Here is a 43,670-nt window from a genome sequence, read left to right on the forward strand (position 1 = left end):
GGAGCCGGTATCATCCACAGGCTGCGTGGTCTCGGTGCTGCCATCCAAAGCCACTGTCAGAGTCAGCCCATTAGTTGGCACCGTTCCGTCAGCGGTAAAGCCAAAGGTCTTGGACTCGCCGGGGTTCAGATCCAGAGTCCAATCCGCAGCATCAAAGACCACATCTCCGTCCGCCTCGTTCGTGAATGTCGCGCCCCACGCATCCCGCACCGTGAATCCTGGGGAGTCGATCAGGATCGCGAACGCCGAGACCGTAGCGTCCGTGTCGTTGGTGACAGTGATGTCGCCGTTGAACCCGTTGCCCCAGTCGTTGGTGATGACGAAACTTGCGTCGGGTAGATTAAGCGTGTCGCCGCCTGCGCTAACATCATCACCCGTGCCAACCGTATCTTCCCCAGTTGTGACAGTGTCCTCTCCAGCTGTCACGGTATCGTCGCCGATGGTCACCGTATCCTCGCCAGTCCCGACGGTATCGTCGCCCGTACCAACGGTGTCTTCGCTTGTGTCAGGTGTTTCGCTGACGGGATCAGCTGGGTCTTCTGCCACAGGGTCCTGACCAATCACGTAGGTCACGCCATCAACGATCGCGGAATAGGTGATCGATTCCTCCGGCGGGATCGTTCCACTGCCGTTAAACCCGATCGACACCGACTGGCCGGGGTTCAAGTTATCCCCGTAGCCGCTGCCCATGATGACCAAATCGCCGTTCGTGTCGGTAAACGAGGTCGCGCCCCACGTGCTCGAGACCGTAAAGGTCGGATTTGAAATACGAATTTCGACGTTATCAACGATCTGATCTGTCGTATTGACGATGTCGAGATAAGTGGTGAAACCGCTGCTCCAGACGTTCCCCTGACGCCATGTGATAGAGGGCAAATCCACGCCAGTATCATCTGCATTACCTGATTGTACGCTGTCATCGCTAGAGGTGTCCGTACCGTCGTCTGTGGACTCTACAGTATCGTCGCCGATCGCCACGGTATCCTCGCCTGCGCCGATGGTGTCGTCTCCAACGGTGGCGGTATCGTCGGCAGTATCTCCGGTATTGGTGCCGGCATCTGTCGTCTCATCACCTGTTCCGCCGGTTTCAGTCCCCGCATCAACGGTCTCCTCACTCGCATCCACCGTATCGTTGCCAGACTCCACAGTGTCGTCCGCCGTGGTGTCGGCCTCTTCGCCAATCACATAGGTGGTGCCGTTGATAATCGCGGTGTAGGTAATCGTCTCGTCCGCGGGCACGCTGCCGTTGCCATTGAAGCCGACAGAGATCGATTTGCCCGGCTCGGCATTCAAGCTGTACCCCGACCCGCTTATCACCAACGTGCCATCCGCCTGCACCGATGACGTCGCCCCCCAACTATTCGAGACTGTGAAGCTGGGATCGGTGAAAATGATCTGAAAATCCTCCATCACCTCGCCTGAAATGTTTTCGATATCGATATAGGTGGTGAACCCGCTGCTCCAGACCGTGCCTTGCCGCCATGTAAAGGTCGGCAAAGTCAAATCAGCGGGCGCTGTGTCCGGTTCTGTGTCAGTGCCAGAATCCGTGCCGGTGTCTGATGTGCTGTCGGTGTCCGAGGACGCGGCTCCCTCGTATGGCAAAGCAGGCTCGGCGTTGGTGTCAGGGGTATCCTCCGCCGTTGCCACGTCGAGCAGCGCGTCATCATCCAAAGTCGTGTCGGCAAAGACAAACGACTCCACATTCCGTGTCAGCGTCCGCCCCGCCGCACCCGTCAGGTAGATATCCGAGCCGTCCGCTGTGATCACGTAGTCGGACAGAGCTCCCTCGAGCACCAGCGTATCCGTCGCAGCCCCGCCGTTGATCGTGTCATTCCCAGCCGATCCGTGGATGACGTCGTTTCCGTCCCCACCGTTGATATAGTCATCCCCTGCCCCGCCATGCGCGGTGTCGTTTCCGCCAACCATCCAGAGAACGGCGCCAGCATCACGGGCATAGGCCTCGTCTCCCTTGCTGCTCGCCACGAGCGTGCCAAACGTGATGGGATTGGTGGTTGGATCTGTCGGGGCACCATAGCGTTCACCCTCGTTATAAAAGGTTGTCCACGCCATGTAGTCCTGCTCGGTTTCATTCCGAACCATCTCGTCGACGACCACCGAGTTGTACTGATCGCGTCCACCGTGAAAGTTGATGTCGCGGTTCGTGTAGGTGACGTGAACAGAGTTGTTGCTGGCCGTTGTGTAGCTGGCAAACAGCACAGCATGGCGCGTATCGGTGATGGTTAGGTTTGAGAAATCGCTTTCATAAACATCGCGGATCCAGACCGCATAGCCGTTGCCGCCTGCCCCTTTGTTCAACGTCCCGTCCATGACAAAATCATCGAGCGTCGCATCAATGCTGCCAGCAAAGGTGATCCCGTGGCTGATGCCGTCGTCGATCCCGATATTTGTAAGTGTCGCGCCCGTTGTTCCGCCGACCATGATCATGGTCTGGCCTTGACCGCTACTGTTGTAAAACGCACCTGGATCAGCGTCTCCATACGGGCCGACCATGGTTAACCCTGACAGCGTGTTGCCCTCTATCAGGTTGCGCGTCTGCACCTCGGTGATCGCGGGATCAAAATCAAAAGTAAGCGGTGTCTCAAACCCGACGATATCTCCGTCGACCGAGGTCACCTCCACCATCATGGTCCGCAGAGGATTGCTCTTGAGCCATTGGGTATCGCCAATCTCGTCGAAATATTCAAAGGTGTTCTCAGCAGCGATATAGATGTAATCGCCCACTTGGATATCGTGCCCCGACGCCACTGTGATTGACGTATCTCCGACCGAGGCCGCCTCTGCCAAACCGTCCGTCGCAGCGATGTCTGTTTTGTAGAGCTCAAGCCCCAGCACAATCGCGGGATCCGACCCGATGGCAGAGGTCACCTCGATAACGGTTTCGCCGCGACCTTGGCCAATCAGCGAGACGTTGCTCTGGTTGATCGTCACCGTCCGGTCAAAGGAATATGTGCCCGCTTGCAACACAAAGGTCGTGCCCTCTGCCGCGCTGTCGATCATTCTTTGCAATTGCGCTGCGGTTGTTCCGAGCGGGACGTCGATAAAAGTGTCGGCCATGATCTTCCTCAAATAACTTTTTCGCAGACCACCGCGCACGTCATCAAAGCGCACATACTTTCGCGTATGCGCAGTCAGACCAATCGCAGTGTCACTTGATTCTTTCAGTGAATTACCAAGACATTAGCACGTCATCTCTTGGTTGAGTAAGGACTGAATGCACAGTTATGTCGGTCATTATTTGCAAAAATATTTACCATTCTGCGTGCCGTATCTACGACGTGATCCGTGACGCGAACCGGACAGTTAAAACTGCGGTATCGAACCCGACGCGCAACAACTTGTGGCTACAGCGCTCAGTAGTGGTTGCGCTGAAAAGCTCTCTCAAAGCCCTATCGGCGCGCCATAGACTGCCCGAAAACTTCTCGCTTAAGCCCAAGCGGGCGCGCGCGCTTCACGTCGCAATCACGGATTTGAAAGAAAAAGTTTGCGCCGACTCACAAATCGCAGCTATAGAAACGATAAAAATGAGCATGGCGCTAAACAGCGTTACTACAAGAAGCAGGCAAAGCACCCTATGAACCCTCTACCCTTGGTTCGACCGCATATGCCTGTAAGCAGGTGGAAATATGGTCGAAAATACCATTCGCATCAATGAACGAGTCCGCGTGAACGCGGAAAATATCGCTGCTGCGCTCGAGAATCATATGCTCACAGCCTTTGCGCCAGATGCGCGCAAAGAACTGCGCCTGTTTTCAGCCGGCGAAGCGGCGGAACTCCTCGGGATTTCAACGTCGTTCCTGCGCAAGCTTCACTTCGAGAACAAGATCGAGGATGTCCAGACCAGCGCGGGCGGTCGGCGCTATTACAGCGCCCATGACCTGAGCCAAATTCGCCAACATCTGGACAGCGTCGCCAAGGTCCCCGGCACCTATCTAAAGGGCCGCCGCGAGGGCGATCCGGTGCAGGTTCTATCCTTTCTGAACTTCAAGGGCGGTTCGGGCAAAACTACAAGCACTATACACACAGCACAGCGTTTGGCTCTTAAGGGCTACAAGATCTTGTGTGTGGACATCGATCCGCAGGCCTCGCTTACGACCCTGTTTGGCTACCGCCCCGAGGTTGATTTCTTAGAAACTGGAACGGTCTATGACGCGATCCGGTACGATGACCCCCTGCCCCTGTCTTCGATAATCCAGCCGACCTTCTTCGAAGGCATTGATCTGGCTCCTGCGGGTCTGGTTCTGCAGGAATTCGAGCACGAAACGCCGCGCGCTCTGATGGATAATGTGCAACCACCGTTCTTTTCACGGATGGCTGCCGCGTTGGCCGAGGTTGAGGCGAATTACGACCTGATCCTGTTCGATTGCCCCCCGCAATTGGGCTATCTGACCATGGGCGCGCTCTGTGCTTCGACCGGGTTGTTCATCACAGTCGTGCCGAACATGCTCGACGTAGCGTCTATGTCGCAATTCCTACAGATGAGTGCCGATTTGCTTGATGTCGTCAGCAATGCGGGCGCGGCGATGGATTATGACTTCCTCCGGTTTCTTATCAACCGGATGGAGCCGAATGACGGGCCCCAACAGCAGGTCGTAGCATTCCTGCGGAATCTGTTCGGGAACGAAGTCATGACGAATGCGATGCTGAAATCCACCGCGATTTCGGACGCTGGCCTGACTCACCAGACTATCTACGAAGTCGAACGCAGCCAGTTTAACCGCAACACCTATGACCGTGCTGTGGATTCACTGAATAGCGTGAACGATGAAATTGAGTCCCTCATCCAAGCAGCATGGGGTCGATAATGGCACGTAAAGGTATTCTCAGCACCAATCTCACGCCGAACAAGCCGGACGCCGCCCCGCGGCAACGTCTGATGCCGCAATCGGCCGTTGGTGCGCTTCAAAGCAGTCTGTCAAAGCTACAAGAGAACGCGATCCAAGAAGTCGATCCCAGTCTGATCGATAACGCGGGTCTCGAAGACCGGCTTGGGCTGGATTACACCGAACAAGAGCGCCTGAAGGAAAGCCTGCAGACCTATGGTCAGCAGGTTCCGGTGCTTTTGCGGCCCCACCCCACCGCACGTGGCCGCTTTGAGATCGTCTATGGCCGCCGCCGTCTCGCCGCCTTGCGGGAACTCGGTCTACCGGTCAAAGCCATGGTGCGTCAGCTCGACGATCACGCGCTGGTTATGGCACAAGGCCAAGAGAACAACACGCGGACGGACCTCAGCTTTATCGAGAAAGCGAGCTTTGCCGCGCAACTTCAGGACGCGGGGTACGATCGACCAACCATCGCGGCGGCCTTGGCGATCGATTTACCCATGGTCAGCCGGATGCTCAAGGTCGGCACCGCTTTTGATCTGGAGTTCTTGCGTCAGGTAGGCCGCGCCCCCTCTGTTGGGCGCGAGCGCTGGATGCAGCTGGTGTCTCTCTTCGAGGAACAGGCGGCGCGCAGCCGTGCCGGAATCTTTATGCGACGGCCCGAATTTACCTCGATGGACACTGACGCCCGATTCGAGGCGGTTCTCAAGGCAGCGCAGAACAAACACCGAGAGCAGCCCCCTGCCCCGCCGCAGGCACGCAAGGCCGCGATCAGTTCACCCGACGGTGCCGCAATCGCCACCGTCAAAGCCACGGACAAAGGCGTCAGCCTAACTGTGAAGACCGAAGGTTTCGACCGCTGGATCGAAGATAACGCCAGTGAGTTGATGAACGAATGGTTTGCCCGCTGGCAATCCGAACAAAGCGAATAACAGAGCAACGAGCAGTACAAGGAGGCACGACCCAGGACCCTGAAATAAGAAAAGCCCCCCAAGTAAATTGGAAGGCCCTTCTCGTCTTTAGCATCTTCGAGATAACCCGCCATTCCGAATCAGTCAACTCTGCCAGCTTGGTTAGGGCATAAATTTTTGCGTCCTTCGTGAAATAATATGACAGTTTTGACCCCCCGTTTCGTCGGGCGGCCGGTTTTGGCTGCACCCGAGGGATCGACTGTGGCCCGAGATAAGTGGGCTTTGGTTGATCGGCTGACACTCGCAGCCGAAGATTTCGGCTTGTCCCATCGAAATATTGCGGTCCTGCGCGCCATGCTGACCTTTGTGCCAGAGCGCGACCTGCCCGCGCGGATGGGCGTTTCCATCGTCTTTGCATCGAACCAAACCCTGAGCACCCGTTTGGGCGGCATGCCCGAAAGCACACTGCGTCGGCACTTGGCCGCACTGGTGAAAGCCGGTGTCATCGCGCGGTTCGATAGCCCCAATCGGAAACGCTACGCCAAACGGCTTGGCCACGGGATCGCCTGTGCCTTTGGATTTGATCTGGGTCCGCTGGCCGCACTGGCCCCCGAGATCGAAGCGCACGCCTCTGCCAGAGAGTTGCGCCAGCAAGAGCACGACCTTCTCCGCACGCAAATCCTACGCGCGCGTCAGACCCTCTGCGAGGCGCTCCTCGCCCGTGACATTGATCCTGATGGCATCCACGACCAGAGCCCCCTCCTCGCCCGCGCACGCCTTCTGCTGCGTCGCAAAAACAACAACGAAGAGCTGGAAGACTTGCTCAAGGATTTCGATGCGGTTTCTCTTTCATCAATTCCGGGCACCAGTGACAGCGAAAATGAGCGTCACCAACATAAGGAAAAAAATAAAAACTCTGATGTTGAGGTAGCATCAACAAGCAACGCTTTAGGTTTGAACTTGCTGTCTCAGTTCACCGAATACCAAAAAATGTTCCCGAATGCAGCGCATGACCTACATGACATCTCGAGCCACGCTGCATCTCTCGTCCCAATGATGGGGATCGACCAACCTGTCTATGAAGAAGCGAAGCAAGCATTGGGAACGGACATCGCTCCGATTGCTGTCCTGTGCATTTTGGAGCGGTTCGATCGGATCGAGAACCCAGGTGGGTATCTAAGGCATCTCACCAAACAAGCGCGAGAAGGCGATTTTAACCTTCGAAGACTTTTGAGCTCAATCGGGGGGATTGTCAGCTGACAACTCGCTCAGGTTTTCGAGACGACTTTGCCCTTCTGTCGGTGCCCAAAAGCCTCACCGTTCTGTGTCTTTAATTTTGGATACGCACTGAGAGGTCAAGAGTTCGGAGTGTTAATATTGCTGATGAAAGAGTTACGGCGCCGAGAAGCAAAATAGTAGAGCCTCCAATAGCCAAAGGGTCATGCGCACGCGATTACCCCAGAATGTGAACCTTACAGATTGATCCCAGGCACCGCCGGAAATCGGCAGCGCAGATTTCCAAAGCATCTGGAACGACACGGATTTTTGGCTATTCCAGCGATTGCAAGGATCTGACTGTAGCGTTTCGACATCGATGGGGTGCCTTGATGGTTTGACCACCTCTTATGTGAAAATTGCGCAGTCCCATCATTCCTGAGCAGTAGATTGTCAGCTGACAATCTGAAGGTCGTTCCTCAGAGACGCTTAGACTATTTCGGAATTCAGCTGGTGAGACGAGAACTCTTCGCCAAGATTTTTTTGGTCAAGCATGATCACTCTGAACGCGTTTCCTTGATGCGTTGCGCAGTTTTTAGCATGTCCCTGCAGTTCTCGGCACAAGTACTTCCAACTAAGAAAATGTCTTCACAGAGGCATCATTTCCGAAGCATCAGAACTGCGATATGACAGATCTGGTGCGGAACGTGTCGCTTGTTTTAGATAGCGTCGAAACACTGAAAAGGTCGGCTCGACCACGTCGGATGTTCCCAGAACCATTCCTGAATTCACCTCGATATCTACGGAACGGATTCTTTGGTGGGTGAAGCCAACTCAGGTCCTAGCGCGCGTCTCTGAAATCAGCGCCATTCCACGCAAGTTCCTACGCCTTCGAATGCTCTCTCTCGATCGGCTAGCGCTTCGGTCGGGGGAATTCTGCGTCGGGTCTTGCTTCGAACCTACAGGCATATGACGGCCTGCTGAGAATACTTCTGAGGGAAACGAACACGATATGGATCGTAGTTGTCTGGTCAAATTGTCAGCTGACAATCTTTGGCGGAACGCGTTTTCGAGTAGCGCCTCGGACGAACCAGATATGTCTGTCTGAAAAAAGAGTGTCCGCAAATAGTGGGGAGCATTGGCGTGATTGCACACGACGCCGGAACACAATCTACTATCCATCCTGCAGGTTGAGCTGTGACAATGTTGTGAGGCCAACCGAGAGTCTGAGAGTTACCCGCATCGCGCTAGCGAAAATTTTTCAATTGACGAATAGGCTAATGATGTCGCCGCCGCTTTGTTTGCTGCTTGTGTCCACCTGCGTGTGCCGAAGAGTATGAGCACATCGAGACCTTTGAGGCGAACGTGTCGGCTGCAACGTAAATGGCGCAATAGAGCAAGAAGCAGCATGAAACGAACGCGTCAGCCTTGCGAAGTTATACATCGGCGAATGACTGTAGAGCGTTCTAGCTGTCGGCACACACACAGGTATGGAAGATAGCGCTAGGGTAGGTCGGATGGACGATTTATCGGCGCTCGCTATTGCTTTGTACCCCGGCCGCATCAACGCGCCGCAAGATGAACAGATGTCAGGAACGGGCAGGCAATGTCTCGAAGTCGCTCATCGGTGACAAGATTGGACCGTCGTCTTGAACATCATAGGAGATTTGGAAGATGGAGCGACGCAGTGATCGGTGGTCGCTCAACGTCTTACGATTGAGCGAGAAAGAACATGCGCGGATATGAGATCGTTCTAACCCCGCCAAAGACAGAAGACAGACGGTTTAAAAACGAAGTGTGACTTGGCTGTTCTTTATAATGGTTGGCTCTAGCAGGGGGGCAAATGCCGACATGCTTCGACTTTTGAACTAAGCTGGCCGCTGCCCAAGAAATCTGATCGCTGACCTAAGGAATTGGAGCTAGAGCATGGACCCGCGTCGATATACATCTGAGGCCATTGGTAGGGCAGGGGGCTGAGCGCCCCCGGTGCCGGGTTTTAAGAACAGTAGCTGTAGCGATTGCCAGTTGCACGGATGATCTGCGCAGCTGTCAGAGGTTTTGCGCCGTAGTAGTTCCGCAGGCCCACTTGTTGCCAAAACCAGTTCTGAATTTCTGGCGGGTAGAACAGGACCATTCCTTTGGTCATCCGGTCCGACGCTTTGGTGGTCGGGGGGAAGATCGCGCTGACCGCGTGGAAGTGGAGCGTGACATTCGGGTTGTCGAAGCACAGGTTCTGGTCCAGCGCGAGGTACATAGTGCAGGCGGACTTGCAGTCGCCGGTGATTTTTACCTTCGTGCCTGCGCGAATGTAGTCGACGATCCGAGGGGCATAGTTTTGCACAACACCTCCGACGTCATTACGCACGACTTTGACCTGTGGGGGTTTTGCAGCAAAGGTTGCCGTTGCGAGGCAGGACAGGACTGCTGCCATAATTATCCGTCGCATTGCATTCCATCCAGTATCAATGCCTCGGGACGCAATGATCTGGCCCGTGCCAAAGGCGCAGGAGGTCACAACGCCGAAGCGGTTAGCATGAGTCGAAATCCAACATTTCTGTTGTTGGCACTGATTTTGGTTGTTGCAGGTGAAGTTTAATATCCGGTCAAAGGGCGAATGGCCGGGGTATTCGTCTTTCCGAGACTAGACGAAGGTGCAGGACCCGTTCGGCGGGGCACAAATATTCATCGCTGGGTATTTGTTAGCCACACGAACGAACGTAGATGGGTCATGAGTCTAGTTCCACGGGCAGTTCTAAAACGGTCAATCAGTGGGCCGTTATCTTATGGCTACAGCGCTAAATGACTGCTTTCGTGAAAAAGGGTGTCCTCTCAATTTGGAACGCTCTGAAATGGCTCCGGTAAACAGATGCGGATCGCACCTAAATCCAAAGTGAAGTCCCGCGACATGTTGCGCCTAAGAAATGAAGTCAACGTCGCGATATTGAGTTGAAATCAATTCGTGAGTTTATTTTATTTTTGGTCAATTTGTTTGATTGCAGTTAGCTGTGATTTAATCTCACAAAAATATCGAAGTAATAGTTTTGCAAAATGCAAATGAATCTATTGCGTGTTGGTTTCGCGATATTGTAGGGCTGATATTAATTTCTGAATTATATTTACTCTTTCCTCTCTAATTATTAGGGTGATCCAAAATGAAATTAATTGTTTGTCTATCGCTAATGATGTTTCCGACATTTATATCCGCCCAAGACGCCAGTGGCTCTTCTGTGCCTTTTCTCATCGGAGACGGTACGTCCGGAGGCGGCCAATCGGGAGGTGTTTCCCTTCAGGCCGCGCTTTCCAATGCAGGTCTCTCTGGCGGAGGGTTGAATGTCGGATCTTTGGCCCAAGCGGGGCTTGCGGACTCAGCCGTTGGCGGTGCGATCAACGTAGGCGACACCGATGCGGCTTCGTCGACCTCTAACACGTCGTCTGCGGGGACAAACTAAAGCCGCATCAGTCTGAAGTGAAACTTGGTTGAATTGAATAAGATGAAGAAGTTCCTCGTATATCTCGTTCCTCTGGCGATCCCGACCCTGGTTTGGGGGCAGGATGTTGCCGGTCAGGCGGCTGCGGCGCAACAAGGCGCGGCGACAGCTTCTGCTGCGGGCGGGCAGGCGACTTTGGCGACTGTGAACGGTGTGCTGACCAATGCGGCCAACCTGACCAACGCATTGAACGGGTTGGGGCTGATTGGCGGTGGTCTCGGGGTTGCTGGCGCGGCGACAGCAGGTGTTGCGGCTGTTGGCTTGGGAACGGCGCTGAGTGCGGCAGGCGGCGGGCAGGGCGGAGATTCAACCTCTTCTACCTCGGGTACCTCTTCTTCGAGCGGAACAAATTAATTTACCGGGGCTTTGGAGTTTGGCCTCACGCGTGTCAGTTATTCGATTTATTTTTATGACCTGACGTATTGTATGTAGAACTCTGCCAGCCCTGTGGTCTCCATGAATTGGGAAACCTCAGGGCTGGAAATTATTTTTGGTCTTGTAAGTTCTGATTGGCGGTGCTGCGTATTTCACGACCAGCAACGCGGCTGAGGTCTCGACTTCCCCATCCCACCCATCAAAGTTATGAATCATACGAGGTGCGTTGATTCTTAAATTGAATTGGACGTCCGGAGTCCCCGTCCGTCATACTTTGGCTATGACACATCAACCCTTTCCCAGAGTGAGACTGACACGTTGCGATCTCGCGCGGAATATGAGGCGGTTCTACGCGCTTTCGCTTGAGCCAAATCTGTTTGGAGAGACGACGCTTGTGCGGAACTGGGGGCGTATTGGGACCAGCGGGCAAAGCCGTTTGCACACATTCGATGATCCGGCCGAAGCGGCTTTGGCCTTTGAGGAATGGCGGTCTTTGAAGGCTCGCAAAGGTTATGTTCCTGAAACGGATCCGCGCTCGGGCGGTCCCGCGTCCTGAGTATCCGACTAAAATTGCGCCTAAAAACATGCTTCGGGGTGTGGGGGTCCGATGCGTGCTAGCTTGGCCCCATGACAGGAGGCATTTGGTTGAGACCCTGTGACTCAATGGGGCAGGCGTGATCTATGGCTTAAGATGGTCCGTAAAATGGGAACATTTGCGGTTCATGAGGTGTTCGTCAATCGACCACCCGCGCCGCGTTATGGTGCTTCACTCAACGAGATTTTTCCATGAGCCATTCGCTGACCCACAAACCCACCGGAATCCCATTGGATCGCCAGAGCCTTCTGACACTGGCCAAATTTCTGTTGTTGGTCATGGGGGGCGGTTTCCTGATCGGGCTGACGTTTACACCGGGCGAATGGTATGCGGCGCTGAACAAGCCGCCGTTCAACCCACCAAGCTGGGTCTTTGGGCCAGTTTGGACGGTGATCTATCTCTTTATCGCGATTGTGGGCTGGCGCATTCACCAGCGGGGCGATTTGCGGCACTTGCGTGGGCTGTGGTGGACGCAACTTGCGCTGAACTTCCTGTGGACGCCCGCATTTTTCTATCTGAACATGCCTTGGTTGGCCTTTGCTGTGATTGCTCCGCTGTTGGTGTCGATCGTCGCCCTTTTGGTGCGTCTTGCCCCGACAGATCGCCTGAGCGCCGCGCTTTTTGTGCCCTATGCCGGTTGGGTCGGCTTTGCGAGTGTGCTCAATCTTTCGATCGCGATACTGAATTAAGGGATGGACGATGAAGCAAATCCTGATGGGGGTGGTCATGGCAGCATCAATTGGAGCGTCCGCAGCAGCGAGCGACCTACGCTCTTTGAAGATCGCGCCTGATGCGGATTGGACGTTTTTGGCCGACACAGTGATGGGCGGTGTGTCCGAAGGGCAGGCAGAGGTCATTACCGAGACCGAAACCTATCTACGGCTGACCGGTACGGTGAGCACCGCGAACAATGGCGGCTTCATTCAGGTGCGGCAAAAGTTGTCCGAGCCACTGGCCAAAGAGAAGACAGGCGTCCGGCTCGTGGTGCGCGGCAATGGCGAAACTTACTACGTGCATCTTAGGTCCCGCAGCACGCGGCTGCCGTGGCAGTACTACCAAGCCCCATTCGAGACGAGCGCGGACTGGACCGACGTTCAACTGCCATTTGAGGCGTTCGAAGCCTCTGGCCGGTTGATGCGGGGCAGCCCGAGCGTGGACACGATCAAGTCCGTCGGGATCGTCGCCTTTGGCAAGGATCACGAGGCTTTGGTCGAAGTCCGCGAGGTCGGGTTTTACTGATTGTCCCGACCTAACTCATAAAACGCAAATCATGTGTTTGTAGAAACACGCCTTTTTCGGGTTGTACTTGACTCTATTTGTTGGGTATTGCCGCCTTAGCCGGTGAGCATAGGTGACTCTGTGAGTCATGATTCCTCCCATGCCATGTTTCCACCCACGCCCATCCTGCTGGCGCGCACAGGCAGAAACATCCCCACACCCTGAGCCCCTTTGATCGCGGTCCCCTCCGTACAAAGGACGAATGCCCGCTTCGGGCAAACTGTTGCCTGCGCGCGCGGGCGACCTAGCCGTTTACGGACGACGTATATGAAGAGTGACAAAATCTACCCTCTGGGTCTGACAGTCGCCGTTCGGTCCACGGCATTCCGCTCAGGTCTTTTGCGCCGGTCACGGCGCGCTCCCCTACCACGTTTGATGATACGAGAGGATTGTGCATGAGTACTGCACGCATGCGGCTGGCATCCGGGTCGGCCTTATTGCTCTGTTCCTTTGCGATGGGGCAGGCCGCCCTGGCGCAGGACGGACTGAATGACGAAGTGTTTGATCTGGGGACGGTGGTTCTGACCGCCGAAGAACAGATCAAACAGGCGCTTGGGACTTCCACCGTGACCGAGGGCGATATTGAGCGCTTGCCCGTGGTGAACGACGTTGCCGAGATTATCCGCAAGATGCCGGGTGTAAACCTGAGCGGTACGTCTTCGACAGGGCAGCGCGGCAACCAGCGCCAAGTGGACATTCGCGGCATGGGGCCGGAAAACGTCTTGATCCTGATTGATGGCAAGCCGGTTCTGTCCCGCATGTCGGTCAAGCAGGGCCGTTCGTCCGAGCGCGACAGCCGCGGGGATACCAACTGGGTCCCGCCAGAGATGATCGACAGCATCGAAGTCATCCGTGGCCCTGCAGCTGCGCGGTATGGCTCGGGTGCGGCGGGCGGTGTGATCAACATCGTGACCAAGGCACCGGACGAAGACTTCCTGCAAGTCGGCACCAGCTTTGACAGCCCCCAAAGCGATGACGAGGGTATGACCCAGCGTTACAACCTGCTCTGGGCCAAGCGCCTGAATGACGAGGTCGCGCTGCGTTTCTCGGCCAACTACAACAAGACTGACGCGGACTCCTATGACATCAACGAGTCCGAAATCGAGTGTACCACCGAGGCGGACGGCACCGAATCCTGCACAGCGGCCCAAGCGGGCACCGAAGGCGTGGTAAACCGCGATTACGCCGTGCGTCTGGATTGGGCGCCAAGCGCGGCGAACCAGTTTAACCTTGAGCTTGGCTATTCGCGTCAGGGCAACATCTATGCGGGCGACAGCCAGCTGGGGAATGGGCAGTTCCTGAACGTAGACCCGGAGTCGCTGGTCGATGATGGCACCGAAACCAACTCGATGGAGCGCCGCACCGTCGCGTTGACCCATATCGGCAGCTATGGCTGGGGCGACACGAACAGCTTTGTCCAGTTCGAACGGACCGACAACCGCCGCCTGAGCGAAGGCCCCGCAGGCCGCTATGAGGGCTCGATCAACAGCAGCGACAGCTATGACAAAGCGGTTCTGACCGCTGTTTCCGGCAAGTCCGAGGCTTTTGTTGGGCACAGCATCGGGGGCCGCGCTGCCGAACTGACCATGGGCGTCGAGGTGCGTTACGAAGAGCTGGACCTGAGCGGCTACAACTCTTTCTCCTCGCTCGTGGCCGAAGATGGCAGCATCGACACCTCGGACGGCGATCCGCTGACCTCGCAGATGACCGTGGGTCTGTATGTCGAGGACAACATCATTTGGAACGACAGCCTCACGCTTACACCGTCGCTGCGATTTGACCACGCCGATACCTTTGGCGGGACATGGTCGGGCGGGCTGAACGCCTCTTATGCGTTGAACTCCGCTTGGACGATCAAAGGCGGCGTGGCCAAGGCCTACAAGGCGCCGACTGTTTACCAAATGGCCGAAAACTACGTCTACGTCAGCTCTGGCAACGGCTGCCCCTATCCCTACTACGGGGACGGTCCGTGCTATGTGATGTCGAATGATGATCTGGAGCCGGAAACCTCGATCAACAAGGAGATCGGCATCCAGTACCAAGGCTCTCAGGGCATCAATGCGACACTGACCTATTTCCACAACGACTACCGAAACAAGATCCAGTCGGGCGTGGACCAGATCGCGACCCTGTCGGCCTATAACGCGCGCTATGACCTTTATTCGGACTCGCGCATCTTCCAGTGGGATAACATCCCCGAGTCCGAAGTGTCGGGTCTGGAAGGGAGCTTTGCTTGGGCCTTTGCGCCGGACTTCAACTTGACGGTCAACGGCACCTACATGCTGTCGTCGAAGCAAACGCTAGAGATCGACGGCGGAACCACCTCGGACGGGACCGCATACGGTGCGCGCACGATCGAGGTGCCTTTGTCCTTGGTGCCGAAATACACGGTGAATGCCGCACTGGATTGGTACGTGAACGACCGGTTCACCCTGACCCCGTCGCTGACGCACTACGGCCCGACCGACGCGCCCAAAGAAAGCGGTGTGACTGGCTATGACAACGACGATTCCGACGATGACCGCGATCCCTACACCTTGGTGAACATCGGGATGAACTATCGGTTCGGCAACGGGATTGACCTGAAGGCCGGTGTCACCAACGCCTTTGACACGCAGGTTCTGCGGTCCGGCAGTGGGGCACAGACCTACAACGAACCTGGCCGCGCCTTCTATCTGGGTGTGACCAAGACGTTCTAAACACAATACAGACGCCCGCAGTCGAGAGGTTGCGGGCGTTGACGCGCTTATATGGTGTCGAGAGTGTCGATGAAATCCATGATATCGATGGTATTTTTGACATCGCGCCAAGTGGTGTCGTTCAGGGTCAAGACTTGGCGACCTCCGAAGTCGATCACCAGATCATCGCCGTCTTGGTGTGCAACAGCTTTGACCTCTGCGACAGATGCATAACCTTCGAGGTAAAGAACCAAGCTATCGCCCTCGTCAGCGTCAAAGTCTGTCACGGTGTCTTGGCCAGAGGGGATGTAATAGGAGCCTTTGAAGTTGGTGAAGATAAAGGTGTCGCTGCCAGCATTGCCTGTCAGCGTGTCGTTTCCTTTGTCGCCCTCTATCCAGTCATCTCCGGCGCCGCCCTTGAGCGTGTCGTTCCCGCTTCCCCCAAGGAGGTAATCGTCTCCGGTTCCGCCAAACAGACGGTCCCGTTGAGATCCACCGTAAATCCAGTCGTCCCCGTTTCCGCCCCAGATGCGGTCTTTACCAGCATCACCGGAAAGATCATCAACACCGGACCCACCATGAATCTGGTCGTTGCCCGAGCCAGCCGAGATCATATCGCGACCTTTGCCAGCTGCCAGCCAGTCTGCTTCTGCGCCGCCAAAAAGAGTATCAGATCCGCGTCCGGTGAATGCGTAGAGCACACTGTCATAAGCTGTAACCCAAGTAGACCCTTGGCTGCCGATGAAACGCGTTGCCTCTGTATCATAGGGGTAATCGATGCCCCAACCGTCTGCGGTATTGTAGATCGTCGCGGTTGTGCCACCTGACTGATCGCGAACATTTACGGCAAGTTCACCTAGGACTTTCCCCAGATCACTCTTGTCCAAGAGGGATTGCTCCAGATCCGAGACGTGGGCTTCGTTCGCTTTCACCCATTTGGAGAAAGAGGTCCCGCCTCGGGTTTGTTCGATCAAATCAAGAGCACCATCGATGAACGTGTCCTGCAGATCCGCTACAAACGCTTCGGCCTCTTCCACGGTCTCGAAGTGCTCTGGCAGAAGATCCTTCCCCTTTGCGGCGAGCGCACTGCCAAGGTAGGACAAAGCACCTTGGGTCATGGGGGACGACAAGTCTGCCGGATCATATTCAGTTTGGTACTTGAGGATGTCGATGCCGACGAGACTGGCTTCGTCGAGATATTCGAAAGACCACGCGCTCGGATTTGCCGGATCGGCCATCTGATCAAAACGGTCCGGATCCGCTGACTGAGAGGTCAGATAATTGCTGACTTCGATCAAGCCTGCGTCGGGCAGGAGCCCTGTTTGAGTCACGCTGGTTGCTCGGTTCAGTACTGTTTGCAGCTGGCTGGCAGAAATTGTTTCAATGATGTAAAAGGTATCTGGACGTTCGTCGTAGTGGTATGGGGTCAGTTCCCCGCCATCGACCCAGTCCTGATAGCCGTCGGTCGGCATCGTACTGATCACCCCGACAGAGTTCTTGAAGTAGTCCTCTCCGCGCCAGTCGCCTTGGCCTGTCGGGTCGCCAGTGTCCCAACGGTCGGTCTCGTATGCGTCGTAAATCGTGCCGTACTGTTGAGCGTTGATTTCGATGCCGGTGCCGTCTTCAATCAAATTGGGGCGGCGGCCCCCGATGGTCAGCATCGAGTACATATGTTTGTCGGCCTGAACAAATTCCGGTCCGAGCCCCCAGTCACTCAGCGTTTCTGGGAAAGGTGCCTCGCGGTACTGGACCTTGATCTCGATATACAGTGCCACGGTGTCGAGAGATGTCTCGTACCCGTTCCAGATAACAGTCCCGCTCATAACAACTCCTGTCGGTGTGACTGCCATGCTTTTGAGCAATGTGCTTAAGATATCAACTATAAAGTGTAAGGAGTAATGAATTCCGGAAGTGTGGTGATGCGATTTCGCATCTCTTGGCTTTGTCGCCTGAACCGGCCATGCGGTTGAAACCCATTGCACCAGAGCTAGCGGTCTATAGAACTTTGACAAAGTGACGCTTTGCGCCCGTGATGGCGCGCTGGATGGGAATGCACATGACCCGGATCATCCTGCTGGACGGCGGCCTGAGCCGCGAGATGACCCGCTTTGGCGCGGAGCTGAAGCAGCCAGAGTGGTCGGCGGGCGCGCTTATCGATCATCCTCAGGCGATCAAGCAAGCGCATCAGGCCTTCTTCGAGGCCGGGGCAGAGATCGCGACCACGGCGAATTACGCGGTGGTTCCATTCCACATCGGCCAAGAGCGGTTTGAGGCGCGCGGCGCGGAACTGACCGCGCTGTCGGGAAAACTCGCCCGAGAGGCTGCGGATGAGGCGATGGCCAAAGGGCAGACTGCGCGTGTGGCGGGATGCTTGCCGCCTGCATGTGGCTCCTACTTGCCTGATGACTTCGATAGTGACGCAGCCAAAGAGATCCTGCGCGTTTTGGTAGAGGCTCTGACCCCCTATGCGGATTTTTGGCTGGCCGAGACCATGAGCAGCCTGTCCGAAATGCGCGAGACCGCCGCAGCCGCAGCGGGGACGGGCAAACCGCTCTGGCTGGCATGCAGTCTGCGCGATGACACGGTGGATGCTCCGGCGCAGCTGCGGTCCGGTGAAACGGTTCAGGATGCGGCGCGGCTGGCGGTCGAACTTGGGGCCGAGGCGTTGCTGTTCAACTGCTCTTTGCCAGAGGTGATGCAGTGCGCGGTCGTCACGGCGCGCGACGTGCTGGCTGACATGGGGCGTCCTATGCCCTTGGGCGTCTATGCCAACGGATTTGTGCCCAAGCCCAGAGAGGGCGGGGCCAACGAGACGATTTCAACCATCCGCGAAGATTTGGACCCCGCCGCCTATCTGGAATGGGCGGAGCGCTGGGTGGCGGCTGGGGCGACCCTGATCGGGGGCTGCTGTGGAATCGGTTCGACTCACATTGCTGCGCTAAGAGCCCGATTTCGCGCGTAATTCTGGTCCCAAACGCGCCGTGTGTGGCGCGATCGGTCGGAGTCCCATCCTTTCGATAGTCAAAACAGTTGTATTCTGAAAACCGAATTCGACTTCGGGTCGCAAAACGAAGGACATGCGCAAAACGAGATTGTGTAATTGCAGTTTAGAAGTTACCACACCTAAAGGTTAATGCCTGCAACTTCGATATTGCTCTTTGCGGTGCAGCAAAGAGTTTGTGAGCTGACGTTTTCGATAGTAGGGATAACCCATAAGGATAGGTCCTATCTTGTTTTTTGTTTGTCGAGTGAGCGTTTTCCTGACGTGCTGCAGCGCGGCAGTCACGGGGCCATAGAGCGAAGCAAACAGAGACAATGGAGAGCGGCCATTGAACGACGACACATCCTGATCGGGTGCAGGGCATCGGCCCGACGCGGGGATGACCTGACCTAAAACCTTCTTTTGACCTGAACTGTAGCACGGCGTGACGGCTGTCATCCGATCGATGAATTGTGCGCAGAGTGCAGGTTTTCATTCCTCTCAGGCGCGGAAGTCCTGAAGGCAGCGCAGTTCTTTCACGGGCTGCGAAAGAGCCCTTGAGACCAAAAGAAGTCTAAATGCCTCAGTGGGTGCCCTGAATTACCACGTAAAAACATGTGTCTACGTGTGATCTACGGCTCGTTTGCCGCCTCAAGGCCGACGGAAAGACCGTCAAGGGTCCGCACGTGATCGGCTCGAAAGCAAAAGTATTGCTCGGTTCCCGTTCTGACCGAGCGCCACGTAGGACGACATTGTTTGCCCTTTGGTTTGTACGGCGCGTTGTACTGGTTCCCCACCGCAGGCCACCGCCAAGTCATGAGTTTACTTTTACCAAATTTATTTGGGACTTCGTTGAATGCGGCGCTGCAGCAATCCCTTGCGGCCCCGTTGCATTCGGGATCATGAGCAGAGCCGCACACCTTTTTAAGTGTCGGTGCCACCAAACGATCCGCAAAACAAGTCCCGCATTTTTGAAAGCCGAAGTTTCAACTTTGAACGCGGCCGGTACACGAGGACTGTTTAGATGGCTTCAACACTCGATGTTACAGGTAATCTGTACACATACGACGGCACGCTTGCGCAGTTGCTGTCGCTTACGGTTCTGCCGTCCTTTACTTCGGTGTCCGGCACGGTTTCGATCACCGAGAACGATGGTGTCCTGACCTCGGGCGAAGTCGGCACCCTGAGCATCGACGGCGTGCCCCAATCCGTGGATTACGAAGGTGTCGCGAGTTTCAACGCGGACAGCTTGATCGGCGGCGTGCTGGGGATCTTGCTCGGCTCAACCGATGCGGCGGTGTTCACCTCGGCCACGGGCGAAGTCTACCTCTATGCGCCTGATGGCTTTCCTGTGCTCGCAGGGGTCGCGACCACGATCACCTTGGACGACACGGCGTCTTATAACTTGGCCCCCAGCACAGCGGGCGTGGATGGGACCAGCGGTGATGACGTCATGTTGGTGGGGTACACTGATGACGATGGCGACCAGATCACCAACGAAAATCTCCTATTCCTGCAGTCCGGCGATGACACGATCTATGGCTATGCGGGGAATGACTACATCAACGCCGGCTCGGGGTATGACACCGTCTATGGCGGGTCCGGTAATGACACGCTCCTTGGTGCTGCTGGAAACGACGTCCTTTACGGGGATGAGGGCAACGACAGCATAGACGGCGGCTCTGGCAACGACCTGATCTACGGCGGCGCGGACGATGACACGATCACCGGCGGCTTGGGGCGCGACACCGTTTATGGCGGCGACGGCAATGATACGTGGCTCGCGGGCGGAACGGACAGTGGCACGGATGTCGTTTACCTTGAGGGCGGCGATGACGTTGCGGAGGTCGGCTACTACACGCCCGCCGACGGACTAGAGGTTCTGGACGGTGGCGACGGCAACGACACTATCGCGCTGGATGGCACGGCGGTGGATGCCTTTGATCTTGGGATCACGCTGAACGATGACGGCACGGCCACCAATATTGGGTTCGCGACTCAGGTCCTGAATTTCGAAAACGTGCGTGGCAACTCTGGCGCGAACGCGATCACCGGTAACCTGTTGGACAACGAACTGATCGGGGCAGGGGGCCAAGATACGCTGTCCGGTGGCGGTGGCAACGATACGCTGGATGGGGGCGCGGACAACGATACGCTGGACGGCGGAGATGGCGACGATATCCTGACCGGCGGCGCGGGGGCGGACAGCCAGACAGGCGGCGCGGGCAACGATACCTTTATCATCGGGTCCGCGGCGGATGCGAATGGCGACGTGATCATTGGCGGGACGGGGCCGGATGATACGACGGATCAGGATGCCATTGACCTGAGCGCGCTTGATCCGGCCAGCTACACCATTACGGCAGTTGATGACCCGAACGACAGTGGCGCCAAAACCGGTACAGTGAACTTCACGACAGGCGAGGTGCTGACCTTTAGCGGGATCGAGATCATCTGCTTTGCCCAAGGGACAGAGATCATCACCGCAGACGGGCCGACTTGTGTAGAGGATTTGGCCGAGGGCGATTTGGTTATGACGATGGACAATGGATATCAGCCCGTGCGTTGGCTGGGGTCCAAGGCCTTGTCCGCTGCGGATTTGCAGACCGCGCCCAAGCTACGCCCGATCCGCATCGCGGCAGGTGCGCTGGGGAACGGGACGCCTGCGCGGGATTTGCTGGTGTCGCGTCAACATCGTGTGCTCTTGCGCTCTGCCATTGCCGAGCGGATGTTTGGCGTCAAAGAGGTGCTCGTAGCGGCGATCAAGCTGGTGGGGCTGCCGGGAATTGAGATCGCAGAAGGCGTGGACGGCGTGACCTACTTCCACATTCTCTTCGACCGGCACGAAATCGTCTTTTCCAATGGGGCCGCGACGGAGAGCTTGTTCACAGGCCCCGAAGCGTTGAAGGCCGTTTCAGAAGATGCCCGCGCCGAAATTCTGCAGCTCTTCCCTGATATTGCGGAGCAGACTGAACGGACGGCGGCGCGGCACATCCCGACCAAAGGCCAAAGGGTGCTGCGCCTGATCGCGCGACATGCGAAAAACCACAAGGCCCTGGTGGATCGGTCGGTGGCATAATACGCCAAGGAAAAGGCGGCCCCCAGAGTGCAAGGGCCGCCTTGGTCCTGTCGGGCGGCCGAGGCTCGACATTGCACTCACGTTATCGGAGCATTTCCAAATATTATGTTTCGACCCAGCCGGTCGAGCAGGGGCCAATGTAGGGCTGAAACAAATCATCAGGGCGAAGCACACAGTCCGACACAAAGCCTTGGGGCAAGGCCACAGCGCTGAAGTCGCCCATGCGGTCGATCACATCGACATCCCACCAGTCATAGAGCCGCGCCCATCGGGGCGTTGAGGCGTTAGGTTGGCTGCTGGCGTAAACGGGGATGCCGTCGTCTGGCGCGGACACACGGGCGCGGCCGACCAGCGATGGTTCGGGCAGAATATTTTCAGTCGAATAGAACTGCCCCATCGGCCCGCAATCCAAAGTCAGGTCGAACATCACGTCAGCATCGTACTGAACGGTGTTCGGACGGCACAGCACTTGGTCCACCTGCTGCTGCCAATCGGGACTTTGCAGCCACATTTCCATGGGGCCGTTTATGTCCACGTCATCGGCCTCGTCATCCCATCCGGCGCGAAATTGTAGGATTGCAGCGGTGTCACGGTTCGGATCCCAGAAGCCCATGGCAATCGACAGACCGGTGCCTTCGGTCACCTCCTCGACATAGTAGTCGCGGGTCGGGTCCATGGTCAGGGGCGGGTCATAAAACATCGCGCCTGTGTCGCGGGTGTGCCGGCTGAGAAAGGCCATATCCCCATCGCGGCACACGGTGATCTGATCGCCCCCGTCAGGCGCGACGGCGCATTGAAAGACCATATCATTGCCGCTGGCGCAGATTGCCAAAGCGGGGGGCGGCCTGCAACATCGCGAAGGCACAGACGAGCGCACCGCGTGATCGGCGTATCATAGAAATAAACATGTTGGTCAGAGCGTTATGGTGAAACCTGTGCGATCTCGACCGCCTCGATCAAGGTCGCCAAATTCTGCTCGACCGAGCCTGCATCGCAGGTCAGATTCGCCAAGACCGCGCCGTTCTGAGTGACGGTGATCCCGCCCTCGAGAACTGCGTCTTCGGCACGTTCTGTGGACCACCAGACCTCGTAGCCGTACTCTCCGGAATAGAAGGTGACGGCCTCCCAAATTGAACGGCCAACGCCACTCCATGGGGTGGCGATTAGGCTGGCTTTGTCAGTAATGATCTCTTTCTCAATCGCGCCGCCACGCTTGTAAAAGCCATAGGACGCGTTGTCGCCGTCGGCCCAGTAGTTGGTGTCACACACCTCGACCGCCTTGGCGCCGTTGTTGAACGTGCAGGTGAACATGACGCTTTCGTCGAGGGTGCAGTATTCGCCAGCTTGGGCGGCGCTGGTCATGGCGCCAAGCAAAACGGCGGTCAGGGCAATGCGTGCCATTAGAAGTCCTTTGTTTCAGAAAATTCGGGCGTTTTTGAGGGTGTGTTTATCGGACGTCAGGTGCCGGTGCTCCGGCGCAGATCGCTTGTCCCGACTGCGGCCTCTGGCACACCAAGCCATTCGTTGATCAGCCGCGCGGTGATCATAGACTTACGGTTCGGTGAAAATCCGTGGCTGATAATCAGGCGCTCGTGGCTCTCGTTCTGCTGCGCCACCAGCACAAGCCGGTAGGTTGTGCCCTTGTTCTTGCCTTGCCGGATGTCCACGTCAGCCTGACGGATGTCGGAGAGGGACACATCGTACCGATGTGCGCCGTGGAGCATGCGTTTGGACACAGACGCGGAATTGGCACCGCGATCCAGCGTCACCTCTGTCTGATGGAACAGGACCCAACAGGTCGCGGTGCCGAATACCAAAATCGTAGCTGATGCGATGTAGAAGCGGGGTGATAGCTTGATCCCCGCGTAGACGCTGATTGCAAATGCGAAAACAAAAATGGTCGCGATCAGCGCGGTCGCAAAACCGCTGGATCCATGCAGCCTGAAAAGCTGGCAAGAATTGGTATGAATATTCATCGCGCCATCAAAGATTTTTACTTGATGGTCAAAGGTTTAGGGAAGTTGACCTAGCGTGAGCAAGGAAATTGTTTCCATTTGGATAGGGAAGTCCGGTTTTCCAGACCATCTGTTATTATTTTCTGAGCTTGAGCCGAGCCGTTCGGAAAAGGTGCAATAAAGACAGCTATTTTAAATAGCTTTCTTCTTTCAGAGGCTTGCATGCGATCAAGAGCTATGCGCGCCGCTGATCACGCTTTTTGAACCTTATATAACAGAGGCGTGCGGACATATCCGAGGCATAAATCGTTTGATCTATTCTATGGCACAGGACTTCGCGGCCTGCGCGACACACCGCGCTATTTTCCGCGAATCCTAACGCTTTGGAAAACAACGCTGCCTTTGCGTCTGCACGCCCGTGAAAATACGCGCGTGCGATGGTCGAAATCTTAGTCTTCGCTTCGTTGCGGCTCATGGAAAGGAGCGCTTACTCCCACTCCATCTGTTCATACACCGTTTGTGCGTTTCGTTTTGCGAGCGCGTCGAATTGGTCCAGATAGGAAAACGCGGATTGGTCGACCTCGACCGACGAAATGATATCGCCGCCTTCGTCGATATGCGCGCCGATTTGCGTCCGCAAATTCTGCAGGTAATCGTAGGTGTCCGCAGTGGCACGATCGAGCGCGGTGAGCGGCCCGTGGCCGGGGATTACGGCGGTCGGGTTCAGAGCGGCGAGCGCCTCGAAGCTGTGAAGCCAGTTCGCGCTGTCCGAAAACTCCATCACGCCAAGGATGCGCCCCACATAGACGATGTCCCCAGTAAAGATTACGCCGCTGTCTGGCAGCCAGACAAAGCTATCTCCGGGCGTGTGGGCAGCGCCGGGGTGGCGCACCTCGATCTGCCGTTCCCCGAGGGTCAGGCTGTACGTGTCATCAAAGGTGATGTCGGCATAGGAGGGCGCAGTGCCCGTCAGACCGTCCGGCACCAGTTGCGCCAACATCGACAGCTGCATGGAGCCGCGCGCGGTTTGATCGACCACAGCAGCGGTCGAGGCGATGACCGTCGCGCCTTGATCCTTCCAGTAGCCGTTGCCAAGCCAGCGGTGATCCTGTCCGCCGGTATTGATCACGTATTTGACGGGCTGATTGGTCAGTGTCTGGACCGTTTCGTCCAGCAGCTTCGCGCCCGCCCAAGTCCCGCCGGGATCGATCAGAATGGCGCCTTCTGACGTTTCGATCAGGCCAAAGGTCGCGTTGTTGGCCAAGTTCTCGGGGTTTCGCTGTTCTGCGGGCCCTTCGATGGCCCAAATGCCGGGCGCGGCGGAGTGAATGGTAAACAGCTCTGCCAAAGCGGGCAGAGGGAGCAGCGCAGCAACACAAGTTATCAAGGCAAGAGGTGTTTTCATCAGCGGTGTGCTCGGCTCTCAGATGGCTTGCGCCGTTTGCCACCGACGCTTGATCGCACCGTCGTTCAGGAAGGTCCCGAATGGGATAAGCGAGGCGAGGCTGGCTCGAATGACATCGGCGTTGGTCCATGGGGCCTTGCGCATCAGCATGGCCATCAGTGCGATGTAGAGCAGAAAGGCGTAGCCATGCAGCGGGCCAACGATCTGCACCCAGAGCGGATCGTGAAGCATGTACTTGATCGGCATGGCGACGAAGAACAGCGCGAGGGTGGTGATCCCTTCGACGATCGCGGCGATGCGAAATGCGGTAAATAGCATGCGGTCGGCCCTACCCCATAGGTTCACAGATTTGAATGTGTTAGATTGGGATAGGGTGGGAACGACGAAAGCTCAATGCTTTTGCGGCAGAGCGAGAGGTTTTGTCGCAAAGCGATGCGGGTCAGTCATCGGTCAAAACAGGCGCAACCGTCTGTGCGATCAGGGCAGAGCCTTTGGCAGAGGGATGCATGCGATCGCTGGCAAATAGCGATAGCTCGTCCGAGCGAAAGGTCCGGTCCAAGTCCACAAGCGTCACCCCGGCGTCCCGTGCCGCCATGCGGGACAGGCGCGTTTCTAGCATGTCGTAGGGGGCCTCGCAGGTGGTGCCTGCGTAGCGCGGAGCGGTGTAGTAATCGACCCATGCGACCTTGCTGCCCTTGGCCCGCAGGCTGGACACCAGATCGGGGATAGCGCCAGAGATGCCATCAGGCGACACCAACCGATCCAGCACAGGCGCACAGTCGGAACACCCGCAATTGCGGCTCAGGTCATTGGCCCCGCCGTTCAGGACCACCCATTCGGGCGCGTAGCCATCAATCTGTTCGGGGATATTAAGTGGGCCGATGCCGCCGTCCACTTGCGCCAGCGACAGGGACACATCGCCCACCGGCTCGTCCAAGATACGCTGTAGCTGCGCCGCGACGTTCTGGTCACTGCCATTCCATGCGATCACGGAGTCGCCCGCGACAATGATCCGCGCGTTTCGGGGAACCTCGGCGGTGCAGGCGGCCAAGAGCAATATCAGTGGGAGGATGAGAATACGCATATCTCATAGCTAGATGGCGTTGCGTCTGCGGCAAACTAACTTAGACGTGAAGGGCGAACTGACTGAGACTAAGGATAGGACTGGCATGGCAGGCAAAGCGCTGAACAAGGCAAATCTGATGGCGCTGGGGACCGAAACCTTGGCAGAGCTGCTGCTCGAAACGGTCAAGGGCGATGCGGCCCGCCAACGCCGTGTTCGGCTTGTTCTGGCCGCAGGTCAGGGGGCCGAAGCGGTTGCCGTTGATGTGCGCAAACGCTTTGCCACGATCCGCAAGGCTCGCAGTTATATCTCTCGGAAAAAGCAAAGAACTCTGGCCAAGGAGCTGTCCGAACTGACCGAGCTGATCGAAACGCGGATTGCCGAGTCCGCGCCGGATCTGGCGTTTGACCTTTTGTGGGAACAGTTGCATCTGGCACGCGGTATTCTGGAGCGCACCGATGACGCGTGGAGCGCGATTGGCGACGTGATGCACCAAGCGATGGAGGCTGTAGCGCGGCTGTCGGCGAAACTGACGAAACCCCCCGAGGATTTGGCCGAAGACGTGTTTGATGCGGTGGTCGGGGATGTCTTTGGGACGTTTGAACATGCGGTGCGGGCAACGTCAGACGCTTTGGGCGCGTCGGGTATGGCGCGACTGAAAACGCTGGCGCGAGAGGCAGCCGAAGCCCCTGCGCCCGAGGCCGAGATCGCGCTCTATGCCGTTCTGACAGGAGCCTCGCGATCCGAAGCACGGGCCAGAGCAGCCCGCCAACGCCGTATCCATCTGCTGCTACAGGATCTCGCGGATCTAGAGGGGGACGTGGACGCATGGCTCGCCCAATACACGCCGCAGCAATTGACGGCCGAGACAGTCGCGCCTGCCGCTGCCGACCGCTTGCTGCAGGCAGGACGGGCAGAAGAGGCGCTGGCGCTGGTCGAGGCCGCGCTGGAACGGCGCGAGGGCAGCACGCGGGATCGCCTCGATCTGGACGAGGCACATTTTGCTTGTCTCGAAGCATTGGGGCGCAAGGATGACCTGATCGCCGCGCTTTGGGAGCGGTTCGAAACCCGCCTGTGTCCGGCAGCGTTGCAACGGCACCTGAAACTCCTGCCTGATTTTGAGGATATCGAGGCCGAAGACTGCGCACGTGCGCACATTCTGGGCTATCACCCGATCCAGTCCGCGTTGCTGTATTGCCAACGGGCGCCCGACCTGTCGCTCGCTGCGCAGCTGGTGCTGGCGCGCTATGACGAAATCGACGGAGAGGCCTACGAGCTGCTCTCTCCGCTGGCCGACGACCTATCAGCGCATCACCCACTGCCAGCGGTTCTACTTTGGCGTGCGATGATTGACTTTGCCCTGCGCCGCGGCCGTACGGGGCGCTACGGCCATGCCGCGCGCCATCTAATGGCGTGCACCACCGCGGACATGAGCATCGAAGACTACGCGGGCCACCCGTCGCACTACGCCTATGTCGAGGGCCTGCGCCGAAATTATGGGCGCAAGGCGGCGTTCTGGGAAAGGTTGGATACGGAGTAAGTCCTAAGCCCGTCCTGCTTGCCACTGCTCGAAATCGCGCTCTGCGGTTTCGAGCGTCTCGACGTTCAAGGTCCGTGTCACCAAAGCACGGTTTAAAGCGCGGACCCGTTTATTGATCGGGGTGTCGCCGTCCGTTGCGTCTTCGACCCCAAGCTTATCATAGAGCGACAGGAGCCTGTTTTGCACGGTTCGCAAAGACATCCCACGGCGCTCTGCGATCATGCGATCTTGCAGGCCAAGCCCCAAATCCACCAGCACGGCAAATTCGCTGTCATCGAGTGTATTCCGCGGCGATGCTGTGCGGCGCTGCAGACGGTGAATTTCGCGGTCCACCATGATCTGACCTTCGACGAGTACGGCGCGCAGTGCCAGTTTCAACCGGTCGCGGGGCGCCGTTTTCAGCAGATAACCATAGGCGCTGTCCTCGGGGACGATGGCGCTGATCCCGCGCAAGTAGGCTTCGTCCGCGTAGTTCGACCAGAACAGGATGCGGGTGTCTGCGCGCTCTTGCCAAAGGGTTTGCGCTGCCTCTATTCCATTGCGTTGTGACATGCGCAAGTCCATCACCACGGCGTCAATCGCCATGGCGCGGGCCTCGCGTTCAGCCTCTAGCCCGTTTACCGCGTGAAATATCTGGGTGACCTCGGGCAGGGACTCGACCAGAACATCCTCCATATAGGAAGCGTGAAACTGGTCATCTTCGACGAGGAGAACTTTCATCGTCTATCCTTTGGCTCTTGGGGGCGCGTGGGGATGCGCAAGGTCGCGCGGACAGTAGTGCCTTGGTCCGGCAGAATTTCCAGATCGGCCGAGATCAGGCGCGCACGGGTCCGCATGTGCAGCAGCCCCGACTGACGTGAAGGTGCAGCGGGAATCCCGCAGCCATTGTCTGAGATGGTAACAGCCAAGGTCGCCTGGGTGGGTTGATTGATGCGCACCGTGATCCGGCTTGCGCCAGCATGGCGCGTTGCGTTGTTGATCGCCTCTTGGGTGATGTGAAAGAGGGCGCTTCTGACGGTGGGGCCAAGAGTATCAGGCAGGCCATGGGTCAGGTCCTGTACGTCGAGGATCATACTGTCATCGTGACAAGCGCGCTCCAGATGCACTCGCACCGCATGAGTGAAGCCGAAGAGGTCGAGCAAGGTCGGCACCGCCATATCGATGATCCGCCGCAGGCCCGTGATCGTCTCTCTTAAATGATCGGCGAGGGCATCGCGAGGCAGGGGCGTTTCAGCCGTCACTTCACGTAGGAGCCGAGATAGATCGGCGAGGGTCTGGTCATGCAAGTCCATCCCAATCCGTTGTCGCTCCAACTCCATCGCTTGGGTCAATTCGAGCGCGCCACGGCGCAGCCCTTCTTCGCTCCCAAGGCCAGATGCTGGGGCGCGATTCCGGCGTTCAGCCTGTTCGGAAAGATGCAGGATGTGAAACCACGGGGCCAAAACGTCGGCGATCTGCTGCGCCTGTGCCACAGTCTGAAGGGAGTAGCGTGCAACTTGCGTATCAGACAGGTTCAAAGAGCCAATCAACCTGCCCTTGCATCGCAACGGTACGTGAACGCGGCTGCGTAAGCCGTGGTTCAAGATCGGTTCGCAAGCCGCACCGGGGTAGGTGAAACGGGCGTCGTTGATTGCGTCATCGGTCAGCATATACGGGCATTGTTCGTACAGCACCTCGCGGATCGGCGCATGGTCTATCCGGCCCGATGCGCGGGACCAGCGCGTGCGAATGCCGACCTCATGACTGACCACCCAGCCAGGACGGTCCAACAGGCAAACATCACAATGAACAAAGGGGACGAGTGCTGCGATATCGTCTTTGATCGACGGCAGCGCCGCTGAGATATCAGTCTGGTCGGCCAGTCGTCCGGACATGCGCGCCAGAACGGTGTCGCAGCCGGCTTCTTGCGCGGTGTGCAAAGTCATGTGTCTCCCCCGTCGCGCAGGCATCTCTCCCCAGAGCATTGCACGATCCCGCAAGTGTGCGCTGTCAAAGATCAAAAGGAAATACCCAAACCCGCAGGTCTGTTGCGGGTTCCCGCAACAACTCTGCGGCTGGCTGCCTTTACAACTATTGGGCGCAATCGCAGGGTTGAGGCAGGTTTCGGCACAAGGCGGGGGAGACGCCAGCAGGGACCGACAGAGCGCTGCGGCGCAAGGGAGGAAAATCTATGAAATCCATTTTGATGGGGGCGGCGACACTCGCCCTGATGGCGGGTGCTGTGCATGCCGAAAGCCACAGCGCGGCCACCGCTGACAAACGTATTGCCTTGTCCAACAACTACGCGGGGAATTCGTGGCGTCAGGCCATGCTGCAAACCTACGAAGAGACGGCAGAAGCAGCAGTCGCTGACGGTGTGGTTGCGGCGGCGGATGCATTTACCACGTCAGAAAACCAAACAACCGAGCAAGCGGCGCAGATTCAGAACATGATCTTGCAGGGCTATGACGCCATTCTGCTGAACGCTGCGTCGCCCACCGCCCTGAATGGCGCGGTCAAAGAAGCCTGCGACGCAGGTGTGAAAGTCATCAGCTTTGACAGCATCGTGACAGAACCTTGTGCATGGCGGATCGCAGTTGATTTCGTTGAGATGGGTCGCCAAGAGGTGGATTATCTGGCCACCCGCCTGCCCGAGGGCGGCAACCTGCTGGAAATCCGCGGACTTGCGGGCGTATCTACGGATGATGCCATCAGCCAAGGCATCCACGAGGGCGTAGAAAAGCATTCGCAGTTCAAAATCGTCGGGTCTGTCCACGGGGATTGGGCGCAGGATGTGGCCCAAAAAGCCGTCGCGGGTATTCTGCCCTCCCTCCCCGAAGTGGTGGGTGTCGTGACCCAAGGCGGAGACGGGTACGGCGCAGCCGAAGCCTTTGCCGCAGCGGGCCGCCCCACGCCGCTCATCATCCTTGGCAATCGTCAGGACGAGCTGAAGTGGTGGGCTGAGCAGCGGGATGCGAATGGATACGAGACTTTGTCCCTGTCGATCGCGCCGGGTGTGGCCTCGCTCGCGTTTTGGGTCGGCCAGCAGATTTTGGCTGGCGAAGATGTCCCCAAGGATCTGACCGTGCCCTTCCTGACCATCACCCAAGATGATCTGGACAGTGCGCTGGAAACCACGCCCGAAGGGTCTGTCGCGAATGTCAGCTACACCCTTGAGGATGCTCAGGCTGTGATCGCAGGCGCGAAGTAAACGCCTTGAGGTGACCTGCCCTGCGTGCGAGCGGGGCAGGGGCCGCAATCGCGGACGATCGGAGAATTCATGTCAGATTTGGAACGGACCCCCGTCGTGGCCTTGCGCGACGCGGCAAAACACTTTGGCCCGGTCAAGGCGCTGAACGGTGTGTCCTTGTCAGTAGCCCCGGGCGAGTGCCTCGGGCTTGTGGGGCACAACGGCGCGGGGAAATCGACGCTGGTGAACTTGGTGAACGGGACGTTCCCCGCGTCTGCGGGTGAAGTTACATTCCCGGAGGGCACCGAAGGCGTGCGCTCGGTATTTCAAGAGCTGTCGCTCTGTCCCAATTTGTCTGTGGCCGAGAACCTGTCGATTGCGCATCCCGATCTAAAGGGCTTTGGCTGGCGCGGTCCCGCGCGGGCGGAAATTTTGGCCAGTCTGGATCAGGTCTTCCCCGATCACGGCATTCACCCCGATACCGAAGTGGACCAATTGACCATCGCAGAGCGGCAGATGGTCGAGATCGCTATTGGCTTTGCCACACGGGGCGGGGCTGCGCGGTTGGTAATTTTGGATGAACCCACATCGTCTTTGGACGAAGGGATCGCGCGCCAGTTGCTGTCCCATGTCAAAGCGTTCTGCGCGTCTGGCGGGGCGGTGATCTTTATCTCCCACATGTTGGGCGAGATTTTCGACGTTTCCTCGCGGATCGTCGTATTGAAAGACGGGGTTGTCGTCGCGGACCGCCCTGCTGCGGAGTTTGACCGCCAAGGCTTGGTCGACGCGATGGGCCATGTCGCCGCCGAAGGACCGACAACACAGACCGCTCGCGCGGCGCTTGGAGAGGTCGTGATCCGCGCCGAAGGACTGGAAGCGCGGCGCGGCGAGATTGTGGGGCTGTCAGGATTGGCAGGACACGGGCAAGCGGCCGCTCTGGCGCGGCTCTATCTGGCAGAAACCTCGGATTGGCGGGCAGGGCGCGGGATGCGCGCTGTGTTTGTTGCCGGAGACCGCCCCCGCGACGGGGTGCTGCCGCTCTGGTCAATTCTGCGGAACATGTCGGTATCGGTACTCGGGCGCGATGCCAAAAGCGGCTTGGTCGATACAGGGGCCGAGAGACGCTTGGCCGAGGATTGGAAAAAGCGGATCGGTATTCGGACCAGCGATTTGACCAATCCGATCTTGTCCCTATCGGGCGGCAACCAGCAAAAGGTGCTCTTTGCACGCGCTTTGGCCTCTGATGCGACCGTTATCGTGATGGACGACCCCATGCGCGGCGTCGACGTGGGCACGAAACAGGATGTCTACGCCATTGTCCGTGCCGAAGCGGCCAAGGGCCGGACCTTCCTATGGTATTCGACCGAGACCGAGGAAGTCTGCCAATGCGATCGAGTGTTCGTTTTCCGAAACGGAGAAATCAGCGCCGAACTGACCGGAGACGAGATCACCGAAGAGAAGATCCTCGAGGCATCCTTTGAAATGCAGGAGGCTTCGTGATGTTGGCGCGATACCGTATTCTGTTGCCCGTCATTTCTCTGGCAGTGCTGCTGTGCCTGACTTTCTGGATGCAGCCACGCGCCATGAGCTATTTCGGGCTAAATCTGCTGTTCAATCTGGCGGTGCCGATCGCGTTGGCGACCATCGCACAGATGATGATTATCATGGTGAACGACATCGACTTGTCGTTGGGGGCGTTTGTCAGTTTGGTGGCATGCGTGACCGCGACGTGGCTGAACGATGCGCCGCTGATCGGGGCGTTGATCCTACTAGGGCTGATCGCGAGCTACGCTGCGATGGGTGCTGTCATCCATACGCTGGAACTCCCCGCGATTGTGGTGACGCTCGGGATGTCCTTTGTCTGGGGCGGGCTGGCGCTGTTTCTGCTGCCGACGCCGGGCGGAGCGTCTCCGGGATGGATCCGAGCCTTGATGACGGTCAAGCCACCGCTGATCCCGATGGCTGTAGTCGCCGCGATCCTGATCGCCGCGCTGACCCATATTCTGGTGATCCGGTCCAAGATCGGCACGGTACTGCGCGGGGTAGGCGGTAACACGCGCTCCATCGCGCGGGCGGGATGGAACGTGACCGCGTTAAAGGCGACGGCTTATGGCCTGTCAGGGCTGTTCGGTGTTCTAGCAGGAATGGCGTTGGTCGGACTGACGACCTCTGCGGATGCTAATATCGCGCTGCGTTACACGCTTTTATCGATTGCGGGTGTGATCCTTGGGGGCGGTGAGTTTACGGGCGGAAAGGTATCTCCTGTCGGTGCTGTAATCGGCGCGCTGACCCTGACGCTGGCTGCCTCTTTCCTATCCTTTCTCAGGCTGTCGCCAGACTGGCAGATCGGTGCACAGGGCGCGATCCTGATCCTTGTTCTGACCGCGCGCCTGCTGTTTTCGCGCAAGGGGGCTGCAACATGACCATGAGACCTTGGGTTTGGGCGTGGGCTGCGGCCGGATTGGCCTTTGTCATCACTCTGATGTTGACCTCGGGGCGGGGTGCCGGAGAGCTGGCGTATGCGGCTTTGTCCTTCGGAGCTTTCGCCGCGATCGTCGGACTGGGACAAATGCTGGTGATCACATTGGGGCCGGGTAATGTGGACCTGTCGATCCCTGCGTGCATGACACTGTCGGGCACACTGGCGCTGAAGACGATGGGTTCGGACCCGAATACAGCGATTCTGGGGCTGGTCGTGGCTTTGGCCACTGGTTTTGGCGTCGGCTGCGTGAATTTCCTGCTGATCTGGCTGCTGCGTTTGCCGCCCATCATCGCAACTCTTTCGGCCTCGCTGATTTATCAATCGCTCGCCATCTGGTCCAATCGTGGCCTGCGGATCAAACCGCCCGAAGGTCTTGCCGATTTCGCCACGGGCCGCTTTGTCGGGGTGCCGAATGTGGCTTGGGTTGCACTCATCCTCGCTGTCATCGTCTGGGTGATCCTAGAGCGCGCGGTCTGGGGCCGATGGCTGCTGGCATCCGGTCAGAACGCTCGTGCGGCCCGCTTGGCTGGCATTCCGGTCGAGGCGGTGCGTGCCGCGACCTACCTGTCCGTTTCGGTTTTCGCAGCCCTCGCAGGCTACTTGCTGGCCAGCTTTTCTGGTGGAGCCGCGCTCAATATGGGAGCCGAATACCTACTGACCTCAATCGCCGTGGTCGTTATCGGCGGGTCATCTATCGCAGGCGGGAATTCAAACGTCCCGGGCGTGATCGGCGCAGCGCTGTTCATGTTCCTCTTGGTGTCCATGCTGAACAGCTACGGCGCTGGTGCAGGGATCAAGAGCGTCCTGACCGGCACCATCATCATTGCAATCGTCATCGCAGCCAGCACTCGGAGGAGCCGCCAATGATCACCCTTCCCCCGCATCTTGAGGTCCATGATGACCGGTTTCGCGCTTTGACGCACCCTATGTCTCAGTTGGAGCGGATTGCCCAAGGTTTCACATGGACCGAAGGGCCGGTCTGGTTTGGCGACCGCGACGTCTTGCTGTTTTCTGACATCCCCTCGCGCCGGATCATGCAGTGGTCCGAGACAACGGGCATATCCCTTTACCGCGCCGAGTCCGGCTTCAACAATGGCAATACCCGCGACCGCCAAGGCCGCCTGATCGGTTGCCGCCACGGCGCGCGGGATGTGGTGCGGACAGAATACGACGGCTCAATCACAGTCCTGGCGGACCAATTCGAAGGTAAACGCCTGAACTCCCCGAATGACGTGGTGGTGTCTTCGGACGGTGTGATCTGGTTCACTGACCCGACCTACGGCATCATCTCGGATTTCGAGGGCTATCGCGCCACACCAGAACAACCCACCCAGAACGTGTATCGGTTGTCCCCCGAAGGCGCGCTGACCATTGCAGTCAGTGACTTCACACAGCCCAATGGTCTGTGCTTTTCGCCGGACGAAAAGATCCTATATATCGCCGAGAGTGGGTCCAGTCATGACGACTCTGTGGCTCCCGTAATCCGTCAATTCAGGGTCGAGGGCGAGGCCTTGATCGACGAAGGCGCCTTTGCCACCATCGACCAAGGCTTGCCTGACGGCATGCGCTGCGACGCGGCGGGCAACCTCTGGTCCTCGGCTGCGGACGGCGTCCATTGCTTTGCCCCCGATGGTACGCTTTTGGGTAAGATATTGGTGCCGGAAATCGTGTCGAACCTATGTTTCGGCGGGCCGGATGGAAGGCGGATGTTCATCACAGGCACGACGTCTGTCTATCGCGTCTTTGTCGATACGAAAGGTGCGGAGAGTTGGACGGGCCGGCGGACCTGCTAACCGCTGCAGTATTTTCTAGAAGTAAAAATGGTGGAAGCGTTGAAAAACTGAAGGATTTTTGACATCTAGAACGGGATTGAAATATAATCGAAAGTCGCACAATTGCTAAACAACGTCGCGCTGGGGCCTGATGGACAAGCGAATTTCGCGCTAAGTATTTTGCGTGAACGCGTGGATGAGGGCGAATTAGCCTCAGATCTGGAGTTCTTGCCAGGTTTATCTTTGCGCGCGGACCCAAGTCTGCATTTGTCTGGAAGCTTTCGATCCCCGAGGGGATGGATGCTGTCACTAGATGCAAAGATGAGGCAAGTGAGTGGTAGCTGGATCGGTCTACATGTTTCTCTGCCGGCAAAAGATTTGACGGATTTCGGCGTGATCGGTTTCGGTGCGAGAACTGCAGCGACAGCAGTCCACATGGTGCGAGCCTGTATCAGGTCGGGAAGCGGCGATACTTTTCAAGATTGCTTTTTTGATAAACATCTCCTTTTTAGAAATGAAGAGGCAGACCATGTTGACGGGCTTATTGTTCGCCACAGGGATTTGTTGCCGAAACAAGCGGAGTGGAGAGAGCTCGTGTTCTTCCTTCCGACAAGCCCGTTTCGATTGACCTTTATGGACCTCAGAATATTCTTATCATGAATATAACTCTCGTGATCCCGACAAAGAACGATGCTATAAATCTGTTTCGGCTTCTTAACATGGCCGAAAAGTATGAGATTTTTGAGAAGATAATAGTCGTAGATGATGGATCTTATCCTAAGTTGCAGATACCTGCTGGTTTTTTCAAAAACGTTAAAGTTCTGCGGAATGAAGAGTCTCAAGGGCCCGGTCTCGCGCGAAATGCTGGCCTGCATCAAGTTGAAACAAGCCACGTCCTTTTCTTTGATAGCGATGATTGTCTTACAGAAGAGATTGAATTTCTGTGGCTTGATTTAAGGTATAAAGACTTTGATTTCTGCATATTCAGGCATGCGGATAGTAGAAGTTTTCCTGCGGGCTTGTGGCATCAGATGAGTGTCGATGATTTTCTCTGGGCGGAGGCGAAAATGGGCGGCTTGGCACTTGAAGAAATAGATATCGGGCAGGCTGCCATTCTTTCTGGAACTGCTAATTATCCTTGGAATAAGATTTATCGCACTGACTTCCTTCGCGAAAATGATATTTATTTCCCTAATATATCAGTGCACGAAGATGTTCTACCGCACTGGCAAAGCTTTATTAAAGCCAAGTCTGTCCTCGCCTCCGATCGAATTGCGGCAGTCCACTATGTGCTACCAGGCACGTGCCGACAGACGAATCGAGAGGATGCGGATCGCTTATTGGTCTTCGAAACACTCATAAGTGTTTGGTGTCAATTGATTTGTAAACTCGACGACGCTGCGGTTTTTAAGCGTCCATTTTTAAAATTCTGCATCTCATTAATAGACTGGATGCACGGAAGCATAGAAGACCAACATAAGGAAGCATTGCGAAAGAAGGCGAAAAATTTTTTGGACTTTGTGATGACCGAGGGGTCGCCTTATGATTTGCAGATGATAAGTGTTGATCACTTAAAGCATTATGGGATTAGGATAAACGAACTCGGGACGGATAAAGGAAATTTAAAAGTCGGTGACCAACGATGATCCGAGTTTTTAAATTTGGAAGGCATGCGCATCGGACACCTCTCAGCTACGATGCACTCCGAAACTACTTTTCCGGAAAAATTCGTTTGGTTGATCAGGTCAATCAGGCTGATGTAATTATTTTTGCTCATATCCTCGATTTGGAGAGTGCTCCGCATTTTTTAGTAGAAGATTGGCGGAGAAGCAGAAGGGCAATTGCAATACTCTCTGAAGAGCCGTTTTGGGATACAATTTGGGGGAAGCGCCCTTTAGACCCATTAATTTATGTGGAGACAAGATACGGCGCGCTTCCAGTTGTTCAGATCAATCATCAGATCGGGGCAGTATTTGAGTTTACGCATGTACCCTATTATGTTTTAACGAATTACCGATTTCAAAAAGCATACAAGCGCATGTTCCAACGAAATGCGCGTAAGCGCGCGTCTGAATGGCTAAGGGACTGGAGTGCGCGTGCTATTGATGTCAGTTTTATGTTCGAACGGCGACCAGAACCTTACCACTGGGTTCAATGGCCGTCCGCAAACTTAATCGGTTTATGTTCTTGGCGGACGGAATTTGCGCAGTGTTGTAATGCTTTAAACGTCGAACGGTTGGGAAAAAGTTGGGGCGGTAAGGTAGGTCGCTTCGAACTGAAGACGGATTGGCATGCTGATAAATTACAAAAGTTGGATGGCAGGGCTCGGATGCTTGGGGCGATAGAAAATACGCATCAGCCACGCTATATCACCGAAAAAATTTTCGATGCCTTTAGCTGTGGGTCGTTGCCAATTTACTACGCGAATCCATCACACAAAATCCACGACTACAAACTGCCTACGGAGTCATGGATAAATGTGTCTGGTCTGTCACCTGAAGAGGCTTCTGAACAACTTCGCGAGCAGTCATTCGACAACGCTGTAGCCCAAGCATACGTCGAAGCTCAGCAAATACTCTTAGCTCTCTCATCGAACGACGAGTTGTGGCACGAGGAGAGAAAACGTTTTGCTCGTGCCACAACTGAAGCCTTGAACGAAGTTTGTAAGTGATCAAACGACAAACACACGAATATCTACAAAAGTCATGTTAAAGGAATGCGTTGGAAGGAAAAATACAAGTTCTCTCCACGGTGCTTGAAGAGGCAGATCTTTGCTGCTGCTGATGGACATGCCGTCGATGTGGCTGGCTTCGTCGGAACGAAACATCAAATGCTTGTCGAAGAAGCAATCTTTAAATCCGTCGTCAGTACCAGAGCGGATGCAGGCGCGGGCCACGTTGAGCCCAGATGCTTTGATACGTGCCGCGAAGCCGATAACGCCATTATGGGTAAGATCTTTGGCGGGTAAGTTGATGTGCAGACCACACCAACTCCCGTGATGGTCATTCATCCGTGCATCGATCGCCAAAAGTGTTCCTTCAGGCGATTGGACGGTGCCGGTTAGCTCTAGGCTGGGCTCTGCACGTAGGACTAGACCTGGGAGAACCTCAGTGTTGCTGGAGAGATCCAAGGTGGCTTCAGACTGCCGCATCACATTAAGAACGTGATTGGTGTGTCCGTCTGCGCCCAAGGCCACGTTGTCAATCATCAGATCTCACCCTTTCCAATCTACTTGATTTGGAGGTATTGATGGCAAGCGCGATGACTATTTACAATAGTGGTCGGAGCTGCACCTGAAATTTTATACCGCAGAGATGCTGTTTTGCTGCGCATGCCGAGAGTGGCCGTGCCGTTAGGGCATTGTGTCGATGTAAAAGCTTGATATCAAGGAGCTTGAAGGATTGTGGAGGTTGCGAGCATGATAGAGCCCAAGTTTCAGGAGAGGTCTGGCAGCATCGTCCTGGTCGGATGCGTTGGTTTATCTCGGCTGCTTGGTGACTTTGGCAAGGTTGCGTCGAACGCTTCGAATGTGATCGTATTTGATCCAAGGGGCGCGCTGGATCCCAAGGATGAGTATGCTGTACCCTCCACAACGTGTGCGAAGCTGCCGGCTGCTGGCTTTGATGAAAACGTTTTAAGGATTTATTCATTACCTGGTCTAGTAAGTGTCGGCTGTCCGACAATTGAGCTGACCGATGTCTTTCCCGGGCTTAAAGAGGTAGGCAAAACACACTTTAATATTCTGACTGGTAACGAATTAATTGCTTCTTTATCCGGCTTGGCCGAGCCGGTTCAGTGCGTGATAGATTTGCCCGGAGCTGAAGCTCAAATCTTAGATGCATTTCTTGAGGCTGAATTTCTGTACAAGCTGAACTACCTGACTATTCGCTGTGGTGTCGAAAGGTTCTTTGATGGAGCTCTTGATAAAATTGAGCTTACGAACCGCTTACTGGCACATGATTTCTATTTGGACTCAGAAAACACAGATGATGCTGACTGGCCCATTCTGCGTTTTAAAGCTAACGTGACGGTCCGGCAGCTGAAAGTTGCCGAGAAAGAATTGGCTGATAGCAATAGAAGGGAACGCGCACATGTCGAATATATTGCGCAGCTTAAATCGGAACTTGAAGATAGTCGAGCTAAACTGATTTCCGCGACTGCAGAGAAAGATATCAGGAACGGAGAATTAAGCCAATGCCGTACCAAAGTAGAGGAAACTCTGAAACGCCTTCGCGAGGCTGATGATGCGCGAACAACACAACTAGTCCGGATCGATGAACTCAGCTCCGAACTCACTGAAAAAAGGGATGCGCTGAATGATGCACGGACTGAGCTTCAGCAGAAATCAGAGTTACTGGATAATGTAGAAGCAGAACTTAGTATCTTCCGAAAGGAAGCAACAGCGCTTGAAGAGAAGAGAACACATATAGAGCAGGAGCTTATCGGAAAGCGTGATCTTATTGAAAGTCTTCGAGCCGAACTTTCTGCTGTTACGCCACGACTGGAGGCCGCCGAGAAGGCGAAAGCGGACGCGAATGCAGAGCAATCTTTTTTGAGCCGTATGAATGCGTTGCTCCAGAGCGACTTGAATCATCTTCGACTGCAGTTTCAAAAAAGCGAAGATGATAGGCGCCGCCAAGAAGACTTGCTATTGAAGCTAACCCCTAAGCTTGCTCAAGCAGCTGAGCATCTTCAGCAGCTCCAGGTAAGGCAGAAAATTGCGCCAGAAAATCTTCAAGAGCCCAAAACTACGGAGCGATCAAGTCGAAGAAGTAAAAAGGGAACAAAGCAACTTCGCCCAAACCGATAGGCTGAGAGCAAAGACACCTGGCGCCCACAGATGCCTTGCATGACTTCAGGACGTTTGTCTTGGTCTTGTGAAAAAGCTTGATATAATAAAGAGATACTTGATGGCTATGGAGCCAGCCTCATCATAGCACATATTTGTGTCTTAGGACATAGGAGCAAGTTTATGAAGATTCTCGTGACGCCCGACGTTTCAAACGTCACGATCCTCGGATTGAAGAAAGCAGGTGTGTCTCCTGAGTTTCCAGGGTGCGCGGACGAAGTTGCTAAAGTTCTTCAGGATGATGAAGCTACGTTGATCTGGCAATTGCCAATTGAATCTGTTGCGTCTGCGTATATGTCGGCATCAAGTCTTGCCCCAGTTCTCACTTCTTGGCTTGCTTGGCATCAAGATCTTCTTGCTGTAATCCGGAAATACCGCAGAAAATTAAAACTCATTGATGGATCCGCTCTTCTACCCGGAGCAATTGCCAGAGAGCGAACGGTAGCCACCGAGATTCTTGGGATTGAGACATTCGAACCTTCCTGTGAGGATCTTGGTGCTAATATAAGAATTGTAGCCAACACTCTTTCTCTACACCTTCTCCCAGAACTATCTCTTATTTACGATAGTTTGGAAGAGCTCCGTGCTAATAGCTACGCGACTCGAAGAGAGTGTCGGCGAGTAGATGAGATTTCAGAATTTTCGCTAGCCTTTGATGCTCTTCGAGAACTTGAAAACTCTCTGTGTATAGCAAAAACGCGAGAGGAAGAAGTTACGCTCCTTAGTGAAGATATCGAGTCGCAACTCGAACATGCGCTGTCCGTTGAAGCGTCTGCATTGAGATCGGCCGAAGACGTACGCTACCTTCAATCTGAAGTAAATCGCCTCATTGATGAATTGCATGAATCGCGTGTCGATCAGGGTGCTCTAGAGGAACTACTTTCCGAGCAAAAACAGCGCAGCGAGCAGCTACAACACGACCGCAATCGCTTGCAAGGAACAATCGACGAATTGTATCGATCCAGCTCCTGGAAGGTGACGCGACCTATGCGGGCTGTGCGCCGAATGTTCTCTTGAAAAATCATAAACTGCGTCCGAACAAAGAAAAAGTAGGGCCGCGCAACAGCTTAGCGGCCCGAGCTTTTACGATTTTGAGAGGCTATCTATGTCTTGATGCGGCACGAGGCCGTTCGCATTCAAATACTCAACCATTGTCTGAGCCAAAGATTTGCGATGTGAGTCATATTTTTGCATGGAGGTGAGGATTCGATCAAATAATGGCTTTGGACTGTCCTGAGCGACCTTAATGAACTCTTCGGGGCTTATCCAAGGGATTCCCATCCGCTCTGCCAAGCCTACTGTTCGCGTATCATGGGCAATAAGGATCGAAGGAACACCGGCTTGGAGCGGGACCATTGTGCCATGGATACGCATACCAAAGCTGATATCGCAAGTCCGTGCGAAGTCCATCCAAGGCTCGAGACCGCTGAAGTGAAGAGTTTTTGCTTTCAGTGTCTGAGTTAGTTTCCCTGGCTTGCCCATGAAAGGATTGTTGGACCTATAGCTTTGTGGAATTTCAGTGCGTGCACCCATCAGAAACGGCAGCAATGCTTGTGATTGTACAAGGTAGAAGGCGGGAGTCTTCGCCATAAGGGTGGCATTGAACTTCATCACCGCGCCGCTGTGCCCGTGGCCACCAGAGGCTTCTGAAATGCAGCTCCGAACTTCTTTCCAGCTCGACGCAGAGTCAAGCTGGTTGGTGGCCTTTTCAGAGATCAGGGCACCGAGGTTCGGGGTTGCGTTTATAAAATTTGAAGGGCAGCCGGTCACGACGGTGTTCTGAATCCCATCTGCCTCAAGTACGTCTTGTGTCAATTGGTCGCGAACACTAAGTTGGACACAGCGTTCCGAAAGTGCATGAGCCAATCGAAGCGTATTAGGACCCAGCTGTGGAAGCGAATTATCTTCTTTTATCTGAGCTTGAACGCCAAGACCGAAGGAGATCACAGGTCCATCGACCCGTTCAATCGTTTTGGCTCGAACAAGATTTGAACGTTCATCATGCTCGGATTGGCCGAGCCAGTTCGCACACGAAACGACAACTTTGTCCACTGGTTTTTGATCTGCCGCTCGATTGAAGTCCGCCCAACGAACTGGCGTGTATTCGAACAAATCTCGCACGATGAAGCGAAGCGCATGGCGGAATGCAAAATTCCCCAAGTTGACACCTGAGTCAGAGCTCAGCTCATCAGCTGACTTTTTGTAGGCACCCGGAATTTCACTCGTATAGTGCAGGTCAAGATAAAGCTGGTGCATGTATTTCCTCTTTAAGTGTCGAACATGCGAGGGCGTTCGCCCTGTACATGGCCTGACAAATCCATTGACTAGGCTATCTTCTCTGCGACCTGAGTACCAGTCATGGGCGGCGCTGTTTAGTACAAAGTTGTCTCGACTTGAAGCGGATCTACCTTGCGTCACAAACGACACGCCGAAAGCTAATTTGTAAGACGCTGTTAGGTTGAACAGTTAAAAAGAGCCGTATCCTAAGCGTAAGCAAAGCTTTTCATATTGGGTACTTTTTCCGATCTCTTCGAGAACTTTGTCGTTGATGTCGCGCCGTGCTCTTTTCGAAATAACCCGACTTTTACGACCACTATCGCCTGATAAGGCTATAACCCAAAATGTATCAAGGGCTAGCGGTGAGTAGTCGATCGAAAGATGCTTGCAAATTTCTTTGAGAGATTTTTCTGGATCATCCTGAAAATCCTCGTATTTCACGAGTGGCAGAGGTGCATGACGATCCAAAAAGAGATGGTATCGTCGGCAGTATTCGTCGAGCGTTCTTGGAGAGAAATGTATCCAATTATTGTGTTCGAGCGAGAGAAAAGAATCTAGAGGATGGCGTACCGTCACAACCGACAGCACATCGACCTCATCTGACAACATTTCTCGAACAGTCGGCCTAGCAGAGATCTCTGTACTAGTGCAAAAGTGGGAGTGGGGATGATCCCTCACCACCAGTGTTAACCCTTGGCTGGATAGAGCAGAAAGGCTCGCTGCTACTGACCTTTTGAAAATCTGGGTGATCGCAGCGTCTGAAACATTTCTTGGATTGTTTAGAATTCCACCAATTAGATCGGTGGGCGCGAAAAGTGGTTTATCTTGCGCAGTAGCCGCGCCTAGTCTGCTTAGAGGATCTATTTCGCTTGCTAGGATTATATTTGGGAGGGCCGCAATGCATTTCGAAACCAGAGTTCCTCCTGTGCAGGCAAAATGATGAACCATTCTAAGGCGAGAACGTGACGCGATTTCAGCGGAAACGGCCTGGCATTGTTCTAACAAGCTCGTTAAGGGATCTGCCGGAACTGAAACACGCTGTCCTAAGCCAGACCTCTGCAATAAATTGATCGTCTTTTCAAGTTCGGCTTGTAGGTTTGAAAAAGTTGGCTCGCTGCTCATGTTGTAATCGCCCAATCGTTGCCTCGCCCTCACTCATAAGGGTATCTCATTGCACTATTTATTGGAATGATGAGCCCACCCCTCATGCTTTCAATGCGCTCTTCGAGAGCGATATGCCGGCCATTATGTGCCGGCATCTAACACGGCTACTCTACCCCTTAGCGCCTTGTCCACGCGCATAGATGTCTTCGTAGCGGATGATGTCGTCTTCGCCGAGGTAAGAGCCGGTCTGAACCTCGATAAGGACCATAGGGACTTTACCCGGGTTTTCCATCCGGTGGACGGCGCCGAGGGGGATGTAGACGGACTGGTTTTCCGTCACGAGTTGGACGGCCTCGTCGATGGTCACCTTCGCGGTGCCCTCAACCACGATCCAGTGCTCGGAGCGGTGGTGGTGGGATTGCAGGGATAGCGCTGCGCCGGGATGGACATGAATCCGCTTTACTTGGAAGCGCCGGCCAACGACCAGGCTTTCGTACCACCCCCAAGGGCGATAGTCGCGCGGCAGTGTTTCCGCTTGTGAGGCGCCTTTGGCTTTCAGGGCAGCGACAGCCTTCTTCACCTCTTGCGCGCGGTCTTTGTGAGCGACGAGCACA

37 protein-coding genes (1 of these 37 only partly in view) are annotated in these 43,670 nt (G+C 55.7%); 22 read left to right on the top strand and 15 right to left on the bottom strand.

Annotated elements, in window-relative coordinates; all coding sequences use genetic code 11:
* Positions 1 to 3,075, bottom strand: the 5' portion of a protein-coding gene (locus N4A58_RS19795) for a glycoside hydrolase family 9 protein (RefSeq protein WP_293712976.1). 1,389 nt of this gene lie to the left of the window's left edge; 3,075 of the gene's 4,464 nt are visible here — the first part of the coding sequence; the start codon lies at positions 3,073 to 3,075; its stop codon lies beyond the left edge, outside the window.
* Between the two features lie 167 nt (positions 3,076 to 3,242).
* Between N4A58_RS19795 and N4A58_RS19800 the strand changes: the two genes are divergently transcribed.
* The 4 genes from N4A58_RS19800 to repC all read left to right on the top strand — a co-directional run bounded on the left by N4A58_RS19800 (position 3,243) and on the right by repC (position 7,012).
* Positions 3,243 to 3,596, top strand: a complete 354-nt coding sequence (locus N4A58_RS19800; RefSeq protein ID WP_293712978.1) for a hypothetical protein — start codon at positions 3,243 to 3,245, stop codon at positions 3,594 to 3,596.
* A 48-nt stretch (positions 3,597 to 3,644) separates the two neighbouring features.
* Positions 3,645 to 4,823 carry a plasmid partitioning protein RepA gene (repA, locus tag N4A58_RS19805; RefSeq protein ID WP_072704552.1) on the top strand — a complete coding sequence of 393 codons (1,179 nt, stop codon included), beginning with the start codon at positions 3,645 to 3,647 and terminating at the stop codon, positions 4,821 to 4,823.
* Positions 4,823 to 5,773, top strand: coding sequence for a plasmid partitioning protein RepB (gene repB, locus N4A58_RS19810; protein WP_293712980.1), 951 nt, complete (start codon positions 4,823 to 4,825; stop codon positions 5,771 to 5,773). Before repA ends, repB begins: the two co-directional genes overlap by 1 nt.
* 177 nt (positions 5,774 to 5,950) lie before the next feature.
* Positions 5,951 to 7,012: a plasmid replication protein RepC gene (gene repC / locus N4A58_RS19815; RefSeq protein WP_293712982.1), complete on the top strand. Its 1,062-nt coding sequence runs from the start codon at positions 5,951 to 5,953 to the stop codon at positions 7,010 to 7,012.
* A gap of 1,951 nt (positions 7,013 to 8,963) precedes the next feature.
* On the opposite strand, the gene N4A58_RS19820 is transcribed toward repC, so the two are convergent.
* Positions 8,964 to 9,413, bottom strand: coding sequence for a hypothetical protein (locus tag N4A58_RS19820; protein ID WP_143095418.1), 450 nt, complete (start codon positions 9,411 to 9,413; stop codon positions 8,964 to 8,966).
* Positions 9,414 to 10,440: 1,027 nt separating this feature from the next.
* Between N4A58_RS19820 and N4A58_RS19825 the strand changes: the two genes are divergently transcribed.
* From N4A58_RS19825 to N4A58_RS19845, 5 genes are all read left to right on the top strand, one after another.
* Positions 10,441 to 10,809, top strand: coding sequence for a hypothetical protein (locus N4A58_RS19825; protein ID WP_293712984.1), 369 nt, complete (start codon positions 10,441 to 10,443; stop codon positions 10,807 to 10,809).
* A 301-nt stretch (positions 10,810 to 11,110) separates the two neighbouring features.
* Complete coding sequence (locus N4A58_RS19830; RefSeq protein WP_092465173.1) at positions 11,111 to 11,386, top strand: WGR domain-containing protein; 276 nt, start codon at positions 11,111 to 11,113, stop codon at positions 11,384 to 11,386.
* A gap of 230 nt (positions 11,387 to 11,616) precedes the next feature.
* Positions 11,617 to 12,114, top strand: a complete 498-nt coding sequence (locus N4A58_RS19835) for a TspO/MBR family protein (RefSeq protein WP_293712986.1) — start codon at positions 11,617 to 11,619, stop codon at positions 12,112 to 12,114.
* A 10-nt stretch (positions 12,115 to 12,124) separates the two neighbouring features.
* Complete coding sequence (locus N4A58_RS19840) at positions 12,125 to 12,664, top strand: CIA30 family protein (RefSeq protein WP_293712988.1); 540 nt, start codon at positions 12,125 to 12,127, stop codon at positions 12,662 to 12,664.
* 434 nt (positions 12,665 to 13,098) lie between these two features.
* A complete protein-coding gene (locus N4A58_RS19845) occupies positions 13,099 to 15,402 on the top strand; it encodes a FepA family TonB-dependent siderophore receptor (RefSeq protein ID WP_293712990.1) in 2,304 nt (767 codons plus the stop codon).
* A gap of 47 nt (positions 15,403 to 15,449) precedes the next feature.
* On the opposite strand, the gene N4A58_RS19850 is transcribed toward N4A58_RS19845, so the two are convergent.
* Positions 15,450 to 17,204, bottom strand: coding sequence for a calcium-binding protein (locus N4A58_RS19850; RefSeq protein WP_293712992.1), 1,755 nt, complete (start codon positions 17,202 to 17,204; stop codon positions 15,450 to 15,452).
* Positions 17,205 to 17,437: 233 nt separating this feature from the next.
* On the opposite strand from N4A58_RS19850, the gene N4A58_RS19855 reads away from it, so the two are divergent.
* On the top strand, positions 17,438 to 18,343 hold the full coding sequence (locus tag N4A58_RS19855) for a homocysteine S-methyltransferase family protein (protein ID WP_293712994.1): 906 nt from the start codon (positions 17,438 to 17,440) through the stop codon (positions 18,341 to 18,343).
* Positions 18,344 to 19,385: 1,042 nt separating this feature from the next.
* Positions 19,386 to 21,440, top strand: coding sequence for a Hint domain-containing protein (locus N4A58_RS19860; RefSeq protein ID WP_293712996.1), 2,055 nt, complete (start codon positions 19,386 to 19,388; stop codon positions 21,438 to 21,440).
* Between the two features lie 103 nt (positions 21,441 to 21,543).
* Here the strand turns inward: N4A58_RS19860 and N4A58_RS19865 are convergent, their stop codons facing one another.
* The 6 genes from N4A58_RS19865 to N4A58_RS19890 all read right to left on the bottom strand — a co-directional run bounded on the left by N4A58_RS19865 (position 21,544) and on the right by N4A58_RS19890 (position 25,884).
* Positions 21,544 to 22,245 (bottom strand): hypothetical protein, encoded by a 702-nt coding sequence (locus N4A58_RS19865; RefSeq protein ID WP_293712998.1) that lies wholly within the window; start codon positions 22,243 to 22,245, stop codon positions 21,544 to 21,546.
* Between the two features lie 116 nt (positions 22,246 to 22,361).
* Complete coding sequence (locus tag N4A58_RS19870) at positions 22,362 to 22,841, bottom strand: hypothetical protein (protein WP_293713000.1); 480 nt, start codon at positions 22,839 to 22,841, stop codon at positions 22,362 to 22,364.
* Positions 22,842 to 22,897: 56 nt separating this feature from the next.
* On the bottom strand, positions 22,898 to 23,416 hold the full coding sequence (locus tag N4A58_RS19875; RefSeq protein ID WP_072704609.1) for a hypothetical protein: 519 nt from the start codon (positions 23,414 to 23,416) through the stop codon (positions 22,898 to 22,900).
* 466 nt (positions 23,417 to 23,882) lie between these two features.
* Positions 23,883 to 24,800, bottom strand: a complete 918-nt coding sequence (locus N4A58_RS19880; protein WP_293713002.1) for an MBL fold metallo-hydrolase — start codon at positions 24,798 to 24,800, stop codon at positions 23,883 to 23,885.
* An 18-nt stretch (positions 24,801 to 24,818) separates the two neighbouring features.
* A complete protein-coding gene (locus tag N4A58_RS19885) occupies positions 24,819 to 25,118 on the bottom strand; it encodes a DUF3817 domain-containing protein (protein WP_293713004.1) in 300 nt (99 codons plus the stop codon).
* 121 nt (positions 25,119 to 25,239) lie between these two features.
* A complete protein-coding gene (locus tag N4A58_RS19890) occupies positions 25,240 to 25,884 on the bottom strand; it encodes an SGNH/GDSL hydrolase family protein (RefSeq protein WP_293713006.1) in 645 nt (214 codons plus the stop codon).
* Positions 25,885 to 25,969: 85 nt separating this feature from the next.
* Here N4A58_RS19890 and N4A58_RS19895 point away from each other — a divergent pair, with 85 nt between their 5' ends.
* Positions 25,970 to 27,403 carry a DUF6880 family protein gene (locus N4A58_RS19895; RefSeq protein ID WP_293713008.1) on the top strand — a complete coding sequence of 478 codons (1,434 nt, stop codon included), beginning with the start codon at positions 25,970 to 25,972 and terminating at the stop codon, positions 27,401 to 27,403.
* Positions 27,404 to 27,406: 3 nt separating this feature from the next.
* Here N4A58_RS19895 and N4A58_RS19900 read toward each other — a convergent pair whose 3' ends face one another.
* Positions 27,407 to 28,123, bottom strand: coding sequence for a response regulator transcription factor (locus N4A58_RS19900; protein WP_293713010.1), 717 nt, complete (start codon positions 28,121 to 28,123; stop codon positions 27,407 to 27,409).
* A complete protein-coding gene (locus N4A58_RS19905) occupies positions 28,120 to 29,328 on the bottom strand; it encodes an ATP-binding protein (protein WP_293713012.1) in 1,209 nt (402 codons plus the stop codon). The genes N4A58_RS19900 and N4A58_RS19905 overlap by 4 nt, the downstream gene beginning before the upstream one ends.
* 245 nt (positions 29,329 to 29,573) lie before the next feature.
* Between N4A58_RS19905 and N4A58_RS19910 the strand changes: the two genes are divergently transcribed.
* From N4A58_RS19910 to N4A58_RS19945, 8 genes are all read left to right on the top strand, one after another.
* Positions 29,574 to 30,593 (top strand): ABC transporter substrate-binding protein, encoded by a 1,020-nt coding sequence (locus N4A58_RS19910; protein ID WP_293713013.1) that lies wholly within the window; start codon positions 29,574 to 29,576, stop codon positions 30,591 to 30,593.
* Positions 30,594 to 30,662: 69 nt separating this feature from the next.
* The gene (locus tag N4A58_RS19915; RefSeq protein WP_293713015.1) at positions 30,663 to 32,072 is read left to right on the top strand and encodes a sugar ABC transporter ATP-binding protein; all 1,410 of its coding nucleotides are present in this window, start codon (positions 30,663 to 30,665) and stop codon (positions 32,070 to 32,072) included.
* Positions 32,072 to 32,995 (top strand): ABC transporter permease, encoded by a 924-nt coding sequence (locus tag N4A58_RS19920; protein WP_293713017.1) that lies wholly within the window; start codon positions 32,072 to 32,074, stop codon positions 32,993 to 32,995. The genes N4A58_RS19915 and N4A58_RS19920 overlap by 1 nt, the downstream gene beginning before the upstream one ends.
* A complete protein-coding gene (locus N4A58_RS19925) occupies positions 32,992 to 33,921 on the top strand; it encodes an ABC transporter permease (protein WP_293713019.1) in 930 nt (309 codons plus the stop codon). The genes N4A58_RS19920 and N4A58_RS19925 overlap by 4 nt, the downstream gene beginning before the upstream one ends.
* Positions 33,918 to 34,847 (top strand): SMP-30/gluconolactonase/LRE family protein, encoded by a 930-nt coding sequence (locus N4A58_RS19930; protein WP_293713021.1) that lies wholly within the window; start codon positions 33,918 to 33,920, stop codon positions 34,845 to 34,847. The genes N4A58_RS19925 and N4A58_RS19930 overlap by 4 nt, the downstream gene beginning before the upstream one ends.
* A 279-nt stretch (positions 34,848 to 35,126) precedes the next feature.
* The gene (locus N4A58_RS19935; protein ID WP_293713023.1) at positions 35,127 to 35,486 is read left to right on the top strand and encodes a hypothetical protein; all 360 of its coding nucleotides are present in this window, start codon (positions 35,127 to 35,129) and stop codon (positions 35,484 to 35,486) included.
* Positions 35,483 to 36,472, top strand: a complete 990-nt coding sequence (locus tag N4A58_RS19940) for a glycosyltransferase family 2 protein (protein WP_293713025.1) — start codon at positions 35,483 to 35,485, stop codon at positions 36,470 to 36,472. The genes N4A58_RS19935 and N4A58_RS19940 overlap by 4 nt, the downstream gene beginning before the upstream one ends.
* Positions 36,469 to 37,497, top strand: a complete 1,029-nt coding sequence (locus N4A58_RS19945; protein WP_293713027.1) for a glycosyltransferase family 10 — start codon at positions 36,469 to 36,471, stop codon at positions 37,495 to 37,497. Before N4A58_RS19940 ends, N4A58_RS19945 begins: the two co-directional genes overlap by 4 nt.
* Here N4A58_RS19945 and N4A58_RS19950 read toward each other — a convergent pair whose 3' ends face one another.
* On the bottom strand, positions 37,498 to 38,034 hold the full coding sequence (locus tag N4A58_RS19950) for a hypothetical protein (RefSeq protein ID WP_293713028.1): 537 nt from the start codon (positions 38,032 to 38,034) through the stop codon (positions 37,498 to 37,500). It lies immediately after the preceding gene.
* Between the two features lie 210 nt (positions 38,035 to 38,244).
* Here N4A58_RS19950 and N4A58_RS19955 point away from each other — a divergent pair, with 210 nt between their 5' ends.
* Positions 38,245 to 39,636, top strand: coding sequence for a hypothetical protein (locus N4A58_RS19955; protein WP_293713029.1), 1,392 nt, complete (start codon positions 38,245 to 38,247; stop codon positions 39,634 to 39,636).
* Between the two features lie 162 nt (positions 39,637 to 39,798).
* Complete coding sequence (locus N4A58_RS19960) at positions 39,799 to 40,692, top strand: hypothetical protein (protein WP_293713031.1); 894 nt, start codon at positions 39,799 to 39,801, stop codon at positions 40,690 to 40,692.
* 66 nt (positions 40,693 to 40,758) lie between these two features.
* Here the strand turns inward: N4A58_RS19960 and N4A58_RS19965 are convergent, their stop codons facing one another.
* The 3 genes from N4A58_RS19965 to N4A58_RS19975 all read right to left on the bottom strand — a co-directional run.
* Positions 40,759 to 41,931 carry a polysaccharide pyruvyl transferase family protein gene (locus N4A58_RS19965; RefSeq protein ID WP_293713032.1) on the bottom strand — a complete coding sequence of 391 codons (1,173 nt, stop codon included), beginning with the start codon at positions 41,929 to 41,931 and terminating at the stop codon, positions 40,759 to 40,761.
* A gap of 210 nt (positions 41,932 to 42,141) precedes the next feature.
* Positions 42,142 to 43,074 (bottom strand): sulfotransferase, encoded by a 933-nt coding sequence (locus tag N4A58_RS19970; RefSeq protein WP_293713034.1) that lies wholly within the window; start codon positions 43,072 to 43,074, stop codon positions 42,142 to 42,144.
* A gap of 151 nt (positions 43,075 to 43,225) precedes the next feature.
* Positions 43,226 to 43,670, bottom strand: a 445-nt coding sequence (locus N4A58_RS19975; protein WP_293713036.1) for a cupin domain-containing protein, incomplete at its 5' end; no start/stop codon positions are given.

This window comes from Donghicola sp., assembly GCF_025210255.1.
Taxonomy (GTDB): Bacteria; Pseudomonadota; Alphaproteobacteria; order Rhodobacterales; family Rhodobacteraceae; genus Donghicola; species Donghicola eburneus.

Bases quoted from the DNA above. Each gene is read 5' to 3' on its own strand.
- N4A58_RS19800 (WP_293712978.1), top strand. From the start codon at position 3,243: ATGTCGGTCATTATTTGCAAAAATATTTACCATTCTGCGTGCCGTATC.
- repA (WP_072704552.1), top strand. From the start codon at position 3,645: ATGGTCGAAAATACCATTCGCATCAATGAACGAGTCCGCGTGAACGCG.
- repB (WP_293712980.1), top strand. From the start codon at position 4,823: ATGGCACGTAAAGGTATTCTCAGCACCAATCTCACGCCGAACAAGCCG.
- repC (WP_293712982.1), top strand. From the start codon at position 5,951: ATGACAGTTTTGACCCCCCGTTTCGTCGGGCGGCCGGTTTTGGCTGCA.
- N4A58_RS19820 (WP_143095418.1), bottom strand. From the start codon at position 9,413: ATGCGACGGATAATTATGGCAGCAGTCCTGTCCTGCCTCGCAACGGCA.
- N4A58_RS19830 (WP_092465173.1), top strand. From the start codon at position 11,111: ATGACACATCAACCCTTTCCCAGAGTGAGACTGACACGTTGCGATCTC.
- N4A58_RS19835 (WP_293712986.1), top strand. From the start codon at position 11,617: ATGAGCCATTCGCTGACCCACAAACCCACCGGAATCCCATTGGATCGC.
- N4A58_RS19840 (WP_293712988.1), top strand. From the start codon at position 12,125: ATGAAGCAAATCCTGATGGGGGTGGTCATGGCAGCATCAATTGGAGCG.
- N4A58_RS19845 (WP_293712990.1), top strand. From the start codon at position 13,099: ATGAGTACTGCACGCATGCGGCTGGCATCCGGGTCGGCCTTATTGCTC.
- N4A58_RS19850 (WP_293712992.1), bottom strand. From the start codon at position 17,204: ATGAGCGGGACTGTTATCTGGAACGGGTACGAGACATCTCTCGACACC.
- N4A58_RS19855 (WP_293712994.1), top strand. From the start codon at position 17,438: ATGACCCGGATCATCCTGCTGGACGGCGGCCTGAGCCGCGAGATGACC.
- N4A58_RS19860 (WP_293712996.1), top strand. From the start codon at position 19,386: ATGGCTTCAACACTCGATGTTACAGGTAATCTGTACACATACGACGGC.
- N4A58_RS19865 (WP_293712998.1), bottom strand. From the start codon at position 22,245: ATGGTCTTTCAATGCGCCGTCGCGCCTGACGGGGGCGATCAGATCACC.
- N4A58_RS19870 (WP_293713000.1), bottom strand. From the start codon at position 22,841: ATGGCACGCATTGCCCTGACCGCCGTTTTGCTTGGCGCCATGACCAGC.
- N4A58_RS19875 (WP_072704609.1), bottom strand. From the start codon at position 23,416: ATGAATATTCATACCAATTCTTGCCAGCTTTTCAGGCTGCATGGATCC.
- N4A58_RS19880 (WP_293713002.1), bottom strand. From the start codon at position 24,800: ATGAAAACACCTCTTGCCTTGATAACTTGTGTTGCTGCGCTGCTCCCT.
- N4A58_RS19885 (WP_293713004.1), bottom strand. From the start codon at position 25,118: ATGCTATTTACCGCATTTCGCATCGCCGCGATCGTCGAAGGGATCACC.
- N4A58_RS19890 (WP_293713006.1), bottom strand. From the start codon at position 25,884: ATGCGTATTCTCATCCTCCCACTGATATTGCTCTTGGCCGCCTGCACC.
- N4A58_RS19895 (WP_293713008.1), top strand. From the start codon at position 25,970: ATGGCAGGCAAAGCGCTGAACAAGGCAAATCTGATGGCGCTGGGGACC.
- N4A58_RS19900 (WP_293713010.1), bottom strand. From the start codon at position 28,123: ATGAAAGTTCTCCTCGTCGAAGATGACCAGTTTCACGCTTCCTATATG.
- N4A58_RS19905 (WP_293713012.1), bottom strand. From the start codon at position 29,328: ATGACTTTGCACACCGCGCAAGAAGCCGGCTGCGACACCGTTCTGGCG.
- N4A58_RS19910 (WP_293713013.1), top strand. From the start codon at position 29,574: ATGAAATCCATTTTGATGGGGGCGGCGACACTCGCCCTGATGGCGGGT.
- N4A58_RS19915 (WP_293713015.1), top strand. From the start codon at position 30,663: ATGTCAGATTTGGAACGGACCCCCGTCGTGGCCTTGCGCGACGCGGCA.
- N4A58_RS19920 (WP_293713017.1), top strand. From the start codon at position 32,072: ATGTTGGCGCGATACCGTATTCTGTTGCCCGTCATTTCTCTGGCAGTG.
- N4A58_RS19925 (WP_293713019.1), top strand. From the start codon at position 32,992: ATGACCATGAGACCTTGGGTTTGGGCGTGGGCTGCGGCCGGATTGGCC.
- N4A58_RS19930 (WP_293713021.1), top strand. From the start codon at position 33,918: ATGATCACCCTTCCCCCGCATCTTGAGGTCCATGATGACCGGTTTCGC.
- N4A58_RS19935 (WP_293713023.1), top strand. From the start codon at position 35,127: ATGCTGTCACTAGATGCAAAGATGAGGCAAGTGAGTGGTAGCTGGATC.
- N4A58_RS19940 (WP_293713025.1), top strand. From the start codon at position 35,483: ATGAATATAACTCTCGTGATCCCGACAAAGAACGATGCTATAAATCTG.
- N4A58_RS19945 (WP_293713027.1), top strand. From the start codon at position 36,469: ATGATCCGAGTTTTTAAATTTGGAAGGCATGCGCATCGGACACCTCTC.
- N4A58_RS19950 (WP_293713028.1), bottom strand. From the start codon at position 38,034: ATGATTGACAACGTGGCCTTGGGCGCAGACGGACACACCAATCACGTT.
- N4A58_RS19955 (WP_293713029.1), top strand. From the start codon at position 38,245: ATGATAGAGCCCAAGTTTCAGGAGAGGTCTGGCAGCATCGTCCTGGTC.
- N4A58_RS19960 (WP_293713031.1), top strand. From the start codon at position 39,799: ATGAAGATTCTCGTGACGCCCGACGTTTCAAACGTCACGATCCTCGGA.
- N4A58_RS19965 (WP_293713032.1), bottom strand. From the start codon at position 41,931: ATGCACCAGCTTTATCTTGACCTGCACTATACGAGTGAAATTCCGGGT.
- N4A58_RS19970 (WP_293713034.1), bottom strand. From the start codon at position 43,074: ATGAGCAGCGAGCCAACTTTTTCAAACCTACAAGCCGAACTTGAAAAG.